The organism is Mesorhizobium sp. M0833 (genome assembly GCF_040319905.1).
Lineage (GTDB): Bacteria > Pseudomonadota > Alphaproteobacteria > Rhizobiales > Rhizobiaceae > Mesorhizobium.
This window is the reverse complement of the sequence record NZ_JAMYOQ010000043.1, coordinates 1-49,030: the sequence shown is the minus strand read 5'-3', so window position 1 is coordinate 49,030 and position 49,030 is coordinate 1. Positions and strand designations below refer to the sequence as shown.

The 49,030-nt window shown below is 62.6% G+C and carries 58 protein-coding genes and 1 pseudogene; 31 read left to right on the top strand and 28 right to left on the bottom strand.

Going from position 1 to position 49,030, the window contains the following annotated elements; translation table 11 throughout:
- Positions 1-144 precede the first annotated feature (144 nt).
- Together NKH98_RS30045 and NKH98_RS30040 are read left to right on the top strand one after the other, a co-directional pair.
- Positions 145-1,317 carry a hypothetical protein gene (locus tag NKH98_RS30045; RefSeq protein WP_352903920.1) on the top strand — a complete coding sequence of 391 codons (1,173 nt, stop codon included), beginning with the start codon at positions 145-147 and terminating at the stop codon, positions 1,315-1,317.
- A gap of 24 nt (positions 1,318-1,341) precedes the next feature.
- Complete coding sequence (locus NKH98_RS30040; protein ID WP_352903918.1) at positions 1,342-2,382, top strand: hypothetical protein; 1,041 nt, start codon at positions 1,342-1,344, stop codon at positions 2,380-2,382.
- A 183-nt stretch (positions 2,383-2,565) separates the two neighbouring features.
- Here the strand turns inward: NKH98_RS30040 and NKH98_RS33070 are convergent.
- The 6 genes and pseudogenes from NKH98_RS33070 to NKH98_RS30010 all read right to left on the bottom strand — a co-directional run.
- Positions 2,566-2,821: pseudogene (locus NKH98_RS33070) on the bottom strand (Rid family hydrolase); the annotation flags it as partial.
- Between the two features lie 4 nt (positions 2,822-2,825).
- On the bottom strand, positions 2,826-3,290 hold the full coding sequence (locus NKH98_RS30030) for a DUF6644 family protein (RefSeq protein WP_352903914.1): 465 nt from the start codon (positions 3,288-3,290) through the stop codon (positions 2,826-2,828).
- Positions 3,291-3,674, bottom strand: a complete 384-nt coding sequence (locus NKH98_RS30025; RefSeq protein WP_352903912.1) for a DUF6152 family protein — start codon at positions 3,672-3,674, stop codon at positions 3,291-3,293.
- A gap of 258 nt (positions 3,675-3,932) precedes the next feature.
- Positions 3,933-4,679: a DUF899 family protein gene (locus NKH98_RS30020; protein ID WP_352903910.1), complete on the bottom strand. Its 747-nt coding sequence runs from the start codon at positions 4,677-4,679 to the stop codon at positions 3,933-3,935.
- Positions 4,680-4,839: 160 nt separating this feature from the next.
- The gene (locus NKH98_RS30015; RefSeq protein WP_352903908.1) at positions 4,840-5,328 is read right to left on the bottom strand and encodes a GNAT family N-acetyltransferase; all 489 of its coding nucleotides are present in this window, start codon (positions 5,326-5,328) and stop codon (positions 4,840-4,842) included.
- On the bottom strand, positions 5,321-6,142 hold the full coding sequence (locus NKH98_RS30010) for a transglycosylase SLT domain-containing protein (protein ID WP_352903906.1): 822 nt from the start codon (positions 6,140-6,142) through the stop codon (positions 5,321-5,323). Before NKH98_RS30010 ends, NKH98_RS30015 begins: the two co-directional genes overlap by 8 nt.
- A 163-nt stretch (positions 6,143-6,305) precedes the next feature.
- Here NKH98_RS30010 and NKH98_RS30005 point away from each other — a divergent pair, with 163 nt between their 5' ends.
- Positions 6,306-6,878 carry a methylated-DNA--[protein]-cysteine S-methyltransferase gene (locus NKH98_RS30005; protein WP_352903904.1) on the top strand — a complete coding sequence of 191 codons (573 nt, stop codon included), beginning with the start codon at positions 6,306-6,308 and terminating at the stop codon, positions 6,876-6,878.
- Positions 6,879-6,930: 52 nt separating this feature from the next.
- Here NKH98_RS30005 and NKH98_RS30000 read toward each other — a convergent pair whose 3' ends face one another.
- Positions 6,931-7,257: a hypothetical protein gene (locus NKH98_RS30000; protein WP_023719370.1), complete on the bottom strand. Its 327-nt coding sequence runs from the start codon at positions 7,255-7,257 to the stop codon at positions 6,931-6,933.
- Between the two features lie 299 nt (positions 7,258-7,556).
- Here NKH98_RS30000 and NKH98_RS29995 point away from each other — a divergent pair, with 299 nt between their 5' ends.
- A complete protein-coding gene (locus NKH98_RS29995) occupies positions 7,557-7,769 on the top strand; it encodes a cold-shock protein (RefSeq protein ID WP_023678332.1) in 213 nt (70 codons plus the stop codon).
- A 276-nt stretch (positions 7,770-8,045) separates the two neighbouring features.
- Positions 8,046-8,201 carry a hypothetical protein gene (locus tag NKH98_RS29990; protein ID WP_352903903.1) on the top strand — a complete coding sequence of 52 codons (156 nt, stop codon included), beginning with the start codon at positions 8,046-8,048 and terminating at the stop codon, positions 8,199-8,201.
- Positions 8,202-8,393: 192 nt separating this feature from the next.
- Here the strand turns inward: NKH98_RS29990 and NKH98_RS29985 are convergent, their stop codons facing one another.
- From NKH98_RS29985 to NKH98_RS29975, 3 genes are all read right to left on the bottom strand, one after another.
- Entirely contained in the window at positions 8,394-9,002 is a 609-nt protein-coding gene (locus NKH98_RS29985) for a glutathione S-transferase family protein (protein WP_352903901.1), read from the bottom strand.
- A 261-nt stretch (positions 9,003-9,263) separates the two neighbouring features.
- Positions 9,264-10,118, bottom strand: a complete 855-nt coding sequence (locus NKH98_RS29980) for an EAL domain-containing protein (RefSeq protein ID WP_352903899.1) — start codon at positions 10,116-10,118, stop codon at positions 9,264-9,266.
- Positions 10,115-11,008, bottom strand: coding sequence for an EAL domain-containing protein (locus tag NKH98_RS29975; RefSeq protein ID WP_352903896.1), 894 nt, complete (start codon positions 11,006-11,008; stop codon positions 10,115-10,117). The genes NKH98_RS29980 and NKH98_RS29975 overlap by 4 nt, the downstream gene beginning before the upstream one ends.
- 204 nt (positions 11,009-11,212) lie before the next feature.
- Here NKH98_RS29975 and NKH98_RS29970 point away from each other — a divergent pair, with 204 nt between their 5' ends.
- Complete coding sequence (locus tag NKH98_RS29970; RefSeq protein ID WP_352903894.1) at positions 11,213-12,415, top strand: pyridoxal phosphate-dependent aminotransferase; 1,203 nt, start codon at positions 11,213-11,215, stop codon at positions 12,413-12,415.
- 6 nt (positions 12,416-12,421) lie between these two features.
- Here NKH98_RS29970 and NKH98_RS29965 read toward each other — a convergent pair whose 3' ends face one another.
- Both NKH98_RS29965 and NKH98_RS29960 read right to left on the bottom strand, forming a co-directional pair.
- Positions 12,422-12,817 carry a (R)-mandelonitrile lyase gene (locus NKH98_RS29965; protein ID WP_352506734.1) on the bottom strand — a complete coding sequence of 132 codons (396 nt, stop codon included), beginning with the start codon at positions 12,815-12,817 and terminating at the stop codon, positions 12,422-12,424.
- A gap of 30 nt (positions 12,818-12,847) precedes the next feature.
- The gene (locus tag NKH98_RS29960) at positions 12,848-13,447 is read right to left on the bottom strand and encodes a methyltransferase family protein (protein WP_352903891.1); all 600 of its coding nucleotides are present in this window, start codon (positions 13,445-13,447) and stop codon (positions 12,848-12,850) included.
- A gap of 143 nt (positions 13,448-13,590) precedes the next feature.
- Between NKH98_RS29960 and NKH98_RS29955 the strand changes: the two genes are divergently transcribed.
- The 3 genes from NKH98_RS29955 to NKH98_RS29945 all read left to right on the top strand — a co-directional run bounded on the left by NKH98_RS29955 (position 13,591) and on the right by NKH98_RS29945 (position 18,010).
- Positions 13,591-14,457: an alpha/beta fold hydrolase gene (locus NKH98_RS29955; RefSeq protein WP_352903889.1), complete on the top strand. Its 867-nt coding sequence runs from the start codon at positions 13,591-13,593 to the stop codon at positions 14,455-14,457.
- A gap of 163 nt (positions 14,458-14,620) precedes the next feature.
- Positions 14,621-16,672 carry an elongation factor G gene (locus NKH98_RS29950; protein WP_352687804.1) on the top strand — a complete coding sequence of 684 codons (2,052 nt, stop codon included), beginning with the start codon at positions 14,621-14,623 and terminating at the stop codon, positions 16,670-16,672.
- Between the two features lie 840 nt (positions 16,673-17,512).
- A complete protein-coding gene (locus NKH98_RS29945) occupies positions 17,513-18,010 on the top strand; it encodes a methyltransferase family protein (RefSeq protein WP_352740171.1) in 498 nt (165 codons plus the stop codon).
- Between the two features lie 255 nt (positions 18,011-18,265).
- Here NKH98_RS29945 and NKH98_RS29940 read toward each other — a convergent pair whose 3' ends face one another.
- Together NKH98_RS29940 and trxB are read right to left on the bottom strand one after the other, a co-directional pair.
- A complete protein-coding gene (locus tag NKH98_RS29940; RefSeq protein ID WP_023719100.1) occupies positions 18,266-19,162 on the bottom strand; it encodes a LysR family transcriptional regulator in 897 nt (298 codons plus the stop codon).
- A 97-nt stretch (positions 19,163-19,259) separates the two neighbouring features.
- Positions 19,260-20,234: a thioredoxin-disulfide reductase gene (trxB, locus tag NKH98_RS29935; RefSeq protein WP_352903887.1), complete on the bottom strand. Its 975-nt coding sequence runs from the start codon at positions 20,232-20,234 to the stop codon at positions 19,260-19,262.
- A 29-nt stretch (positions 20,235-20,263) separates the two neighbouring features.
- Here trxB and NKH98_RS29930 point away from each other — a divergent pair, with 29 nt between their 5' ends.
- Together NKH98_RS29930 and NKH98_RS29925 are read left to right on the top strand one after the other, a co-directional pair.
- Entirely contained in the window at positions 20,264-20,443 is a 180-nt protein-coding gene (locus NKH98_RS29930) for a hypothetical protein (protein WP_352903885.1), read from the top strand.
- Positions 20,444-20,488: 45 nt separating this feature from the next.
- On the top strand, positions 20,489-20,965 hold the full coding sequence (locus NKH98_RS29925; protein WP_023678347.1) for an Lrp/AsnC family transcriptional regulator: 477 nt from the start codon (positions 20,489-20,491) through the stop codon (positions 20,963-20,965).
- A gap of 264 nt (positions 20,966-21,229) precedes the next feature.
- On the opposite strand, the gene NKH98_RS29920 is transcribed toward NKH98_RS29925, so the two are convergent.
- The 3 genes from NKH98_RS29920 to NKH98_RS29910 form a co-directional block, all read right to left on the bottom strand.
- Positions 21,230-21,805 carry a D-sedoheptulose-7-phosphate isomerase gene (locus NKH98_RS29920; RefSeq protein WP_352586848.1) on the bottom strand — a complete coding sequence of 192 codons (576 nt, stop codon included), beginning with the start codon at positions 21,803-21,805 and terminating at the stop codon, positions 21,230-21,232.
- A 7-nt stretch (positions 21,806-21,812) separates the two neighbouring features.
- Positions 21,813-23,291 (bottom strand): D-glycero-beta-D-manno-heptose-7-phosphate kinase, encoded by a 1,479-nt coding sequence (rfaE1, locus tag NKH98_RS29915; RefSeq protein ID WP_352903883.1) that lies wholly within the window; start codon positions 23,289-23,291, stop codon positions 21,813-21,815.
- Positions 23,292-23,430: 139 nt separating this feature from the next.
- Positions 23,431-24,063 (bottom strand): LysE family translocator, encoded by a 633-nt coding sequence (locus tag NKH98_RS29910; RefSeq protein WP_352903881.1) that lies wholly within the window; start codon positions 24,061-24,063, stop codon positions 23,431-23,433.
- Positions 24,064-24,231: 168 nt separating this feature from the next.
- Here NKH98_RS29910 and rfaD point away from each other — a divergent pair, with 168 nt between their 5' ends.
- The 3 genes from rfaD to waaC are packed head-to-tail and all read left to right on the top strand — an operon-like array spanning position 24,232 to position 27,133.
- A complete protein-coding gene (gene rfaD, locus NKH98_RS29905) occupies positions 24,232-25,182 on the top strand; it encodes an ADP-glyceromanno-heptose 6-epimerase (protein WP_352477863.1) in 951 nt (316 codons plus the stop codon).
- Complete coding sequence (gene waaF / locus NKH98_RS29900) at positions 25,155-26,162, top strand: lipopolysaccharide heptosyltransferase II (protein ID WP_352477864.1); 1,008 nt, start codon at positions 25,155-25,157, stop codon at positions 26,160-26,162. Before rfaD ends, waaF begins: the two co-directional genes overlap by 28 nt.
- Positions 26,159-27,133 (top strand): lipopolysaccharide heptosyltransferase I, encoded by a 975-nt coding sequence (gene waaC, locus NKH98_RS29895; protein WP_352903879.1) that lies wholly within the window; start codon positions 26,159-26,161, stop codon positions 27,131-27,133. The genes waaF and waaC overlap by 4 nt, the downstream gene beginning before the upstream one ends.
- A gap of 139 nt (positions 27,134-27,272) precedes the next feature.
- Here waaC and greA read toward each other — a convergent pair whose 3' ends face one another.
- A complete protein-coding gene (gene greA, locus NKH98_RS29890; protein WP_023719113.1) occupies positions 27,273-27,746 on the bottom strand; it encodes a transcription elongation factor GreA in 474 nt (157 codons plus the stop codon).
- A 316-nt stretch (positions 27,747-28,062) separates the two neighbouring features.
- Positions 28,063-28,620 (bottom strand): tetratricopeptide repeat protein, encoded by a 558-nt coding sequence (locus tag NKH98_RS29885; RefSeq protein WP_254819249.1) that lies wholly within the window; start codon positions 28,618-28,620, stop codon positions 28,063-28,065.
- A 236-nt stretch (positions 28,621-28,856) separates the two neighbouring features.
- Between NKH98_RS29885 and NKH98_RS29880 the strand changes: the two genes are divergently transcribed.
- The 3 genes from NKH98_RS29880 to NKH98_RS29870 all read left to right on the top strand — a co-directional run bounded on the left by NKH98_RS29880 (position 28,857) and on the right by NKH98_RS29870 (position 31,279).
- Positions 28,857-29,282 (top strand): DUF3775 domain-containing protein, encoded by a 426-nt coding sequence (locus NKH98_RS29880; protein ID WP_352477868.1) that lies wholly within the window; start codon positions 28,857-28,859, stop codon positions 29,280-29,282.
- 75 nt (positions 29,283-29,357) lie between these two features.
- The gene (locus NKH98_RS29875; protein WP_352903878.1) at positions 29,358-30,323 is read left to right on the top strand and encodes an extensin family protein; all 966 of its coding nucleotides are present in this window, start codon (positions 29,358-29,360) and stop codon (positions 30,321-30,323) included.
- A gap of 116 nt (positions 30,324-30,439) precedes the next feature.
- Positions 30,440-31,279, top strand: coding sequence for an extensin-like domain-containing protein (locus NKH98_RS29870; protein WP_352506723.1), 840 nt, complete (start codon positions 30,440-30,442; stop codon positions 31,277-31,279).
- 56 nt (positions 31,280-31,335) lie between these two features.
- On the opposite strand, the gene NKH98_RS29865 is transcribed toward NKH98_RS29870, so the two are convergent.
- Both NKH98_RS29865 and NKH98_RS29860 read right to left on the bottom strand, forming a co-directional pair.
- A complete protein-coding gene (locus NKH98_RS29865) occupies positions 31,336-31,734 on the bottom strand; it encodes a gamma-glutamylcyclotransferase (protein ID WP_352903877.1) in 399 nt (132 codons plus the stop codon).
- 13 nt (positions 31,735-31,747) lie between these two features.
- The gene (locus NKH98_RS29860; protein WP_352646514.1) at positions 31,748-31,930 is read right to left on the bottom strand and encodes a hypothetical protein; all 183 of its coding nucleotides are present in this window, start codon (positions 31,928-31,930) and stop codon (positions 31,748-31,750) included.
- 125 nt (positions 31,931-32,055) lie between these two features.
- Here NKH98_RS29860 and NKH98_RS29855 point away from each other — a divergent pair, with 125 nt between their 5' ends.
- Positions 32,056-32,763: an LssY C-terminal domain-containing protein gene (locus NKH98_RS29855; RefSeq protein ID WP_352646516.1), complete on the top strand. Its 708-nt coding sequence runs from the start codon at positions 32,056-32,058 to the stop codon at positions 32,761-32,763.
- Positions 32,764-32,806: 43 nt separating this feature from the next.
- On the opposite strand, the gene NKH98_RS29850 is transcribed toward NKH98_RS29855, so the two are convergent.
- Positions 32,807-33,826, bottom strand: coding sequence for a zinc-dependent alcohol dehydrogenase family protein (locus tag NKH98_RS29850; protein WP_352506720.1), 1,020 nt, complete (start codon positions 33,824-33,826; stop codon positions 32,807-32,809).
- Between the two features lie 125 nt (positions 33,827-33,951).
- Between NKH98_RS29850 and NKH98_RS29845 the strand changes: the two genes are divergently transcribed.
- Together NKH98_RS29845 and NKH98_RS29840 are read left to right on the top strand one after the other, a co-directional pair.
- The gene (locus tag NKH98_RS29845) at positions 33,952-34,878 is read left to right on the top strand and encodes a LysR family transcriptional regulator (RefSeq protein ID WP_352903874.1); all 927 of its coding nucleotides are present in this window, start codon (positions 33,952-33,954) and stop codon (positions 34,876-34,878) included.
- A 76-nt stretch (positions 34,879-34,954) separates the two neighbouring features.
- A complete protein-coding gene (locus NKH98_RS29840; RefSeq protein WP_352506718.1) occupies positions 34,955-36,265 on the top strand; it encodes a hemolysin family protein in 1,311 nt (436 codons plus the stop codon).
- A 117-nt stretch (positions 36,266-36,382) separates the two neighbouring features.
- Here NKH98_RS29840 and arr read toward each other — a convergent pair whose 3' ends face one another.
- The gene (gene arr, locus NKH98_RS29835; protein ID WP_254819241.1) at positions 36,383-36,790 is read right to left on the bottom strand and encodes an NAD(+)--rifampin ADP-ribosyltransferase; all 408 of its coding nucleotides are present in this window, start codon (positions 36,788-36,790) and stop codon (positions 36,383-36,385) included.
- Positions 36,791-37,007: 217 nt separating this feature from the next.
- Here arr and NKH98_RS29830 point away from each other — a divergent pair, with 217 nt between their 5' ends.
- Positions 37,008-37,301, top strand: a complete 294-nt coding sequence (locus tag NKH98_RS29830; protein ID WP_254819240.1) for a hypothetical protein — start codon at positions 37,008-37,010, stop codon at positions 37,299-37,301.
- 50 nt (positions 37,302-37,351) lie between these two features.
- On the opposite strand, the gene NKH98_RS29825 is transcribed toward NKH98_RS29830, so the two are convergent.
- Entirely contained in the window at positions 37,352-37,642 is a 291-nt protein-coding gene (locus tag NKH98_RS29825; RefSeq protein ID WP_254819239.1) for a hypothetical protein, read from the bottom strand.
- Between the two features lie 311 nt (positions 37,643-37,953).
- On the opposite strand from NKH98_RS29825, the gene NKH98_RS29820 reads away from it, so the two are divergent.
- From NKH98_RS29820 to NKH98_RS29810, 3 genes are all read left to right on the top strand, one after another.
- The gene (locus tag NKH98_RS29820; RefSeq protein WP_352903873.1) at positions 37,954-39,936 is read left to right on the top strand and encodes an ABC transporter ATP-binding protein/permease; all 1,983 of its coding nucleotides are present in this window, start codon (positions 37,954-37,956) and stop codon (positions 39,934-39,936) included.
- Between the two features lie 259 nt (positions 39,937-40,195).
- Complete coding sequence (locus tag NKH98_RS29815) at positions 40,196-40,669, top strand: VOC family protein (RefSeq protein ID WP_254819276.1); 474 nt, start codon at positions 40,196-40,198, stop codon at positions 40,667-40,669.
- Between the two features lie 81 nt (positions 40,670-40,750).
- Positions 40,751-41,545, top strand: a complete 795-nt coding sequence (locus NKH98_RS29810) for a class I SAM-dependent methyltransferase (RefSeq protein ID WP_352903871.1) — start codon at positions 40,751-40,753, stop codon at positions 41,543-41,545.
- 33 nt (positions 41,546-41,578) lie between these two features.
- Here the strand turns inward: NKH98_RS29810 and NKH98_RS29805 are convergent, their stop codons facing one another.
- Positions 41,579-42,472, bottom strand: coding sequence for a transcriptional regulator GcvA (locus NKH98_RS29805; RefSeq protein ID WP_352903869.1), 894 nt, complete (start codon positions 42,470-42,472; stop codon positions 41,579-41,581).
- A gap of 204 nt (positions 42,473-42,676) precedes the next feature.
- Between NKH98_RS29805 and NKH98_RS29800 the strand changes: the two genes are divergently transcribed.
- The 5 genes from NKH98_RS29800 (at position 42,677) to NKH98_RS29780 (ending at position 45,812) form a co-directional block, all read left to right on the top strand.
- Positions 42,677-42,862: a DUF1127 domain-containing protein gene (locus NKH98_RS29800; RefSeq protein ID WP_352802710.1), complete on the top strand. Its 186-nt coding sequence runs from the start codon at positions 42,677-42,679 to the stop codon at positions 42,860-42,862.
- Positions 42,863-42,935: 73 nt separating this feature from the next.
- Positions 42,936-43,421: a VOC family protein gene (locus NKH98_RS29795; RefSeq protein ID WP_254819234.1), complete on the top strand. Its 486-nt coding sequence runs from the start codon at positions 42,936-42,938 to the stop codon at positions 43,419-43,421.
- A 36-nt stretch (positions 43,422-43,457) separates the two neighbouring features.
- The gene (locus NKH98_RS29790; protein ID WP_352477892.1) at positions 43,458-44,183 is read left to right on the top strand and encodes an SDR family oxidoreductase; all 726 of its coding nucleotides are present in this window, start codon (positions 43,458-43,460) and stop codon (positions 44,181-44,183) included.
- 235 nt (positions 44,184-44,418) lie between these two features.
- Positions 44,419-44,853, top strand: a complete 435-nt coding sequence (locus NKH98_RS29785) for an FKBP-type peptidyl-prolyl cis-trans isomerase (protein ID WP_352903866.1) — start codon at positions 44,419-44,421, stop codon at positions 44,851-44,853.
- 281 nt (positions 44,854-45,134) lie between these two features.
- On the top strand, positions 45,135-45,812 hold the full coding sequence (locus NKH98_RS29780; RefSeq protein WP_352903864.1) for an HAD family acid phosphatase: 678 nt from the start codon (positions 45,135-45,137) through the stop codon (positions 45,810-45,812).
- Positions 45,813-45,861: 49 nt separating this feature from the next.
- Here NKH98_RS29780 and NKH98_RS29775 read toward each other — a convergent pair whose 3' ends face one another.
- Positions 45,862-46,842: a quinone oxidoreductase family protein gene (locus NKH98_RS29775; protein WP_352903862.1), complete on the bottom strand. Its 981-nt coding sequence runs from the start codon at positions 46,840-46,842 to the stop codon at positions 45,862-45,864.
- A 98-nt stretch (positions 46,843-46,940) separates the two neighbouring features.
- On the opposite strand from NKH98_RS29775, the gene NKH98_RS29770 reads away from it, so the two are divergent.
- Positions 46,941-47,333, top strand: a complete 393-nt coding sequence (locus NKH98_RS29770) for a winged helix-turn-helix transcriptional regulator (RefSeq protein WP_352477900.1) — start codon at positions 46,941-46,943, stop codon at positions 47,331-47,333.
- A 72-nt stretch (positions 47,334-47,405) separates the two neighbouring features.
- Here NKH98_RS29770 and NKH98_RS29765 read toward each other — a convergent pair whose 3' ends face one another.
- Positions 47,406-48,011: an NADPH-dependent FMN reductase gene (locus tag NKH98_RS29765; protein ID WP_352477902.1), complete on the bottom strand. Its 606-nt coding sequence runs from the start codon at positions 48,009-48,011 to the stop codon at positions 47,406-47,408.
- Positions 48,012-48,101: 90 nt separating this feature from the next.
- Between NKH98_RS29765 and NKH98_RS29760 the strand changes: the two genes are divergently transcribed.
- Positions 48,102-48,470, top strand: coding sequence for a winged helix-turn-helix transcriptional regulator (locus tag NKH98_RS29760; protein WP_352506704.1), 369 nt, complete (start codon positions 48,102-48,104; stop codon positions 48,468-48,470).
- Positions 48,471-48,520: 50 nt separating this feature from the next.
- Here the strand turns inward: NKH98_RS29760 and NKH98_RS29755 are convergent, their stop codons facing one another.
- Positions 48,521-48,841: a hypothetical protein gene (locus NKH98_RS29755; protein ID WP_023719143.1), complete on the bottom strand. Its 321-nt coding sequence runs from the start codon at positions 48,839-48,841 to the stop codon at positions 48,521-48,523.
- Between the last annotated feature and the right edge of the window lie 189 nt (positions 48,842-49,030).

The window sequence follows — 49,030 nt, the reverse complement described above, 5'->3', positions numbered from 1 at the left end:
AAACAAAACAGGCTGTCGCCGATCTTCGCGCGGCATCGGAATGACCACATACCAACAATCTCGGTCATTCCGCATTTAATGAGTTCACGACCTAGAGCTGTGCGTATGGATTAGCGTTCCTGCATTTGAAACTAGGGCAACCAAATGACCGTGCTGGCCGCTTATGATGCTAGAATTGATTGCCTATCAGTCATCTTCGACATTTCTGTCGGCGACTACCTTGCTTTAGTGGATCGCGCTTATCGCAATAGGGGAGGCCTTAAAAATCAAAGGTCCGCCCTAAAGACAACCAGCGCACGCCGTATACGTCAACGAATGAAAGACGATATAGCGGCCGGAGCTGTTGTTCCCCCTGTTGTCATAGGCGTCACGGTTACCGATAAGGATTTTGACCGACTGAGGTCAGAGGTAGATTCAAGAAAACTTGATTCGGGAGAATTCTTCAAAAATCTAAATCCGGATGCGATTTCCATTATTGACGGAATGCAGAGAACAACCGCGTTTCTAGAAGCATCCGAAGAGAATGGCGAGGTAACAAGACGAAAAATAAGAGTGGAGTTCTGGGTATCCAGAAATGAAAATGCTCTCATTTACCGCATGCTTGTCCTGAACGCTGGGCAAATTCCTTGGGACCTGAAGAAACAAATTAGCGTTGTTTTCGAACCGCTAATCGCAGCGGCGCGTTCGCATACAGATGCGTCACGAATTATAGAGTATGGTCAGGGGCGTCGCTTCAACCCCGGCGAATACAGTGCTAACGACATTGCTGAAATGTATCTGGCGTTTGCCTCCAGGAAGCTATCTATAGACACTGAAGAGGTTCTGACTGATGAATTCACGAAACTTGACATCGTTGAATCTTTAGCAAGATACGATTTTCGAAGATATTTCTTTGACTCCCTCAATATACTAATTGCGATGGATAGAGCGTTCTCGACTTTCACCGAACCGGGCTACGCAAAGCGCAAGGCCGGCCGTGAGATTTTCGACAAGCAAGCAGCGCGCGTCGGCCTTCTGGTTGCTATCGCCATTCGATCTATTGGGCGCGTCGGAACAGAGGTGAATGCAGATGCAGCCACAACCACTGTCGAGGTGATAAATAATCAAGCAACTTCCTATTGCAGTCGTTTTCTGGCGTTGACGAACGATGAAAAGCGCGAGTTTTTGAAGCTGGGAATATTAAATGAACTTCTCGATCGCAGAGTGGGTCAGGTTGGCCGCTTTGAGAGGACTCTTTTCTTCGAAGCATTCAAGGCCTTAATAGAGCAATCCTTTGATGTTCGAGATATGGAAGTCTGCTGGCGAGCCCAGTTGTAAAAAATGGCCAGAACTCGAATAGCGATGAATCGGAGCCTATTTGGTTCTATAGATTTATTGTTACGCAAGTATGGCAAAAAATATGCCTTACCGGAAGGCAACAGGTATGTATCGCTTAACAAGGACGAACGCGAGCAAACATTTGCGGCTAGCGCCAAAGAAGTCGTGGCTTTCGAAGGATTAAATACTACCTGTATTCTCGTCAAGGAAGCGGAAAAGAAGAATGTTTGGCTGATCACCGGACCAAGCTTTTCCCTAACAACTAATAAGGAGCTTCGCAGAGCATCACCAGGGGAACTCCTCTATTTTTACACGAGATTCAAGCCACGCCTAATTGTGGATCCATTAATTTGCTACGACGTTGCGTCGCTAGCTCCGATTGATGACTACGCTGGGCATGATCCAAGCTTACTTTTTAGCTGCTTTCAAAGCGTATTTGCCTATGAAGAGCCAGATCCCGCGATTTGCCGATCGCGACAGCTCACTCTAGCGTTGCTTGACCCATCCCGGATTGATGAAGACGTGGACCAATCGTTGGTTCGTGCAATTAGTTCACTCGACTACATATCGTGCGTTTATGAAAGAATGAATTTAAGATCCGTCTTATATGTCGGGACAAAGAAAGGATTCTTAGAGATATACAACGGTATAGAGAGCATTTACTTCAGAATTTTTTGTAGGGAGCTGTATCGAAGCTCGAAAGTCACCGTAGATGAAAATACATTCTACGGCGGTATCGAAAATGTCATCGGGTGGCGTCCGAGGGAAATTGATGCTTTAAAGAAGATACTGACCCTGATCCACTCGTCGAGTGCCGAGAATTTCCGAGAAGTGGCAAGATTGGTCAAGATAGACAACCTTGATAGCATAGACTCGCTGGCCAATGAGCTGTATAAATTTCGAAATAATTGCGTACATTGGCGCACGAAAACTCCAGAATCGATATCGAAGACAGAATTGATAAGAATGACTATAGCCTGTCTAAAGGTACTTTCGTTCATGCCAGGCGACCTTTTCGACAAGCAGAACGTCTGCGACTGCAGCAAAAGCGTAGATATATATTGATAGAACAATCACGACTTCGACGATTTACCTGAGGCACACGGCGCTACGCGGTCTGATTGGTCGAAGGATATGTGTGTAGACCGTTGTGTTGATAGGATTGGCACGGCTGCATTTGAATGGGGCGTTTATTGGTTAGGCGTAGCCCACGCCGATCCTGCTCTCTCGCAAGAGGAAGTTGGCTCCTCACGCCACCGCGACACACTCGATCTCAATATCAAACTTCATTGGCCAGACGCGCCCTCACGAAGCTGCGCGCTGGCGAGTTCACGCTGAAATACCTCGCATAAACCCGGTTGACGGCGTTGCAGAAGCCAGAATTGACGGTGTAGATGCGCACCATCACCACGTTTTCCAGCGAGGCCCGCTGCTTCCAGGCCGTGTTTCAGTGCTTCAACGACGCTTCGGTCTGTGTCTCGATGCCGCCGCGCACCATCTCGCCTTGGTCAGAAAAACCCAATAAACCGTCCGGCGAAAAGCACCGACGTCCACAGCACCAGCGAAAGCACCGCGAGCATGGTGACGGTCCCGCCGGCCGGCTCCTCACCTCTTGCGCGGCACAGGCGCACGAAGACGAGGAAGTTGGCGCCGGCGAGGAGGATGAGTGTCATCTTGGCCAGGAAAATCGGCATAACCGCATACGCGCTCGCCCTGACCGAAAACAGCAGCGATCCCGTGACCAGCGCACCGCCAAACGCGCCCAATGCGGTGCGGCGCAGCAGCGCGACGAACGGCGCCTGCGGCAGCGAGCGGAAGGCGCCGAGGATCCTGAGGTCCATGAGCCAGACGCTGGTCAGCACCGCGCCGATCGACATGATGTGCAGCGCATTGACGATGGGGTAGGCGACGAAGGAGGCCTTCAGTCCCCGCACAAGCGCGAGTTGCTCGATGCCGGCGAAAAACCCGTCCATTCAGGCCGGCGGCACGCGGTCGGGATAGACGTCATAGGTCTTGCCGCCGACGATGATGCGGACCGCCTTCATGCGCTTTTCGCTCTCGTCGCGCGAGCGGTGGCCGATCGCGGTCACCTCGTCGCCGACCTTGGCGACCTCCCCGGTGAAGCCGGCGGCGATCGTGCGCGACGGCGGCGCCATCTCCACCCGCCAGGCCTCTCCCTTTGCGTCGACATCCAGCGTGGCGTGCGGATTGCCGATATAGATGGCTGTGATCCTGCCCTTGAGTTCGAAAAACCCGTCCTGCGTCCACGACCAGCCATGATGGGCATAGGCTGCGGTGGCGGTGGCAAGGGTCACCGCCGCCGCCAGCGTGACGCTCCGGTTGAAAGGTGACAGCATCGCTCGTCTCCTCGGTTCCGGCATTAGAGGGTAGGTCAGCGCGCCGCAGCGTCAAATCACATAAGGTCTGCGCCGCCCCTCATTGCCCTGCCGGGCATTTCTCCCCGTATAGTGACGGGGAGAAAGGTTGCCTTCGCCAAGGATTTCGCCAATCTCCAGAGTTGAAGAAAGGGAGCTGAGTTTGCCGCCAGCCCCCTCCTCCCGTCCCTCTACGAGGAGAAGATGCCGGCAGGCAGATGACGGCGGCGCCGAGCTACGCTAGTGGCAGCAAGCCTCTCTGTACTGCAGCTGCTCCTGCCAGCTCTGCGCCCTGCCCTCCGGGGTAAAATCCATGAGGTTCCACAGGATCTCGCAGGTGCCTATGGCGCGCGGGTCCTGGCCGGGTTCGGGCGGCGCGAAGCCGAGTTCGGAGCTCCAGAAGTGGCGGATGCCGTCGCCGTCGCGGTGGAACACCGACAGCACGGGGAGCTGCGCGCCATCCTCGGCCTCGGCGTGATAGTCGCGCTTGAAGCTGTTGCCGGCCGACGAGACCAGCCGCATATTTCTCCAGCCGCGGTCGCGGCCGAGCGTCAGCAGGTTTTCCAGCGCGGTCTTGGCCACGACAGCGAAATTGTAGCCGGCGGCCTCGAGGTGGCCAATGGCGCCGTCGAACTGGTCGAGCAGCGCCGTGCAGGACGGGCAAGGCTGGTCCGGTCTGGGCAGCTTCGCCGTGCCGCCGCTCGTCGCCACGTCGCGCGTCTCCTGCGGATGGCGCGGAAACATCATCGAATAGACGATCAGCGTGTCCTTGCCCGGCGCAAACAGTTCCGAAAGCTTGATCCTGGCGGGCTTGCCGTCCGGCCCCAGCCCGTCGAAGACATAGTCCTGTGGCACCAGCCCGCCCGGCGGCAGCGCGCGCCGCGCGACGGCGACATCCTCCATGGCACGGCGCAGCTCGATTTCCTTCCGCAGCAGCTTTTCGCGGGCGGTGCGGTATTCCTGGGACTCGTTGGGAAAGGTGATCATCGTCATCTCCATCTGCCGTGCTTTTTGGCGGCGCGCCGTTCGTGGCAACGCGCCTTGCCTCCCAAGGACGCATCGCGCGAAACGGTTCCGACATTTTTGCCCAGGCGTCGTGGCGACAAGAACCCGGGCTGCTGCCTTCAAAAAGGACGAACGGCGCTCCTCACCCCGCCCAATCCACCTCGATCATCCCCAGCCGCTGATAGAGCCTGACCGCGGCCGCGTTCTCGACGGTGTTGGTCTTGAGATCAACATGCGCCGCGCCCCTTGCCTGAAACACCGCGAAGGCGTGGCGCATCAGCGCCTCGGCTATGCCCTTGCCGCGCGCCTCGGGATGAACGGCAAGATCCTTGACGAACCCCGTCGCCCAGCAGAGCGCCGCGCCCGCCAACCGCCCCTTGCCGTCGATGACCAGGAAACACAAAGCGGGATCGAATTCCGCGTCGCCCGAAATGCGTGGCCACCATTCGTCGAACGGCCCATCGGCGCCGTCGTCGAACACCGCGGTCAAAAGTGCATGCAAAGCGAGCGCATCGGCGGCCTCGAAGCCGCGCATGAAAAAACCTTCTGGCCAGCGCGGCGCCAGAAGCGCGTCGTCCAAAATCTTGCGCAGTCTTATGTCGTTCGGCGCCGGCGGACGCGGCTCAGGCATCGGGTTGCATACGGCGCCGCAGGCGGTCGCTGCCGAGGCCGGTTTCGCCCAGCATCCCCTTGCGCTTGGCATCGTAATAATAGCCGCTCTGGTAGAGCCGGTCGGCGCGCTTGGGATTGCCGCCCGACACCAGCCAGGCGCCGCGCAGATATTTCACTGCATATTTCAGGTTGGTCTCGGCGTCGAACAGGCCGCTCGCCGGCCCGTCATAGCCCATGCCGCGCGCCGTCGCCTGCTTGATCTGCATCAGCCCCCAATGCCCGTGATTGTAGGCTTTCGGGTTGAAGGTGCTCTCGCGGTTGACGACGCTGCGCACCAGATCGACCGGCACCTCGTACAGCGCGGAATATTTCTCGATCAGCCGCTCGATCTCGCTGCGGGCGCCGGCGTTCGACTGGCCCTCCGCCGGGTCGGTCGCGGCCAGAGCGGCCGGGTTCTGCGGCACCGTGTAGGAAACCGGCTGAACGCCGGGCATGGCGCCGGTCTGGCCGGTGACCGGCATGGCGACAGCGGGCGTCGCGGTAACAGGCTGGGCATCGGCGGTCATGACGGCGGGGGTAGTTGCCGCCAGCGGCGTCGGCCCGGCAAAGGCGGCCGCCGGCTCGACCGTCAGTGCTGCTGTCTGGGCGAGGCCGGACGGTTCCGGCAGCACCGAAACAGTGTCGGGCAGCGCCAGCGTGAAGCCCCCATCGGTGTTGGCAGAGTTTTCCGTGAAGGCGGGCGCCGGGGTCGCCGGCGAAGTCGAGGTGCAGCCACTGAGAGCGGCCACGGCCAACACCGCCGCTACGACGGGAAAGAGGAATTTTGCTGGCAAGCGGCGCTCGGATCCGGTTCGTCGGGTGTTAAGAAAGTCCTTACACCAGCATCTTTCCCCGGGCAATCCGCGGTAGCCGGTGGTTTTCGGGTGGCGAGCCGGGCCGGGAAATGCAATATTGTTCTGGATTTGTACTTCGAAGGATTCCGGAAAGGAGCACGCCATGGACGCCTCTCATGCCACCGCCGGCCACGCGGTCTTCGAAACCGTGCTCGGCTACATGGGTATCGCCTGGAGCGAAGCCGGGCTAACCCGGCTCTGCCTGCCGCAGCGCAACCGCGACGCGGTAGAGCGCCGGCTGCTGCGCCGTGCGGCAACCGTCGACCAAGCAGCGAAGCCCGAGCCGCAATGGGTTGCCGAGCTGATCGCGTCGATCAAGGCCTATGCCGCCGGCGAGGATATCGATTTCTCCGGCGTGCCGGTCGATCTCAGCGGCGTCGACGAGTTCCGCCTGGCGATCTATGACGCGGCGCGAAAGCTCGCCTTCGGCGAAACCACCACCTATGGCGAACTGGCCAAACGCGCCGGCCACGCCGGGCTGGCGCGTGAGACGGGCGCGGCGCTCGGCGCCAACCCGGTGCCGCTGGTCATCCCTTGCCATCGCATCCTTGCCGCCGGCGGCAAGATCGGCGGCTTTTCCGCCCCCGGCGGCTCGGCTACCAAGGAAAAGATGCTGGCAATGGAAGGCGTACGCGTCGGTCCGCCGCCGCCGGCGCAGGTGTCGTTCGGGTTTTAGGTGTGCTGATATTCAGGTGAGGCCGGCACCGCCGCGCACCATCTCGACCAGCCTAATCCGGAAGCAGGCGCCGGCGGAAGCGCCGGTCGATCTCCACCCGCTTGCACTTGTAGACGGTGCACGAATTCGTATCGGCGCTCGGCACCGAGGCCCGCGCCCTGACCTCGCCGATGTCGCAGAACTGCTGGCTCCGCACATAGCGGTCGTAGAGCGCCAGGCCTGGCACGCGCGCCGATCTGTAGCGCAGGATGACCGCGCCCTCGCGCGCGATCGTCGCCTGCACCTTGCCGCAGCTCATGCGGGTCGGGTCGTAGCGCGAGACCGCCTGCGCCTCGGCGGCCACCAGCGTCAGGCAAGCGGCAAGCAGAACGATTTTCATGTCCCTCTCCCCAAAACCCGGTCGCGCCCGAAGCCGGCGCGATCCTCCCGCGTCAGGCGCGCAACGACGACGCTCTCACGCGATTGGGGCGGCCGTTGGGCAGCGTTGCCGCCGCGCCATTTTCCGCCCCGTCTTGTTTTTTGCGCGAAGGCATACTATATGCCGTCCATTGATATTTCGGCCGATCGATCCGGGCCTCGCGATATTCGCGTTTGCTGACGTTCTATCTCCAAAATCTCGATACAAACCGGCTGGGTTTCGGTCCAGTCAAACTAAAGCAAACGTAAAGGGCTATCGAAATGGCAACAGGTACGGTCAAGTGGTTTAATTCCACCAAGGGTTTCGGCTTCATTCAGCCTGACAGCGGCGGCGCGGACGTTTTCGTCCACATCTCCGCAGTCGAGCGTGCTGGACTGTCGACCCTGGTCGAAGGCCAGAAGATCAACTTCGAGATCGAGCAGGACCGCCGCACTGGCAAGTCGTCCGCTGGATCTCTGAGCAAGGCAGCCTGATTTTGCGAATGGCGCGCGCCGGGCGATAGCCCGGGGCGCGCGGCAAGTCACGGATGTACTGGCGGTCGCGCGAGAAGCGCGCCGGAGCGAACGACCCCGACAAGCCGAAGCAGCAGATTGCTGCCGGCCCGGCCAAAACGCTCCCGATCAGGCTACCAAGCATGGGAAGGCGGGATTTTGTCCCGCCTTTTTGCTGTCTGGATTCCAGTGAACCGCTGCCTTGGGCCTATAGTCCCACTTCGTGGTGTTTTTGGCCCAATGTGGTACTATTAATTCATGAGCAAGCTTGAACAGATTGAGAAATCCGTTGCCGAACTAAGTCCCGAAGAGCTGAGAGCGTTTGCCGCATGGTTCGAGGCGCTGCAGGCCGACATGTGGGACCGGCAGATCGAAGCCGACGCCAAGGGCGGCAGGCTGGACAAGCTTGCTTAGCAGGCCTTGGCTGATCATCGCGCCGGCCGGACCCGGCCTCTGTGAATCATTTTGCCACTCCCTCGTTTTGGGAGGCTTACGCAAAACTGCCGTCGTTGAGCAAAGGCGTGCGAGCATTCACGCCACTGGCCGAAGGCCACAAGCCCAACGTCCGGAGCGAGCCGCGAAGCGGCGACAAGCGTGAGGACAGAACTAAGGCAGCCACTCCAGCGGCACGTGCCCCGGATCGGCCTCGACCCTTTTCAGCCAGGCGGCAACCGCCGGATAGGCGTCGAGCTGAAACCCGCCCGTCTCGGCCGTATGCGTATAGGCATAGAGCGCGATGTCGGCGACGCTGAGCGCATTGCCGGCGAAGAAGCTGCTCCCGGCCAGGTGCTTGTCCATGACGCCAAGCGCCTTATTGCCGCGCTCCAGCGTCACCGCCAGCTGCTCGGGTGTCGCATCCTTGGCTCTTTCAGGAAAGGTCAGCAGCGCCCTGCGCACGGCGATATAGGGCTCATGGCTGTATTGCTCGAAGAACAGCCACTGATAGGCCAGCGCGCGTTCGTATCTGTCCGCCGGCAGGAACCGGGTGCCTTCGGCGAGGTAAAGCAGAATGGCATTGGATTCGGCCAGCCGCCGGCCGTCGTCGAGTTCGAGCAGCGGCACCATGGCGTTCGGGTTTTTCGCGACATAGTCGGGCTTGCGCGTGTCGCCGGTGTGCGAGCTGACCTCGACATTGGTGAAGGCGATGCCGAGCTTGGCCATCAACAGGCGCGGCTTGTAGCAATTGCCGCTGTCGATCATTCCGTAGAGTATCATCGATGCTCCCCTTGCTCGCAACTACCCGTCTCAAGGCTTGATCCAGCCTCTATCGCGGCAGCGGCGGCTTCATCCAGTGATTTGTTTTGGCGTAACCATCAGCGCCGCTGATGCATTTCAGGATATGTCGAGATTCAAGTCATGCCGAGCCGAGAAGGGCGGGTTCCGAGAACCGGAGCGGAGCGTACTTTTTGGGTACTTGAGCACCGGAAGCGCGGGGCCCCCGTTCGCAGGCCGGCATCACTTGAATATCGGCATATCCTAGCCGAACAAGGGGATGACGTTGCTATCCCTGCCAAGCAGCCTGTCGATCGACAGCGGCTCCTCGTCGAACAGCGTTCCGGCCCGCGCGGGCCGGGCAAGGTAAAAGCCCTGCAGCAGGTCGACGCCGCCATCCAGCGCGACGCGCAGATGCGTGGCGTTCTCGATGCCTTCGACCAGCACCTTGGCGCCACGGTCGTGCAGCGTCGAAACCAGCGGCCGGAAAAACCGCTCGGCTGCGGCATGGCGGCAGAATTCGGCGAACCAGGTGCCGTCGATCTTGACGATGTCGGGCTGCACGAGGGCGACCCTTTCTTCCGTCGAATGCCCGGTACCGAAATCGTCGATGGCGATGCGGACGCCGTCGCGCCGCATCTCGCGCGCCAGGCTGACAAGCACCTTGTCGCCGGCCGCCTGCTCGGTGATCTCGCAGACCAGCATGCCGGGATGCAGGCCGAATTCCGCCAGATGCCTGGTCATCAGCCTGATTTCGGCCAGCGCCCGTGCGGGGTCATCGTTGATCAGCGGATTGTAGTTGAAGAACAGGTCGAGCCCGTCGACGCCGATGTTGCGGAAGTTGCGCAAATGCAGCACCCGGCACATGGTTTCGACAAACAGCCGATCCGCTGCCGGCACGCCTTCGAAGAAGATTTGCGGCGCCACCGGCCTGCCTGCACGATGCGGCTCGATCAGTCCCTCGACCGCGACGGCGGCGAGAAACCTGCCGCGCGGCGCGAAGACCGGCTGGTAGGCGCTCCTCAGCCGGAATGCGCCGTAGATGCCATATTCGATGCCGACCTCGTCGGCAAAGATCGCCTCGCCGACCTTGCGCCGCATGTCGGCCCGCCCGGTCACGATGTCACCCTGCGGCCAAAGGCCCGCATCGGCCGCCGCGATGGCGAAACGGCCGCAGAGACCTTCTCCGGATCGGCCGGCACCGCGGCCGCCTGCCCGCTCTTGTCGAAGACGTGGAAGCTGGTCGGCGCAAGCTCGGGGCGCGCCAGCACATAGCCTTGCACCATCGAGGCGCCCGACTTTTCGGCAAGCTCGAGCTGCCAGCCCGTCTCGATGCCCTCGAATACCGTACGGATGCCTTGCTCTTCGAAGCTTGTCACCATGGCGGTCAGCAACGCGAAGCCGGCACCGGACTCCATCAGCGTCATGATCCAGTCGGCGTCGAACTTGACGATGTCTGGCCTGAGTTCCTTGATGCGATTGATGTCGGATTCGTCGGCGCCGTAATCGTCGACCGCAATGCGCAAACCATTGCCCCTGAGCGCCTCGACGAAATTGTAGAGCGTTTCCTGCGACGCCGATTTCTGCTCCGTGACCTCGCAGACGACGCGGCGCGGATCGATGTCGGCCTCGTGCAGCACCAGCCGCATGTCGCGCAGCGCCTTGTCGGCGATGCTGCGGTCGGTGAACACCGATGGATCGAAATTGATGAAGATGGAGGCGTCTCGCGGCAGGCAGGCGCCGGCGTTCAGAAGGTGCAGCGTTCGTGTCAGCGCCTCGATATGCAGGCGGTCGACCGCCGGACAGCTGTTGAAGAAACTCATTGGCGGCTGCGGCTCGCCGTCACGGAACGGCCGGATCAGCCCCTCGAACGCGACGACGGACAGCTTGCCCCTGTTGAAGGCGAAGATCGGCTGGAACGCGCTTTGCAGCGTATAGAGCCCCCAGACACCGCTGGCGGTGCCGTCATCGTGGCGGATGATATGGGCAAGCTCGATGCTGCGCGTCACGGTTCCTCGCTATGCGAGACTGGCGGACCGGCTACGGTCCCTGCCGTTCAAGCTTTTACTGATCGTTGATGAATTTATTGTTGCCAGCATTGCGCGCTGGCTCATTCGACAATGCCTGCGCTGGGCTTGCGCTTGACCAGATGATGCGACATGAGAGGCGCCGCGGCGCGTTCGCCGCGCCGGTCCTTCCTGGAGATATCTGTCATGGCCTTTCTTGCCGACGCCCTTTCCCGCGTAAAGCCTTCCGCGACCATCGCGGTGACGCAGAAGGCGCGCGAGCTGAAAAACGCCGGCCGCGACGTGATCGGGCTGGGCGCCGGCGAGCCGGACTTCGACACCCCCGACAACATCAAGAACGCCGCGATCGAGGCCATCCGCCGCGGCGAGACGAAATACCCGCCGGTATCCGGCATCGTGCCGCTGCGCGAGGCGATCGCGAAAAAATTCAAGCGCGAGAACAATCTCGACTATCGACCGGAGCAGACCATCGTCGGCACCGGCGGCAAGCAGATCCTGTTCAACGCCTTCATGGCGACGCTGAATCCCGGCGACGAGGTGATCATCCCGCGGCCTTACTGGGTGAGCTATCCCGAAATGGTGGCGATCTGCGGCGGCACCTCGACCTTTGCCGACACCTCGATCGACAACGGCTTCAAGCTGACGGCGGCCGTGCTGGAAAAGGCGATCGCGCCGCGCACCAAATGGCTGTTGATGAACTCGCCGTCGAACCCTTCGGGCGCCGCCTACACCGAAGCGGAGCTCAAGAGCCTGGCCGACGTACTGTTGAAGCATCCCCATGTCTGGGTGCTGACCGACGACATGTACGAGCACCTGACCTATGGCGACTTCGTCTTCAAGACCATCGCCGAGGTCGAGCCTAAGCTCTATGAGCGCACGCTGACCATGAACGGCGTGTCGAAAGCCTATGCCATGACCGGCTGGCGCATCGGCTATGCGGCAGGCCCGGTGCCGCTGATCAAGGCGATGGACATGATCCAGGGCCAGCAGACCTCCGGCGCCTGCACCATCGCCCAATGGGCGGCGGTCGAAGCGCTGAACGGGCCGCAGGATTTCATCCCGAAGAACAAGGCGATCTTCCAGGGCCGGCGCGATCTCGTCGTCTCGATGCTCAACCAGGCGCGCGGCATCACCTGCCCATCGCCGGAGGGTGCGTTCTACGTCTATCCCTCCTGTGCCCAGCTGATCGGCAAGACGACCAAGAGCGGCAAGGTGATCGACAGCGACGAAACCTTTTGCTCGGAACTGCTCGAGGCCGAGGGCGTGGCGGTTGTTTTCGGCTCGGCCTTTGGCCTCGGCCCGAACTTCCGCATCTCCTACGCCACGTCGGAGGCTCTGCTCGAAGAGGCCTGCACGCGCATCCAGCGCTTCACCGCCGCGCTGGTCTGAGACGTTTCAGCCGCCATACTGCTCGTCGCTGACCTTCTCCAGCCAGTCGGCATGCACGCCCTCCAGCGCCTCCTGCATGGCGATGTGCGTCATCGCCGATTTCGGCGCGGCGCCGTGCCAGTGCTTTTCGCCGGGCGCAAAGGAGACGACGTCGCCGGCCCTGATCTCCTGGATCGGCCCGCCCCAGCTTTGCGCGAGACCGGCACCGGACGTGACGTAGAGCGTCTGGCCGAGCGGATGCGTATGCCAGTGGGTCCGGGCGCCGGGCTCGAAACTGACCAGTGTGGCGCGTAGCCGCGCCGGTGCCTCCTTCTCGATGATCGGCGTCTGCAAAACCCGGCCAGTGAAGTATTTTTCCGGCGCAACAATCGTCGGCACGCTGCCACAGCCAATAATCTTCATCGTCGCAAATCCTCGATCCAATCCAGTGTCTTAGAGACTACCACTTTCGTCCGATGCCGGCTGCATCTCCTGCCGGCTGCCGGCAAAACGCGGCCAGAACAGGCCGGCACGTCCGCTATAGGCCTGGTAGGCACCGGCCAACCTTGTACGTGAAAATTTTCGCTCTTCGTCCAAGGCCGCGATCACATAGATCGCAACGATGCCGGCGACCGGCACGACCGCCCACACCGACCAGGTCGCGATACCCCATCCGATCCAGAAGATGATGTAGGATGTGTAGAACGGATGACGGACATGGCTATAAGGGCCTTCGGTCACCAGGCTGTCGGGATTGTCCGGATCAAACGCGAAACGCAGCCGCGCCTTGCGCGAAACCGAGATCGCCCACCAGAACAGCGCCGAGCTTGCCAGTTCGACGGCAAACCCGCCGATCTTCGCTGCAACCGGTTGCCGCTCGATCCACAGCAGCGCCAGAAAGAACAGCGCCGTGCCGACCACGACGGCCGAAATGATCATGGCGCCTTGAGACATGCTCGGCGACTGGAAATGCCCGCGCATCGACCAGGCATATTGGCCGAGCGTCGCGATGCTGCTGATCGAGAGGAGAAGGTCGAGCGTGGATTCCATCATCAGGCTCCGGGGGTTAGCTGTGGTGGATTCGGCCATCATAGCCGGCAGAAACCGAGAAATCATTTCTTAACCACCGTTCTAAACAACATGGTGACCTCAGCATGCGATGTTGACCTCGAGACAATTCGAAGGTCCAACCGGATATGGCCGTTTCCCACCGCACGATCCGCACGCCGCAAGCGGATTTGCGCCTCAGCCAGTCGTCGGGACCCGGCATCCCGCTTGTCCTGATCCACGGCTCGGGCAGTTCGCGCACCGTATTCGCCCGCCAGTTCGACAGCCCGTTGGCCGCCGCCCATCGGCTGATTGCTTTCGACCTGCCCGGCCATGGCGAATCGTCGGACGCCCGCGATCCGGCGACGGACTACACCATCGCCGGCCTTGCCCAATCGGCGGCTCAGCTCCTCGATGCCTTGGGCATCGGTCGCGCCGTTGTCTTCGGCTGGTCTCTTGGCGGGCACGTGGCAATCGAGCTCGCGAGTTTTCACCGCGCCGTCGGCGGGCTGATGCTGACCGGCGCGCCGCCGGTATCGAAGGGTCCTTTCGGCATGCTGCGCGGCTTCCATGCGCATTGGGACATGCTGCTGGCGTCCAAAAAGACGTATTCCGAACGCGATGCCGAGCGCTTCGAAACGCTCTGCTTCGGAGACACCGCCGACCCGTCCTTTCGCAAAACCATCCTGCGTACCGACGGCCGGCTGCGCGCCGCGGTGACGCGCGGCATGCTCACCGGCAAGGGCGCCGACCAGAGACAGGTGGTCGAGCAAGCCGCGTTTCCGGTCGCTATCGTCAATGGCGAGAACGATCCGTTCGTCCGGCTCGGTTATTTTGAAACGCTCGCCTACGGCTCGCTGTGGGAGCATTGCCACATCATTCCCGGTGCCGGGCATGCGCCTTTCTGGGAGCGTGCGGACCTGTTCAATCCGTTGCTCGCGCGCTTTGCGGAGACGGTGTCAGTGCAGCGCATTGAGGCAACGCCACTGGCGTCGCGCCGAACCGGCACCGGCTGAACCGGCCCCAACTTCAAATCCCTTCAACCTCAAATCCCTTGCCCTCCCGGCCTGCCCGTGGGACGATGCCCTTTGGGTAGGTGGCAAATTGAAAAAAGCCTCGCCCGCGACGGCCGACAGGCCGGCCGCCGCTCACAGGGAAACGCCTGAGTGGAGGTCAGCCATGGGTACTCGCGCCGGAGGACGACGCACGGGACCGAAATGCATTGCCATAGTCGGTCCCTTTGCAAGCGGTAAGACGACACTTCTCGAAGCCATACTCGCCCGTACAGGCGCCATTCCCCGCCAGAATCCCGTTTCGTCCGGAAATACCGTTTCCGATCATTCGCCGGAAGCGCGCGCTCACGGCATGAGCGTCGAGGCGACCTTCGCCACAACCGATTTCATGGGCGAGCCGTTCACCTTCGTCGATTGTCCCGGCTCCATCGAATTCTCCTTCGAAGCCGAGCCGGTGCTGGCTGCCTGCGACGTCGCCGTGGTCGTCGCCGAGGCTGACGAGAAGAAGATCCCTGCCCTGCAGCTGATCATGCGCAAGCTCGACGATCTCGGCGTGCCGCGTATGCTGTTCCTGAACAAGGTCGACAAGGCGATATCAGGCGTGCGCGACACGCTGAAGATGCTGCAGCCGGCAAGCACGGTGCCATTGCTGCTGCGCCAGATCCCGCTGCGCAAGGACGGCGTCGTCATCGGCTCGATCGACCTCGCTCTGGAGCGTGCCTACATCTATCGCGAATATGCCGAGAGCGAGGTCGCCCAGATCCCGAGCGACGACAAGGCGCGCGAGCTCGAGGCGCGCTTTTCCATGCTGGAGACGCTCGCCGACCATGACGACCGCCTGATGGAGCAATTGCTGGACGAGATCGAACCGCCAAAGGACGCGATCTTCGATGACCTCGCCGCGGATCTGCGCGACGGCACGGTGACGCCGGTGCTGATCGGCACCGCCGAGAAGGGCAACGGTGTGCTGCGCCTGTTGAAGGCGATCCGTCACGACGCACCCGATATCGCGGCGACGCGCCAGCGTCTCGGCGCTCCCGACGGCAATGCCACCGTGGTCCAGGTGATGAAGACCATCCACACCGCGCATGGCGGCAAGCTGTCGGTCTCGCGCATCCTGTCCGGTCAGGTCGCCGACGCCGCCGAGCTGTTCCTTCCCAGCGGCGAGACGGCAAAGGTCTCCGGCATCTACAAGATGCTCGGCAAGGACCAGGTCAAGCTGACTTCGGCCAAGGCCGGCGACACGGTGGCGCTCGGCAAGCTGGACGCCGTCAGGACCGGCCAGACGCTGAGCTCGACCAAGGGCGGCATCAAGCCTCTGGTTACGCTGGCGCCGCCGCAACCGGTCTTCGCCTTCGCGCTGCGGCCGAAAGAGCGCAAGGACGAGGTCAAGATGTCGGCGGCCATCCAGCGCCTGGCCGAGGAAGATCCCTCGCTCAGTCTGCATCACAACCAGGATTCAGCCGAAACCGTACTGTCCGGTCATGGCGAGATGCATCTGCGCGTCGTGCGCGAGCGGCTGGAAGGCAAGAACCAGATCCCGGTCGAAGGCCATGTGCCGGCCGTGCCGTATCGGGAGACTATCCGAAAAGCGACGCAGCAGCGCGGCCGCCACAAGAAACAGTCGGGCGGCCACGGCCAGTTCGGCGACGTCGTGCTGGAGATCAAGCCGCTGCCGCGCGGGTCCGGTTTCCAGTTCACCGATACGATCACCGGCGGCGTCGTGCCGAAGACGTACATCCAGTCGGTCGAGACCGGCGTGCGCGATTACCTGAAATCCGGCCCGCTCGGCTTTCCGGTCGTCGATGTTGCCGTCAACCTTTCCGACGGCTCCTACCATGCGGTGGATTCCTCCGACATGGCCTTCCAGATGGCGGCGAAGCTGGCGATGAAGGAAGGCATGGCCGCCTGCTCGCCGGTGCTGCTCGAACCGGTGATGAAGGTCGAGATCGTCACGCCGTCGGATGCGACGTCGAAGATCATCGCTCTGATCCCGCAGCGGCGCGGCCAGATCCTCGGCTACGACGCGCGGCCCGACTGGCCGGGATGGGACGTGGTTGAGGCGACCATGCCGCAGGCCGAGATCGGCGACCTCATCATCGAGCTGCGCTCGGCCACGGCTGGTGTCGCCAGCTATCGGGCCGTCTTCGACCACATGGCCGAACTCACCGGGCGGTTGGCCGACGAAGCGCTGAACGCCAACGGCAAGGCCGCCTGAACAGCAGCTTGCGGCGGCCAGAGCACAAGGATGCACACAAGGAAACGGCGCCCGGATCATTCGGGCGCCGTTTCGTTGCGGACCGTCTTCGTGGGAGGCGAAACGGCAGGTCCGCCGCATGCTTGCCGCCGGTGTCTGGCGGCGGAGGATGGTTCGGACGCGGTAGCTGCCTGAGCCCGGGTCGTCCGAGTGATGCCCCCATCCCCCGGACGAGCCACACCGCGTCCTATGCTCTGCTTACCCGATTTGGCGTGCCAACGCATGTTACCCGAGGTTACATGTCACTGTTACGCGCCAGTTCCGGCCGATTTTCCGGCGATGTGTTGGTTTCGGGCAACAAAAAAGCCGGATCAATGAAGACCCGGCTGAGTTTGATTGGAAGTGCCTGTTAAGGCTAACCTCCAGAGGGGAACACTCGAGAGCGCTAATGGGAGGAGAACGCGCTCAGGAGATGATCTATATATGTGCTCTTCATGCCCAAGAAACAAGCATCTATTTTGCAACACTCACATGCAAAAAGGCGCCGGCTGTGGTCTAATCCGTCCCGAAGCGCAATAGGACCAGTTGAATCACTGAAATACAGCCTGCGGCAAGGCAAAAATCGATCCGCAGCCGCGAATCAGCAGCGATTCCTGCTCGGAAAGTCGAAAAACGCAGGATGACGTGGAATCGTGCAGCACGCGTTTGTTTTTTCGGCAGCCAGACCTTGCTGGTGCATGCCGCCCAAAAAGCCCGCCATCGAGCTTGACCTGCGGGTGTAGCGGTTTGGGTTACATGCCGGACAAGACCTGAAGCGCTTTGCAGGAGACCGTTCAAGGCCGCGCCCGTAAGGAGAGCTATATGCGAGCCACTTCGGCGATCGCCGGCAGCGTCATCTTCCTTGCGGCAGCGCCCGGCGTGGTCGCCGGACTGCTGCCTTGGCTGCTGACCGACCGCTATCGCCTGCCCTGGTCGAGACTGCCCGGTTTCGTTCCTGTGGGCTGGCTGCTGATTGTCGCCGGCACAATCGTGCTGCTGCACGCATTTGCCCGTTTTGCCCTGGAGGGCCTGGGTACGCCAGCCCCGGTAGCGCCGACCGAGAGGCTGGTCGTCGGCGGCATCTATCGCCATGTCCGCAACCCGATGTACGTCGCCGTGCTGTCGATCGTCCTCGGCCAGGCACTGCTGTTTTCGAGCGGGACGGTCGCCGCCTATCTAGTCATCGCCGCGGCCGCCATGATCTCCTTCGTAAAACTATATGAGGAACCGACACTTGCCCGCCGCTACGGCGCCGAATACGAAGCCTACCGCCGGGCCGTACCAGGCTGGCTGCCCCGGCTGACGCCTTGGCGCGGCTAATTTCTGGACGCCGACAATTGGCGAAACCGGTGAGACAGCTCCTTTCTCCCCGTCACCATACGGGGAGAAGTGCCCGGCAGGGCGATGGGGGGCCTCAGGACTGCCCATCGAAGGGCAAGTGCGACGAAGGCTGGCGCTGCCCCTTCTCTGGCTGCCGCCATCTTCTCCACGTATAGTGACGGGAAGAAGGACGAATTCGCCGAAGCCTTCGCCATCGCCCGACGTTGCTCAGAAGTCGACGAGCGGCACTGGTAACTAAAACGACCAGCTGCGCGCCTTGGCGATGATGAAATCGCGGAAGACATGCAGCTTCGCCTGGTTCTTCATCGCGTCGGGATAGGCGAAATAGGTATCGAAGGACGGCACTTCGGTTTCGGGCAACAACTGCACCAGCCCGGAATCCTTGCTGACCACATAATCCGGCAGCATGGCGATGCCGGCGCCGCCCTGCACCGCTCGCTTGATCGACAGGATGTCGTTGATCTGCAGCGTCGGCACCCTTTGCCCACCTTCGAAATCGCCGACCGTCTCCAGCCAGTTCAGTTCCGACAGATGCGCCGGCACCGGCACGCCGAAGGTGACGATGCGATGGGCCTTCAGCTCGGCGATCGAATTCGGCTTGCCGTATTTATTCACATAGGAGGGCGCCGCGTAGAGATGGAAATGCACGGTGAACAGGCGGCGCTGGATGAGGTCCGGCTGCTGCGGCTGGCGCAGCCTGATGGCGCAGTCGGCCTGGCGCATGGTGAGATCGAGCTCCTCATTGGCCAGGATGAGCTGCAGGCTGACCTCGGGATAGAGCTCGATGAATTCCTGCACGCGCTCGGTCAGCCAGCCGGCGCCGAGGCCGACCGTGGTCGTCACCCTGAGCACGCCGGAGGGCCGGTCCTTGGTTTCGGTCAGTCGCGATTTGATGGTTTCGAGCTTCATCAGCACGTCGTGTGCCGTGCGGAACAGCATCTCGCCCTGCTCGGTCAGCACCAGGCCGCGGGCATGGCGATTGAACAGCGGCACGCCGACGTCATGCTCGAGCGCGCTGACCTGCCGCGAGATCGCCGATTGCGACAAATGCAGTGTTTCCGCGGCATGGGTGAACGACCCCGCTTCCGCTGCGGCGTGAAACACGCGTAGCTTGTCCCAATCCAACGCCATGATTTCCCCTCGTCCTGTTTTCTGGCGTCCGCCTGTTTTGGCGTCTGAATGAAAAATCAGGCTTTTGCGCGGCTTGTCTCAGCCGCTTGTCGAACAATCACTCCGCCGCTTCGCGGTGAACCTCGATCCCTGCCAGATATTTTTCCGCCTCGAGCGCGGCCATGCAGCCGAGGCCGGCCGCCGTCACCGCCTGGCGGTAGATGTCGTCGGTCACGTCGCCGGCGGCAAACACACCCGGCATATCGGTGCGGGTCGAATCCGGCGCCGTCCACAGATAGCCGTTCGGCTTCTGCTTCAGCTTGCCGGCAAACAGCTCGACCGCCGGCGCGTGGCCGATCGCCACGAACACGCCGTCGACCACCAGATGCATCTCCTGCCCGGTCACCACGTTGCGCAGCCTCAGCCCTTCGACCGACGGCGGCAGCGGCGCCTTGCCGGGCCTGCCGGTGATCTCGTCGACCACCGTGTCCCAGATGATGCGGACATTGTCTTTCTGCAGCAGCCGCTCGCGCAGGATGCGCTCGGCGCGGAAATCGCTGCGCCTGTGGATAACGGTGACGCTCTTGGCCAGGTTGGAGAGATAGAGCGCTTCCTCCACAGCCGAATTGCCGCCGCCGATCACCGCGACATCCTTGCCGCGATAGAAGAAGCCGTCGCAGGTGGCGCAGGCGGAGACGCCAAAACCCATGAAGGTCTGTTCGCTCGGGATGCCCAGCCATTTCGCCTGCGCGCCGGTGGCGATGATCAGCGCGTCGGCGGTATAGATCGTGCCGGAATCGCCCTTGGCGCGGAACGGCCGCACGTTGAGGTCGACCTCGGTGATGATGTCGTTGACGATGTCGGTGCCGACATGCTCGGCCTGCCTGAGCATCTCGCTCATCAGCCATGGACCCTGGATCGGTTCGGAGAAGCCCGGATAGTTTTCGACGTCGGTGGTGATCATCAGTTGCCCGCCCTGCTGCAGGCCGGCGACCAGCATTGGCTTGAGCATGGCGCGGGCGGCATAGATTGCCGCCGTATAGCCGGCGGGGCCGGAGCCGATGATGAGAACAGGCGCGTGCTTGGTGATCATGAAAAGCCTCTGCGGGGAGCAGCCATGGATTGTGGCATGAACTCTCGTCGATTGTTGCGCGTAATGTAAGTGTTGCCTGCGACGCCAGCAAGGCAAGTTGCCGTTCGTCCCCGGAAAGCTTCGGCGCCGGCGACGGCGACAAGCAACCGCAGCAAGATGATGCGAAAATCCTCGATCCAGCGGATGGAATAGACAGCAAAGTCGTTTAACTACAAAGTCGCGAAAGATTCTTTCGCGTCACCACGGAAGCCGCCATGCCGATCAAGGCCGATCTCGATGCCATCGACTGGAAGATCCTGCGCGAGCTTCAGCAGGACGGACGCATGACCAATGTCGAACTGTCGAGCCGGGTCGGCATTTCGGCGCCGCCGTGCCTGCGCCGCGTCCGGCGGCTGGAAGAGGCCGGCATCATCCGCGGCTACCGTGCCCTGCTCAACGCTCCGGCACTCGGCCTCGACGTCGTCGCCTTCTGCCTGATCGGCCTGCATCACCAGGCCGACGCCGAGCTCAAGACCTTCGCCGAGCGCACCCGCGGCTGGCCGATCGTGCGCGATGCCTGGATGGTGTCGGGGGAATCCGATTTCCTGCTGCATTGCGTGGCGAGCGATCTCGGCACCTTCCAGACCTTCGTCATCGAGGAACTGGCCTCGGCCCCCAATGTCGATACGGTGAGAACCGCGCTGACCATCCGCCGGGTCAAGGACGAAGGGCTAGTGGCGTTTTCGGCTTGAGGCAAAGCGCCCGAGAAACAAAACCCGGAAACAAAAAACCCGCCTCGGCGGGCGGATCGTCGGTGAGAATCATCACCGTAGTTGAATTAGTAGCATAGCTGCCGGCACAAAGCAAGAACAAAATGTGGCTATGCGTCAAATAATAATCGCTACAGACTGGCGCTGCCCTCACCCTTACCCTCCCCGTGAAGGACGGGGAGAGGGGTCGCCAGCGTTGCGGCTACCTCTCCCCGTTGACAGACGGCCTCTACCGGCCTGGCGCAATCACCCTGCGTCGCAGAGGCGCGTTTCGACCATTTCGCAGAGATGGTGGTAGAGGCACAAATGCCCCTGCTGGATGATCGGCGTCGAGGTCGAGGGTACGTTGAGCAGGATGTCGGAGAGCGGCTTCAGCTTGCCGCCGGTGTCGCCGGTCAGGCTGACCACCGTCATGCCCATCATGCGCGCTTGCTGGGCGGCGGCGAGGATGCTTGGCGAATTGCCGCTGGTCGAGATGGCGAGCAGCACGGCGCCTGCCGAACCATGCGCCTCAACCTGGCGCGCAAACACCGTGTCGAAGCCGTAATCGTTGCCCCAGGCGGTCAGCACCGCCGCGTTGGCCGGCAGCGCGATGACGTTGTAAGCCTTGCGCTCCCTGAGGAAGCGGCCGACCAGCTCGCCGGCGATATGGATGGCGTCGCTGGCCGAGCCGCCATTGCCTGCGATCAGCAGGGCCTTGCCCTGCGAAAGCGCGGCGACGACCGCGCTGACCGCCCGCTCCATCTCGCTGGTCAGGTCGCGCTCGACCATCGCCGAAATCGCGGCCGCCGAGCGGGCCAGGTAATCGTTCAGTTCGGACATGAAACCCTCAGTTCCCGGCGCGCAATCTGCCGATGGTGCCGGTCGTGCTCTTGCCGGCGACGAGATCGACCAGCACGACGCGCCCGCCGGCCTTCTGCACGACATCGGCGCCAACCACCTGATCGACCGTATAGTCGGCGCCCTTGACCAGTATGTCGGGGCTCAGCGCCTCGATCAGTGAAAGCGGCGTATCCTCCTCGAAGATGACGACGGCGTCGACCGAGGCAAGTGCTGCCAGCACGCAGGCCCGGTCATGCTGGTCGTTGACCGGGCGTCCCGGCCCTTTCAGCCGGCGCACCGAGGCATCGCTGTTGAGACCGAGCACCAGCCGGTCGCACTGGCTGCGCGCCGCATGCAACAGGCTGACATGGCCGGCATGCAGGATGTCGAAACAGCCATTGGTGAAGCCGACGCTCAAGCCCTCGTCCTTCCACGCAGCCGCCAGCCGCGCCGCGGCGGCGGCATCGAGGATCGCGTCCTTGTGGGCGACCGGACCATGCGAGCGAAACAGCGCACCGGTGAGTTCCTCGATCGTCAGCCGCGCGGTGCCGCGCTTGCCGACGACGACGCCGCCGGCGGCGTTGGCGATCGATCCGGCCATGACACGATCAGCCCCTGCTGCAAGAGCCAGCGCGAAGGTCGCGATTACCGTGTCGCCGGCGCCCGAAACGTCGAACACTTCGCGCGCCTGCGTGGCGATATGGCGGGCGTCGTCCGCACCGACGACACTCATGCCCTTTTCGCTGCGCGTCGCGACGACGAAAGCGAAACCGTGCGCCGAAATCAGCTGGCGCGCCGCCGCCTCGATCTCGTCATCGGCAAACACTGCGCGGCCGACCGCCTCGCCGAGTTCCTTGCGGTTGGGCGTGATTGCCGTCGCGCCGGCATAACGCGCATAATCGCTACCCTTCGGATCGACCAGCACCGGCTTGCCCGCTTGCCGGCAGATCGAGATCAGCTCGCCGGCGACGCCGTCGAGCAGCACGCCCTTGCCATAGTCGGACAGGATGACGATATCGGCGCGCGCCAGCGCTTCGCGAAAATGCCCGACCAATGTCGCGCGCTCGGCATCGCCCAGCGGCTTGATTTCCTCTTCGTCGAAACGCAGCACCTGCTGGTTGAGCGCGCTGAAGCGGCTTTTGGACGACGTCATGCGATCGGCATCCTGCACCAGCCCGCCGATGTCGACGCCAAATTCGCCGAGCATGCGCATGAGGTTCTTGCCGGCCTCGTCAACGCCGATCACCGAGACCGGTATGACGGCAGCGCCGAGCGAAACGATATTGGCGACGACATTGCCGGCGCCGCCCATCGCCAGCGTTTCGCCGCGCCCGTGCAGCACGGGGATCGGCGCTTCCGGCGAAATGCGCTCGATCACGCCGTTGACGAAACGGTCCCGGATGAAATCGCCGACCACCAGCACGGTGGCGCTGCCGAAGCGCGAAATGGCGCGGTGAAGTGGTTCGGGAGAGGGCAGCTTGATCATGTCAACGCGTGGGAGAGCCGATTTTCGGTGACGGGGAATTCGATTGGCAGGGCCGGCCGTTCATGGCGATGCCGATATACCGCAATTTGAGCCGACGCAACGGCAGGCCTTCGACCGATCGCGGCGGCGAGGCAATGCGTCAGCTTTTCTGCAACGCGACATGCACGCCCAGTCCGACAAGCACCGCACCGCCGGCGCGCCGGATCAGGCGGTGCGCCCGGCTCGACTGCCGCAGCCTGGCGATCACTGCGCCGGCCAGCACCACGCAAACAATGTCGGCCGACGAGAACATCAAATTGACGATCGTTCCAAGCACGACGAACTGCAGCCACACCGGAAACGCCGCCGAGGCATCGATGAATTGCGGCAGGAACGCCATGAAGAAAATCGCCGTCTTGGGGTTGAGCACCTCGACGGCAACGCTCTCGAAAAAGGCGCGGCGGGCGGATTTCGGCTGAATTCCCGGCAAGACAACGTCGCCTTGCGCCTTGGCGCGAAGCAGCGAAACACCGAGCCAGATCAGATACAGCGCACCGACCAGCTTGACCGCCATGTAAAGCACCGGCACGGCATGGAACAGCACCGACAGGCCGACAGCGGCGGCGAAGACATGAACGTAGCCGCCAAAATGGATGCCGAGCGCCGCCATCAGGCCGGACCAGCGGCCGCGCGCCATGGTTTGCGCAGCGGCATAGAGCATGGCGGGGCCGGGGATATAGGCGAAGATCGCCGTGGTGGCGAAAAAGGCGACAAGCAGTTCGGTTGACGGCATTACCTTGCTCCTGTCGCCGGTTGGCCGGCAGGCCGACTGAAACGTGACGTTTGCGGCGGCACTGTGGCGCTCATCCGGCCGCCCCGCCACCTGCTTTGTCGACAGGCCTGCCGGCCTCCCCTATAAGGGCCGGAATCGGCAAGCAACGGCAAGTCAGGGCGTACTAAAATGATCATCGTCACGGGCGGCGCCGGCATGATCGGTTCCAACATCGTCGCCGCGCTCAACGCCGACGGTTTCAGCGACATTCTCGTCGTCGACGACCTCACCGACGGCCACAAGATCGCCAATCTCGCCGATCTCGAGATCGCCGACTATCTCGACAAGGACGACTTTTTGGCGCGGATGGAGGCCGGTGACCTCGGCCGCATCGAGGCGGTTTTCCACCAGGGTGCCTGCTCGACCACCACCGAATGGAACGGCAAGTTCATGATGGAGGTCAACTACACCTATTCGAAGCACCTGCTGCACGCCTGCCTGGCCTTGCGCGTACCCTTCCTCTATGCCTCGTCCGCTTCGGTCTATGGCGGCGGCGCCGAGTTTCGCGAGGAGCCGGAATGCGAGCGGCCGCTGAACGTCTATGCCTATTCGAAAAAGCTGTTCGACGACTATGTCCGCCGCACCGTTTTCGATACCGACCATTCGCCGGTCGCGGGCCTGCGTTATTTCAACGTCTACGGACCGCGCGAGGCGCATAAGGGCGCCATGGCCTCTGTCGCCTTCCATTTGTTCAACCAGGTCGAACGCGGCGAAAACCCCAAGCTGTTCGGCGCCTATGGCGGTTTCGGGCCCGGCGAGCAGAGCCGCGACTTCATCCATGTCGGCGATGTCGCCGACGTCAATCTGTGGCTGTGGAAACGCGGTTCTAGCGGCATCTTCAACTGCGGCACCGGCAACGCCCAGCCGTTTCGCGCCATTGCCGAAACGGTGATCGATACGCTCGGCAAGGGCCAGATCGAATTCATCGAGTTTCCCGACCACCTCAAGGGCAGCTACCAGAGCTTTACGCAAGCTGATATGTCCCGCTTGCGCGCAGCCGGTTACAATGGCCAGTTCCGCACAGTGGAAACCGGCGTCAGAGACTATGTCGAATGGCTGAAAGCCCAACGATCCTCGTGATCGGCCCACGCTGGGTGGGCGACATGGTGATGGCGCAGTGCCTGTTCCAGGCGCTGAGGGAGCTTCATCCGAACGCCGCCATCGACGTGCTGGCGCCGGCGTGGGCAGCACCGCTGGTCAAGCGCATGCCCGAAATCCGCCAGCAGATCGACCTGCCGCTGCAATCCGGCGCGTTCGAATTCCGCGTCCGAAGGCGCTTCGGCCGCCTGCTGCGCGGCCGCTACGACATGGCCTTTGTCCTGCCGGGAAGCTGGAAGTCGGCGCTGATCCCGTTCTTTGCCGGCATTCCGCGCCGTGTCGGCCATCTCAAGGAAATGCGCTACGGGCTGCTGACCGACATCGTGCCCTTGCCCGATCGCCTGAAACGGCGCACCGCGCAGGCCTATTTCAGCCTTGCCCGTGGTGGCGCCTTCCAGCCGCCGAAGCTCGCCGTCGATCAAGCCAGCCAGGCGGCACTGCTCAGCCGTTTCGGGCTGACGGCGGGGAAATTCGTGGCACTCATGCCCGGCGCAGAATTCGGCCCGGCCAAGCGCTGGCCGAGCGAACACTATGCCGGCCTTGCCCGGGAGATGATGGCGAAAGGGTTTGGCGTCGCGCTGTTCGGATCGAAGAACGACGCTGAGGTGACGGCTGAAATCGCGGCGCTGACGCCGGGCGCCTCCGACCTTGCCGGCCAGACGCGGCTGGAGGATGCCATCGACCTGATCGCCGCGGCGAGGCTCGCCGTCTCCAACGACAGCGGACTGATGCATGTCGCCGCCGCCGTCGGCACGCCGGTCGTCGCCGTCTACGGCTCGACCTCGCCCGACAACACGCCGCCGCTCGCCGAGCGTCGCGAACTGGTCTGGCTCGGCCTGTCCTGTTCGCCCTGCCACAAAAAAATCTGCCCGCTCGGTCATCTCAACTGCCTGAAGACGCTGGAGGTCGAACGCGTCGTGGCGGCGGCGGAGCGGCTGCTGGAAATGCCGGCCGCCGCATGAAGGTGCTGATCGTCAAGACGTCGTCGATGGGCGACGTCATCCACACCTTTCCCGCAGTGGAGGACGCGCGCCGCGCCCGCCCGGATATTTCCTTCCACTGGTGCGTGGAGGAGGCCTTTGCCGGCATCGCGGCGCTGCATCCAGCCATCCAAACCATCCACAGCGTGGCGATCCGGCGCTGGCGCGGGAAGCTGCTCGAGCCCGGCACATGGCGGGAAGTGGTCGGCCTGCGCAGCGCCTTGCGCGCGTCCCGCTACGACCTCGTCCTCGATGCACAAGGCTTGCTGAAATCGGCGCTGGTGGCGCGGCTGGCGGCAGCACCGATCGCCGGCTTCGACCGCTCGAGCGCCCGCGAGCCTTCGGCGAGCCTGTTTTATGGTCATCGCTACGCCGTGCCGCGCGGCCTGCATGCCATTGAGCGCACGAGACGTCTGTTCGGGCTGGCGCTCGGCTACGAGCCGGATTTTTCCCGGCTCGAATCAGGCATCGTGCCGCCAGCCGCAAAATCGACTTTTGTCGGCGAAAAGACAGCCTTCCTGCTGCACGGCACCAGCCGCGAGGACAAGAAATGGCCGGTCGCGGACTGGGTCGAAATCGCCAGGCTTCTCGTGGCACGAGGGATGACCCCGGTCACCACCTGGTCGAACGACCGTGAACAGGGGGTTGCCGAAGCGATCGCCCGCGCCGTTTCGCAAACCGTGGTGGTTCCCAGATCGCCGCTTGCCGAGATCGCCGCCGTCATCGGCTGCTCGACGCTGGTCATCGGCGCCGACACCGGCCTGACCCATCTCGCCAGCGCCTTCGGCGTGCCTACGGTGGCTGTATTCCTGGCGACGGAGCCCGGCCTGACCGGCCCGCGCGGGCCGTTCGCATCGACGCTGCTGGCCGCGCCTGGCCGCGGCGTCACGCCGCCGGCGGTGATGGCGGAAGCAGAGAGGTTGCTGGCGCTTAAATTACAAGGCGCTGCATAGCACCCTTTTTAGAATTCGCTCTGGCGAGTCGAATAGCGTGGTTTTCGAGAACCGGAGCGGAGCGTACTTAAAGTACGTGAGCACCGGAAGCGCAGAAAACCGCACTATTCGGCCGCCAGAGTGGAATTATCAAAAGGTTCTAAATGAATTGCACCTGGACGATCTCGTAGCCCCTGGCGCCGCCCGGTGCGTTGACCTCGATGGCGTCGCCGACTTCCTTGCCGATCAGGGCGCGCGCGATCGGCGAGGAGATCGAGATGCGGCCGGACTTCACGTCGGCTTCCTGGTCGCCGACGATCTGGTAGGTCTTTTTCTCCTCGGTATCCTCGTCGACCAGCACCACGGTGGCACCGAACTTGACCTTGTCGCCGCTGAGCTTGGTGACGTCGATCACCTCGGCCCGCGCGATCAGGTCCTCGAGTTCGTTGACCCGGCCCTCATTGAGGCTCTGTGCCTCTTTTGCCGCGTGATATTCGGCATTTTCGGAGAGGTCGCCATGCGAGCGCGCTTCGGAAATCGCCTCGATGATACGCGGCCGCTCCTGTTGCTGGCGCCAGCGCAGTTCTTCCTTCAATGACGCGAACCCCTCGCCTGTCATCGGGACCTTGTTCATAATGCCTGACCTTTCCTGCCGCCGCCCCCGCAATCGGGAGCGACCTTGTCGATGGTACAAAAAGAAAACGGTCCGGCAGCCTCGCTAACGGAACCGTCTCACCACAATCTTTGCAAGATATAGCAATCTTCGCGGGTTTTTCACGTCCAAAAAGTCGGATTTTGAAAAATCATCCCCCGATTGCGCGGCTGACCTAACGTCAAGGAGCGCATCACGTGTACCGTGATGCCAAATTCCAGTTCGGAGCAGCATGTGAGCACAGCAAAAAACCGGCTGCGATCGCCGCAGCCGGTATGAGCAGCGTCCGGGGGTCGGATCAGCTCCTCATGAAATGATCGATCTGCTCCGACAGCATGCCGTATTCGCGAGATCCCTTGCCCGTGCGCTTCTCGATTTCGCGGAGCTGTTCCTGGGCGCCGGCAAGATCGCCGATCTGCAGGTGCGCCTCGCCGAGATATTCGCGCACCAGCGTGTAGTTCGGGTCGATGCGCAGCGCTTCCTCGTAATAGCCGAGGCCGACGGTGACGCGGCCGGAATGGCGGTGCGAATAGCCGAGATAGTTGAGGATGCGCGGGTCCTGCTTGTTGGCGGCGAGGCTGAGGACGGCGATCGCCTCGTCATAGCGTCCATCCATCGCCAGCGCGCGACCGGCATCATAGATGCTGTCGTCATCCAGCATACCTTGCTTGGGCGAGACACATTTCTTCTGCTTCTTGTCCCAGGCCTCCCCCTTCTTGCACTGGCTCTGGCCGCCGCCGCCATTGCCGCCGCCGCCGCCACCACCTCCCCCGCCTTCACCAGCCGAAAACGCCGGAGCCGCAATCAGCGGCAGGGCGGCAATGGCCATGGCGTAAATCAGCAATCGTCTGCGCATTACGCTCTCCTTTGAACCTGACAATGCAACACTAACGCCGGGCCAAAGCCGTTTCGTCCCGGAAAATGTCATCCTATCTCAAAACCGCGATCTCTCCCAGCAAGGCCATCTTATTCCGGGAAGAGAGGGCATCATAAATCATGGTTCACGATTAACGCCCACGCGCAAGAGAACGTGACGAGCGCTGCAAATCCGCTATCATCGGGCCGACCGAGCACGAAGCAGGGAGACGGCCGGTGCAGCAACGCGTTGAACGAGACTGGGAGCTTTCGATCGGTCCCGACACCGTGCGCCTGTTCATCCTGAAGGCGAAGGCGCTCAGCGCCGCCGTCAACGAAGACTATACCGACGGCGCCGAGCACGAGGTAGAGCTTGACGGCAACGCGCACGACAACCACCATCATGACGGCCTTGCCGAGGAAAGCTCCGAAGATCTCACCGAGGAAGAACTGCGCGAGCTGATCGACGATCTCAATGTCGACGAAGCGGCCGAACTGATTGCGTTGGCCTGGGTCGGCCGCGGCGACTATGACGCGACGGAATGGACGGACGCGCTGACCGCCGCCCGCGAGCGCGCCAACAAGCGCACGGCAAAATATCTGCTCGGCATGCCGCTGCTGGCGGACTGGCTCGAGGAAGGCCTGGAAGCGATCGGCGCGTAACAGTGCGGTTACCGATTGTGATCGCCAGCCCCCTCGCCCAAGGCAACTTCCCTGCATTCTGGCCGTTGCGATACAATGGCGGCGTTTGGCTCTTTCAGATTGGGCAGAGTGCTGCTGGCCGTTGCGGCTACGCCGCTGGCGGGACCCGTTTCAGCCAAGGCGCCCGAGCTGCCGCCAACCGCACCGGTTCCGCAACTCAACCAGCAAGTCACTCCGCCAGCACCAACCGAGATCCCGGTCCCCGAACCACGCCCCGCTCCGGAGGCTGAGCGGCCCAAAAACGGTCAGCCTCAAAACGATCAGCCCCAAAATGGCCAGTCCAGGACCGAGCAGCCGAAGCCGCCGGCGATCGCGCCACAGCCGCCTGAAAAGCCGGCGCAGGCCGAGCCGCCGGCAAACTCACCGGTCGCGCCACCAAACCCGGCCGAGGCAGACAAAAAGGCGGAGCAAGAAATCCTTCCCGATCCTCGATCGGTCGCCATTGCCGAGAAAGAAATGCCGGCCGAGGAATTGGCCTGCCGCAGGCGGCTGAAATCGATGGGCGTCGATTTCGAGGAGCGCAAGCCCGAGCATGATACGGCGGTCGGTTGCTCGATCCCCTACCCGATCGTGCTGAAGACGCTCGGCAAATCCATCGCCATCGGTCCGGAGCCCGAGCTCAATTGCCAGATGGCCGAGGCCGCCGCACGCTTTGCTGCTTCGGTCATCCAGCCTGCTGCAAAGGCCGAGTTCGGCACGGATATCAAATCGATCGGCCAGGCCTCCGCCTTTGTCTGCCGGTCGCGCAATGGTGGCGGCAAATTGTCGGAGCACGCCTTCGGCAACGCGCTCGACATCGCCAGCTTCACGCTTTCGGACGGGAAGGAGATCGATGTCGGCCCGGCGCCGCCGGAAAAGGACGCGAAATTCCTGGACGCAGTGCGCAAGGCAGCCTGCGGACCGTTCAAGACCGTGCTTGGCCCCGGCAGCGACGCCGATCATTCGCAGCATCTCCACTTCGACCTCGAACCGCGCCGCAATGGCGGCACGTTTTGCGAATGACGCCGGCCGCCGATAATGGGCGCCGCAATTTGGACGCAGGCGTGAACGGCGTCGCTGATTTTTCCTTTACTCTTCAGGTTTAGAGTCTGTGCCATCTGGGGACAGGAACCCTTCCGATGGCCGGGCTAATTCGCGCTGCGCTTGTCGCTGCGCGGCACACAGGACGCGCGCGCATGGCCGGCAGGCTTGCCGTCGTGATTGCCATTGCGGCGGTCTCCGCCTGCAACACCGGCAGCGTGCTGTCGCTGCAGCCGGCCGTCGACGTCGGCAGCCAGACCGCTGCCGTTCCGCCCTATTCCGGCCAGCAAGATTCCGGCCCAGAATATTCCGGCATGCAGCGCCTCGTCCCATCCAACCCCTATATGACGGCCGCCTATCCGCGCATGGACAATCCGATGTCGCCGGCCGAACAGATGCCGGCCGCAGAGATCGATTGCCGCAAGGAGCTGAAACGCCTCGGCGTCGTCTACACCGACGTCGCGCCGATCCATGAAGGCCAATGCGGCATCGATTATCCGGTCAGGGTCTCGGCCATCGGCAGCGTCGCGATGAAGCCGGCCGCGACGCTGACCTGCGACATGGCCGCCAGCTTTGCCGGCTGGACCAGGAATGAACTCGTCCCGTCGGCCCGCTGGCGCTATTTTTCAGGCGTCAAGACCATCCACCAGGGCTCGAGCTATTCCTGCCGCAGGATCGCCGGCGAAGGTGTTTTGTCGGAACACGGCAAGGGCAATGCGCTCGACGTGATGAGCATCGAGCTTAACAATGGCGACGACATCGACGTCCGCAAGCCCGGCCTGTTCGCCTTCCGCACGCGCGGCTTCCTCAACAATGTGCGGGCCGACGGCTGCCAGTATTTCACCACCGTGCTCGGCCCCGGCTACAACTACGACCACCGCAACCATTTCCATTTCGACATCAAGAACCGCAAGAACGGCTATCGCGCCTGCCGCTGACCATTCCGGTTTTCAGATGAAATGCGACAAGTCATTTCGTGCAAAAAGCGCCTGGATCAGCTGCGTTGTGTGCCGCCGGTGGAAGCCATGATGATGTGCTGCGCCACCAGATCCTGGACGTTTCTGTCGCGGATTCCGCTTTCCTCGAGCATGCTGACGGTGCGGAACAGATACTGCGCGGACGAACCCCAATGTCCGGCTGCCCGCGCCAGCGTCTTCGCCACCTGATCGAGCGGCAGCCGCCCGGCATAAGCCTTGCCGTCGGGCGCCGCGACGAAGGCCAGGGCGCGTAGCGGACCGTCGCTGGTCTTGACCCAGATCCAGCGCGGCACGTTGGTAGGCGGGTTGGCGTCGATCTCCCGTCGCATCAGCCGACCCAGTTGCCCGAAATGATCTTCTGCCGGAAGTCTGTAGACAACGCCTTTGCAGCTGCCGCCCCGGTCCAAAGCCAGCATCAAGGCCGGAAGATCACGCGTTCCGCGCTTCGGGCCGGTATTCCAGAAGCAGCTGCTCGACAAGATCATCGAACTCCGCGTCGCTATGCTCGGTCGTCCCCGGCTCGGGGCCGGGATCCGGCTCGACCCGTTCGACCAGCGCGATAAGGTCGGCGGTCAACGCCATGGCAGTGCCGTGCGCCGGTTTACCCTCCATCACTCCCTCATTCGTGCTAGCCGGTTCTACGCCATTTCATGCTAAAATATGAGGATAGACCGGCTGCGCGCCGCTTGCCAAGGATTTCGACGGCCTGACGGGCCTGCCAGTTCGAGCGCCAATGCATGAGCCAACGAAGCCTTCGACGACGTGCAACGACCTGGCTGGTGGCATGTTGTGCCGCTTATCTTTCGCTCGCCTATTTCGCCGCGCCTGAGTTCTGGACGTTACGCGACCGCAATTTTCGCAATCAGCAATTCGAGATGGTGACGCACACGCCGCAAGGCATTCCGGGCGATCCGATCAATGTCGGCCTTGTCGGCACCAAGAAGGAGCTTGTCCATGCTTTTGCCGTCGCCGGCTGGGATACGGCAGACGCGGTCTCGCTGAAGACGGCGATCGAGATCGGCGAAAGCGTGCTGTTTGACCGCCCCTATCCCGACGCGCCGGTCAGCCGGCTGCTGTTCGAAGGCCGCGCCCAGGACCTAGCCTTCGAAAAGCCGGTCGGCGACAGCGCTGACCGGCGCCACCACGTCCGCTTCTGGCAGACCGCTGCGACCGGAGACGACGGCCGGCCGCTTTGGCTTGGCTCGGCAAGCTTTGACCGCGGCGTCGGCCTCAGCCATGACACCGGCGCGATCACTCATCACATCGGCCCCGACATCGACGCCGAGCGCGATGGGCTGATGCACGACCTCTCCGCCGCCGGCATGCTGATCTCGACCAGCGAGATACCAGGCGTCGGCGCCACAAAGACCGGACGCAACGGCGAAGGCGATCCCTATTTCACCGACGGCAAGGCCATCATCGGCGTACTGCTGCAACTGCCGTAGGCGCGCAATCGGCCCGTCTGACAGCCATTTCGTCCCGATGGGCTCAGGGGACGGTGATCACGATCTTGCCGAACGGTCCGGTCTCCAGACGCTCGAATGCCTGCGGCACCTCGTCGAAGCCAAACACCCTGTCGATCACCGGCCTGATCGCGAGCGTCTCGATCGCCTGGTTCATTCGTTCGAAGGCGCGGCGGTGGCCGATCGATATGCCCTGCACGACGATCCGGTTGCGCAGGAACGGAATGATCGGGAAACTGAGCTCCATGCTGCCGAGAAGGCCGATGAGCGACAGCCTGCCGTCGGCGCCCAGCGCATTGAGCGAGCGCCGCGCATTGTCGCCGCCGACCATCTCCAGCACGTGCCTGACGCCGGCGCCGTCTGTCAGCTCGCGGGCGACCTCGTCCCATGCCGGATGGCTGCGATAATTGATCCCCTTCCAGGCGCCGAGCGCTTCTGCCCGCTCGAGCTTCTCGTCGCTGCTCGAGGTGACGATGGCGCGCAGGCCGAAAGCGGCGGCGAACTGCAGCGCAAACAGCGACACGCCGCCGGTGCCCTGGATGAGAACGGTCTCACCTGGGATAGGCTTGGCCGCCTCGACCAGCGCGAACCACGCCGTCAGCGCCGCGATCGGCAGCGTCGATGCCTCGACATCGCTGAGCGACGGCGGCGCCGCCACGGCGGCATCCTCGTGAAAGAGCACATGCTCGGACAGCATGCCGGGCAGTGACGAACCAAGCGTATGCTTGTGCAGCACCGGCGGGGCGTTGCCGTCCGGCCAGTCGGCGATCACCTGGCCGAGCACCCGCTGCCCGATTCCGAAGCGGCTGACTTCGCTGCCGGTGGCGACAACTTCGCCAACCGCGTCCGATGTCGGCACGAACGGCAAGCTGAGGTCCGGTATCAGCACGCCATCGACGATCATCCTGTCCTTGTAATTCAGCGATACCGCTGTGACGCGTACCAGAAGATCATGCGGCCCGGGTCGGGGCAGCTTTCCCTCGGCCGGCTTCAAACTGGACAGGCCGAAACCGGTCATCTGCCAGGATCTGTTTTGGGTGCTCATTGGTTCGCGCTCCGTGGTTGATGGTGCGCGAGACATTTATGCCGTTTCACTATGGAGAAAAGTGCTTCCATGTGGCATATTCTGCGACAGATTAAGGAGCAAAACTCTACAATAGGAGCGCTTCATTGGAATCGGCCAATTTGCAAGGCATCGTCGCATTCGTTCACGCGGTGGAGGCCGGCAGCTTCACCGGCGCCGGCGCGCGGCTGCATGTCACGAAATCGGCGGTCGGCAAGTCGATCGCGCAGCTGGAACAGCGATTGGGCGTTCGCCTGCTCAACCGCACCACCCGCAGCCTGAGCCCGACCAGTGAGGGCCTGAGCTATTACGAAGCCTGCGTCAGGGCACTGGCCGAGATCGAAGCCGCGCAGTCACTGCTGGCTTCGCGCAAGCAGGTGCCTTCCGGGCGGCTGCGTGTCGACCTGCCTTTGGCCTTCGGCCGGCGGGGCGTCGCCCCGGTTCTGTTCGACATTTCCAAAAAATTCCCGGATCTGACGATGGAAATCTCGTTCAACGACCGGCGCGTCGACCTGATCGAGGAAGGCATCGACCTGGCGGTGCGCATGGGCGACCTCGACGACAGCTTGTCGCTCGCCGCGCGCCGCATCTATGCCCAGCGTTCGGCCATCGTCGCCGCCCCCGCCTATCTCGACGCCCATGGCAGGCCGCACTCGATCGAGGACCTGCCCAGGCACAGCCTCATCGGCTACGGCCGCGACGGCACGGTCCATCCCTGGACCGTCAGGCATGCCGACGGCCGTCTCGAAAAATTCGCGCCCAAGGCGCGGCTGGTGCTCGGCCACGGCGAACCGATGCTCGATGCGGTACTGGCCGGCTGCGGTATCGTCTATCTGCCGACATGGCTGACGGCCGGCAGCATCAGGCGCGGCGAGCTCGAAATGGTTCTGTCGGACTGCCTTGTCGAAAACACGGTGGTGCATGCCATCTGGCCGGTAACACGCAATCTCGCACCAAAGGTGCGCGTCGTCGTCGACGCCCTGATCGAGCATTTTTCCGCGCCGCCCTGGGATGCGGCATGGGGTGCCGCCTGATTTGCCCCGCTCGCTAAATTTAAAAAGCGCGACCGTCCTATTTTCGAAAACCGCGCGGCAATGCTATGGACCCGGCATGCTTTATGCTGAAATTGCCATCGTGGTCGTCCTCATCTGCGTGAACGGCCTTCTGTCGATGTCCGAGCTCGCCATCGTCTCGTCGCGGCCGGCGCGCCTCAAGACGATGATCGACCGCAACGTCAAGGGTGCCGGCCGGGCTCTGGCGCTCGGCGCCAATCCGGGAAAGTTCCTGTCCTCGGTGCAGATCGGCATCACTTTGGTCGGCGTCTTGTCCGGCGCCTTTTCCGGCGCCACGCTCGGCGAGCGGCTGGCCACCTTCCTGGCATCGGCCGGCGTCCGCGAAAGCCTCGCCGACCCGCTCGGTGTCGGCATTGTCGTCGCCATCATCACCTATGGCTCGTTGATCATCGGCGAACTGGTGCCCAAGCAGATCGCATTACGCGACCCCGAACGGGTCGCCGTCAGGGTCGCTCCGGCAATGACCATCCTCGCCAGCGTTTCGGCGCCGCTGGTCTTCCTGCTCGATTTTTCCGGCCGCGCCCTGCTGTGGCTGCTTGGCCAGCACGGCCAGAGCGAGGAGAGGGTCACCGACGAGGAGATCAAGATGCTGGTCGCCGAAGCCGAGCACCACGGCACCATCGAATCCGACGAACGGCGCATGATCGCCGGCGTGATGCGGCTCGGCGACCGCGCCGTGCGCGCGGTGATGACGCCGCGCACCGAGGTCGACTGGATCAATCTGCAATCCGACGAGGCGGCCATCAGAAAGCTGCTGATGGACACCCAGCATTCGCGCCTGCCGGCCGGCGACGGCGGCGTCGACGCCATGATCGGCGTCGTCCAGACCCGCGACGTGCTGGCGGCGATGCTCGGCGGCCGCGCTCTCGACCCGCGCCGGCACGTGCGCACGGCCCCAATCGTGCATGACCAGGCCGATGCGCTGGACGTGCTTGCGACACTGAAGGAATCCGACGTGCCGATGGCGCTGGTACATGACGAATACGGCCATTTCGAAGGCATCGTCACCCCGGCCGACATACTGGAAGCGATTACCGGCGTCTTCCGTTCGGATCTCGATGCCGGCGAAGAGGAAAACGCCGTCAAGCGCGAGGACGGCTCATGGCTGCTTGCCGGCTACATGCAGGCCGACGAGATGGCGGAGGTCCTCGGCATCGACCTGCCCGAGAACCGCGACTACGAAACCGTCGCCGGCTATGTGCTGTCGCATTTGCATCATCTGCCGGCGACCGGCGAATGCGTCGACGCGCAAGGCTGGCGCTTCGAGGTCGTCGACCTCGACGGCCGCCGCATCGACAAGCTTATCGCCACCCGCCTGCCCGGCGGTCACCGCGAGGTCGTGCGGTAACGAGCGACGCGGTCGGTCTGACCTGTTGTGGACGTTGAACCGTATTTCGCGGCGACTGCCACCGACCGTAGGTCAGAGCCAGGCCCGGCAATTGCAGGACATATGCCTATTTAGCGATCAATCGATCGCCTCGATGCCTTGCGCCTTCAGCCGTTCGATATGGTCCTTCATCTCTTTCAGCCGCTCGGGCGAGTGGCCCTGCCACTCGGTGACCTCGCTCGTGATCCTGAGCGGCTGGCGGGAGCGATAGGACTGCGTCGGATTGCCGGGAAATTTCTTGTCCGTAAGGTTGGGGTCGTCGGTGATCGGGCCGGTTGGTTCCACGATGTAGATCCTTTCGCGTCCGTCACCGGCGGCCAGTTCTGCACCCCAGATAGCCGCATCCAGAGTGCCGGTCAGATAGACCCAGGCTGCCTGCTTTCGCGCGCCGTAATTGGAGCTGTAGCCGGCTTCGATCAGGTCTCCCGGTTTAAGGTCGGCCCGGGTGCCGTGGTAGAATTGGCGTGGGTTGTCGGAGGCTGTCATCGGCTCGCTACTTATCCTCGCTGTCTCAGGCATCATGGTTTCGTGGCGCGCACTATTTCATACACGTCATCGAATCAAGCGTCTGGCAGTGCGGTTATCGGACCTCCGCTCTCGGCAGTCCTGATATCTATGTCAGTCATCCCGCCCGATGCACGCTATCGGTCGGCCGCCGGCGTGGTTATTATAGACGCCCTGTACCGTCGCTATGGTGAACAAAATGGATCTGCAAGCCTTCAGGGATTCGATTGCCGAACCACAGCCGCCAGCCGGCTTGAGTCCTGCCCTGCAGGCGCTGTGGTGGGATGCAAAGGGCGATTGGGCTAAGGCGCACGAATGCGCGCAGCAGCGCGACGATACGGCCGGCATGCACGTACATGCCTATCTCCACCGCAAGGAAGGCGACCAGTCGAATGCGGAATATTGGTATCGCCGCAGCAATGCCACGCCGCCTACCTCAACGCTTGACGAGGAATGGGAGGAGTTGGCGCGTACATTTTTGCAGCAAAGCTGACATGCTCGGTCACGGCAAAATAGCCGGTCCTGCAAGCACTCGCCGGGGTGTCAGCTGGCGCCCTGTGGCTTGTCCCTGCCGTTCCATTCCGCGTTGCGCGCCCGCGCCTCTTCGGCGATCAGCTTGAACTCCCGCATCTTCGCAGCCTCGATGGCGAATGCGCGGCTTGGCAGGACGCCGGGGTCCTCCTGACTGTTCTGAAACTGAAAACGGTCCTCCAGTTCGGCCCATATTCGCTCGGGCGCCGTATCCTTGCTGGCAAGCAGCGCGACGACCAGCGCCAAAGTCTCGCGCTGGGCGTTCAGCCGCCCTTCGATCTCCTCAATCGGCAATTCGGACATGCGGGTCGCTTCCAGTTTCTCGCTCAACGGCAAAATCGCACCCTTGTTCCGACGCCGATGCACTGCTGACTTTATCAAGCTCGGACGGGCCCGACACCATTCACTTTCCGCTGGTGCCGAAACACAACAGAACACATCTCCATCTTGTGGGTTCGGTTAGCTGTCCCGCACCAGATCACAGGCCGTCATGTTCGAGAACGACCATACGGTGTTACGAGCACTGGAACACTGGAGAAGCCCTGGTGCTGTTTGCAGCCGGCGTCTCGAGCGGACGCTGTGAAACCTTCTGATTTTTAAGCCGTTATCGCCGGATGCCCCAAGCTAAATTCAAGCTGAAATCGGTTGATGGCGCCCAATCGCGCGATGCCGAGAAGTCGCGCCAGACGACTGTTGATGTCGCGTCCGAGGTCGTCGGCAAGCCCGCGCCGCCGCCGGATGTCACCGAACCCGATCCTAAGCTGACACCTGAAGAGGCCGAGCGGGCGCGCAAGAGATATCTGCTTAAGCGCTTCTGGATCAGCGCCCGCGGTTACTGGAGCGGCAGTGGCGACAGGGTCGCCTGGCCGTTGACGATCGGGCTGTTGGTCCTGATCGTCGCCAATGTCGGCTTCCAGTATGGGATCAATGTCTGGAATCGCGCAATTTTCGACGCCATTGAGCAACGCAATGCCCACACCGTATATTGGCTGAGCGCCGTATTCCTGCCACTCGTGCTCGGAAGCGCCAGCCTTGTGGTGGCACAAGTCTTCTTTCGCATGAAGATACAGCGCCGCTGGCGTTCCTGGCTCACCACCGCGGTCATCGCGCGTTGGCTGGCAAGCGGCCGCTACTATCAGCTGAACCTCGTCGGCGGCGACCACAGCAACCCCGAAGCCCGCATCGCCGAGGATTTGCGGATTGCCACCGAATCGCCGGTCGATTTCATTGCCGGTGTCATCGTCGCATTTCTGTCGGCCTCGACCTTCATCGTGGTGCTGTGGACGATCGGCGGCGCCCTGACCCTGACGATTGCAGGTTCGACCGTCACCATTCCCGGCTTCCTGGTCATCACCGCAGTGCTCTATGCCGCGATCACGTCCACCTCGATGGCGGTCATCGGCCGCCATTTCGTCCACCTCTCCGGGGAAAAAAATCAGGCGGAAGCCGAGTTCCGCTACTCGCTAACGCGCGTGCGGGAAAACGGCGAGAGTATCGCATTGCTCGGCGGCGAGGAGGAGGAGCGCAGCGGCATGGACAAGACATTCGCCCATGTGCTCAGGCAATGGGCGCTCCTTGCAGGCCAGCACATGCGCACGGCATTGGTGTCCCAAGGGTCGAGCCTGTTTGCGCCTGTCGTGCCGGTCTTGCTTTGCGCTCCAAAGTTCCTCGAAGGCAGCATGACACTTGGGCAGGTCATGCAGGCTGCCTCGGCCTTTGCCATCGTGCAGGGCGCGTTCGGGTGGCTGGTCGACAACTATCCCCGTCTCGCCGATTGGAATGCCTCTGCACGGCGCATCGCCTCGCTGATGATGTCGCTCGACGGGCTCGAGCGGGCGGAACAGAGCAACACGCTGGGGCGCATAAAGCGCGGCGAGACCGGCAGCGATGCGATGCTCAGCCTGAACAATCTCTCCGTGTCGCTCGACGACGGCACCGCCGTGGTCAAGGAAACCGAGGTCGTGATCGAACCAGGCGAACGGGTGCTTGTCGCCGGCGAATCCGGCTCGGGCAAGAGTACACTGGTGCGGGCCATCGCGGGTCTGTGGCCATGGGGTAGCGGCAGCGTCAACATCCGCGCCGACAGACGGTTGTTCATGTTGCCGCAACGGCCTTACATCCCGACCGGGACCCTTCGCCGCGCTGTCGCCTATCCAGGCGCCGCCGACAGCTGGACGCTGGATAAGATCAAGGCTGCGCTCGACAAGGTGGGACTCGACTACCTCAACGACAGGATTGAGGAGGACGCCCCATGGGACCAGACCTTGTCGGGTGGCGAAAAGCAGCGCCTCGCCTTCGCGCGTCTTCTGCTGCACCGCCCCGATATCATCGTGCTGGACGAGGCAACGTCGGCACTCGATGAGAAGAGCCAGGACAACATGATGCAGATGATCATTCGCGAATTGCCGAAGGTCACCATCATAAGCGTAGCGCATCGCGCCGAGCTGGAAGCTTTCCATAGCCGCAAGATCACATTGGAGCGGCACAAGGGCGGCGCAAAACTCGTCAGCGATATCGAACTCGTCCCGCGCAAGGACAGACGGAACTTGCTCATGCGCCTTCTGAGGCAACGGCGCGCCAACGGAAAGCCAGCGTGACCTTGAGCAAAGCGGCGCGGCCCTACCCAAAAAGTGAGGCCGCCGGTCGGACCAGGCGGATCTCCGGTTCGAGTCACTGCCCGCATCTGGTCCTGAAAGCACCAGCCGTGGTACCTTGGTTCCGGGCAGCTGCTGTCGGAACATCGATGGCTCGAGCGCATTTCCATGCCCGGTGCAACGCCGAGGCCAGCTGTGAAAAACCCGGGTTGATTTTCAAAAGCCCAGATTGATTTCGAAAGCAAAGGGACCAGCAATGACAATCGCCAAGAACACGATCTGCCTTTGGTACGACAAGGACGCCGAGGCTGCGGCCCGCTTCTATTCCGAGACTTTTCCTGACAGCTCGGTGAAATCCGTCCACCGCGCTCCCAGCGACTACCCGTCCGGCAAGGCGGGCGACGTGCTGACGGTCGAGTTCACGGTCGCCGGCATCCCCTGTCTCGGCCTCAATGGCGGGCCCGCGTTCAAACACAACGAAGCCTTCTCCTTCCAGATCGCCACCGACGATCAGCAGGAGACCGACCGCTATTGGAACGCCATCGTCGACAATGGCGGCCAGGAAAGTGCGTGCGGCTGGTGCAAGGACAAATGGGGCATCTCCTGGCAAATCACGCCGCGCGTGCTGACCGAAGCGATGGCCGCCGGCGGCGATGAAGCAAAGCGCGCATTCGAAGCGATGATGGAGATGAAGAAAATCGACGTTGCAGCGATCGAGGCGGCGCGGCGCGGCTGACAGTTCGGGGTCAGCCCGACGCGAAAAGATCAGGGCAGAGCGGCCGGAAATGCTGCCGGCCCACCTCCAGACAGGCGTGCGATGGTGTTGAACTGCGCTGAGTTTTACGACGCCGAACTGCGACGGCACAACGAGGTCTTCAGGGCTGCGGTCAAGGCGGGAACGCGCGATCGCGTGCTCGATATCGGATGTGGTTCGGGACAATCCTCTCGTGATGCCGCCCGTGTCGCGGTGGAAGGCAGCGTGCTCGGCGTGGACGTATCGGCGCGGATGCTCGAGATCGCCCGGAGCCGTAGCGCCGAAGAAGGATTGCGAAACGTCGCCTTCGAGCGCGGCGATGCGCAATTGCTGGTATTTCCGCCTGCCGGCTTCGATCTGTGCATCAGTCGCTTTGGTGTGATGTTCTTTGCCGATCCGGCGGCGGCGTTCGCCAATATCGGCCGGGCGATGCGACCGGGGGCGCGTCTTGTATGGATGGTATGGCAGGGCCCGGACCGCAACGAGTGGGCGACTGCCATTCAGCGGGCGATTGCGCCGGGGACCGCCATATCGGCGGGCGCCGCCACCCCATTTTCGCTTGGCGACCCCGCCATCACCGCGGAGATCTTGCGTGCATCCGGTTTTGTTTCGGTCGACTTTGCCGAAGTGCGTGAGCCAGTTTTCTACGGCCAGGACGTCGATGCGGCCTATGACGCTTTGCTTGGCCTGCAACTGGTTAAGGATCCGCTCGCCCGCGCGGATGTGGATGTCGACGCGGCGCTGCGGCGGTTGCGCGATCTGCTCGACGCGCACTTGACCGCGGACGGTGTGCTTTTCGGCTCGCGTGCCTGGATCATCACCGCAGTTCGGGCGAGCCGACAGTCACCGGGCGATTGACCCGTAGACGATCCTTTTCTCTCGGCCTTCCCGTCAGTCCGTTTGCGGCGTGACTTCTGAAAGCAGCCAATCCCTGAAAGCCTTGACCTTGCGCTGACGGATCGCCTCCGGCGGGTAGACGAGATAGAAGCTGGAAGGGGATTTCAGGGCGTGGCCGAAGGGGCGGACAAGCCGCCCGGCGGCGAGGTCGGCCGCAACGAGCATGGTCCGACCCAGCACCACCCCCTCGCCTTGTGCGGCCGACTCCATGGCAAAGGTGGCAGAGTCGAAGGTAATCCCGCTCTGCGGGTCCACGCCCTCGACCCCGGCGCTCGCCAGCCAGGTCGCCCAGTCGATGGGAAAGCTGTCACGGATCAGCGTGTGGTGTCTGAGGTCCTGAGGCGTGCGGAGCGGATGCGCACCCTCAAGAAGCTTTGGGCTGCACACTGGAAACACCTCCTCGCCGGTGAGGAACTCCGACGTGAGCCCGGGATAGTTTCCGCTGCCATAACGGACGGCGACATCGATGCCGTCGCCGAGGAAGTTGGTCAGCTTCCCGCTCGTCGAAACCCGCACATCGATGTCGCCATGCGCACGGTGAAAGCGGTAGAGGCGTGGCACCAGCCATCTCCCCGCGAAGCCATCGGAGGTGCTGACGTTCAGTGTCGAGCTCGAATAGCGGGCCGTTGCCGCAGCAGTGGCGGCGGCCAACTGGTCGAGCACCTCGCGCACCGCCCGCGCATAGGGCTCGCCGACGGCGGTCAGGCTCACCGAACGCGTACCGCGCTCGAACAGCTGCACACCGAGCTGATCCTCAAGGTTCTTGATCGCCCGGCTGATCGCACCGTGGGTAACATGAAGTTCCTCTGCCGCCTTGGAGAAACTCAACAGGCGCGCCGCCGCTTCGAAGCTCGGCAAAGTGGTGAGGGGAGGCAGCTTCCGGGGCATGGATCGATACCTATGTGTGAGCGATGCTCACACATTGTCGCCGATAAGTCGTTTGTCGTCCAGGCCGGAAGACGGCATATTTGCTCGCGTATTCAGTCATTCACCGCCGCTTCAAAAGGCGACTTGATGTGACTGATACTCTCGCTGACGAAAGTCGCGGGGCAACTGCTGAAACCAAAACTGCCGCCACTCTGGGAGAGCACCATGAATGCCAAACGAGTTGAACCCATCGTCGACGTCCTGACCGGCATGGCCGGCCGCATCCTCGCATCGAGCAGCCGGCGCCGGACCGAGCGGCAGGTTGCACGCTTCTCGACCCGCCGGCTCGAAGACCTCGGGTTTGCCCGCGACTGGGACGGCTCGGTCTATCGGCCGTCGGATCACCGCTAAGCCTGAATGAAAGCAACAGCGGACAGGCCCTTCGCCAAAGATCGCTGTCGCAAGGAATTAACGGAGAACGGACATGGCCACCATACACCCATTCCTCTGGTTCAACACCGACGCCAAGGAGGCCCGCGATTTCTATCTCTCGGTCTTCAAGAACAGCAAAGCGCTCCAGACGCTCGAATACACCGACTGGGTGTCCGGAACCAACAAGACGGTCCCGCATGCCACCTTCGATTTCGAGCTCGAGGGTCTGCACCTTACAGCGCTCAATGCCGGGCCGCAGCCGCCTTTCAACGAGCGGCTCTCACTCTACATCGAGACCAGGGACCAGGCCGAGACCGACTACTACTATGAGGCGCTCACCGCCGGCGGCGGCAGGGAACAACCCTGCGGCTGGCTCACCGACAAGTTCGGCGTCTACTGGCAGGTCATCCCGGAAATCCTGCCGCGGCTCAGTGCCGACCCGGATCGCGAAAAGGCCAACCGCGTCCGGCAGGCGATGTATGGGATGCGCAAGATCATCATCGCCGACCTCGAAGCCGCCTACGACGGCAAAGCTTGACCCTCACCGAAATCGCAAAACGAATGGAGACCTCCCATGACATCGCTCGTGGACAGGAAAGTCATCGTCATCGGCGGCAGCTCCGGCATCGGTCTCGGCGTCGCGGAAGCTGCTCTCAATTGCGGAGCGAAGGTCGTGATCGTCAGCCGGTCGCCCGCGAAACTGCAGGCGGCCGAACGGACGCTCAATGCGGGGCACGTGACCAGCTTGGTTGCCGATATGACCGACGAAGCGGACGTCGCTCGCCTGTTCGAGGAGATCGGTCCCTTCGACCACCTGGTATCGACCGCCGGAACACTGCCGCCCGGCGATCCGATCGGCAGTACCGACATGGAAGCTGTGCGAGGCTTCGTCGATAACAAGCTGATTGGGGCCGTCATGCTCTCCAAGCACGCTGTGCGCACGCTGAAGGCCGGTGGCTCCATGACCTTCACCTCGGGTATCAACAAGGATCGGCCACCGGTGCCGGGAGGCTCGGTCGTCTCTGCGATTGCCGGCTCATTCAGCTACTTCGCCCGCGCCCTGGCGCTCGAACTGGCCCCGACGCGCGTCAATGTCGTGTCTCCCGGATGGGTCGACACACCGATGTGGGACATCGTTGGAGAAGCCAAATCCAGCTTCTTTGCCGACATGGCTGCCCGGTTGCCGTCGAGAAAAATTCCGACCGCTGCGGACGTCGCCGCCGCCTATGTCTACCTCATGGAAAGCGAGTTCACGACCGGCGAGACAATCCGCATCGATGGCGGCCATAACCTGATCTAGCCGCCATTTGCACGCCGCCTGAATGGGTTGAGTCGGCATGACCCGCTAGTCCGGCGCACTCCTGCCGAAGGCGACGAACGCCGGCGGATCATGCCGGCGTAGCCCAATCGGGGTTTACATCGGCAGCCAGGTCCCTAGTTTTAGCGTTTCGCGCCGCGCACCCGAGTGTGTGGATGATCGAGGACGGGACCGTGAGCTCTGGCCGGCCCCTCGAAACTTTCAAAGGATGGCTATCATGACACAGGCCAAGAATGGCGACACCGTGCGCATCAATTACAATGGCCGCCTGGCTGACGGCACTCAGTTCGATTCTTCCGGCAACGAACCGCTGCAATTCACGTTGGGTGAAGGACAAGTGATCGCCGGTCTCGAAACCCATGTCGAGGGTATGGAGGTGGGCGCGAAAAGCACCGTCACCATTCCCGCCGACGCCGCCTATGGCCCGCACCGCCCCGAAGCGGTGATGACCGTCGACCGCGCCCGCGTACCAGACAACATCAACGTCGATCTCGGCACTCGATTGCAGGTCAGAACCGCAGAGGGGCGCCCGATGCCAGTAACAGTCGTCGGCGTGGACGACACCAGCGTCAAGCTCGACGGCAATCATCCTTTGGCGGGACGGGATCTGGTGTTCGACGTTGAACTGGTCGAGATCGTTCAGGCGGCGTAGGGCACGGCAAAGCGCGTAACGGCCATGATTTTCGGGTGACGCATTTCGACCGGCGGTTCCGGCGGTGCGTCGCCTGTCGGAGGCAAAGACCGCGGCGGCGGAAATCGTGTAGCGTGCAGCAACCCATAGAGACATTCGGGATCTGGAATGTCCAATTCAGCGTCGCAGTCTCGAGGACCTGTGGAAGACCTCGCTTGACAGCCGACTTCTCGTGACCGCAAAGTCTCGTGATGCGGGCGATTGGTTGGAATAGAATTGCGCGTGCCGGGGCAATCGTGCTGATGATCGGCACAAATGTTCCTGGGCCGGCGCGTTCCGACTCGCTCCTTCCCACAAGCCCGTCCCAGCCAGCCAATGTCGGCGATGCGATGCTGGCGGCTGCCAATTATCATGATTCCGGAGACTATGATCGCGACCTTGCCGCTGTGGCGAAGCAGGCAGGCGACTGGATCGTCAAGCGCGCAATGGAGGTGCCTCGCCCCGCACTGGTGCTCGACATAGACGAGACGGCTTTGGCCAACTGGGAAGTGATCACACGTGACAATTTCGGCCGCCCGATCGGCGGCGCCTGCGACATCGCAATCGACGGTCCCTGTGGCTGGGCCGCCTGGGACCAGCTTGCGAAGGATCCGGCCATTGACCCGGTGCTGGAGGTCTTCCAGCAGGCGCAAACGGCGAAAGTCGCGGTGTTCTTCATCACGGGACGTCCGGAGGACCAGCGTCAGGCAACCGAACAGAACCTGCAGTCGGCCGGCTATGCCGGTTATGAGCACCTTTACATGGTCCAGCCCGGGGCCAAATACGGCTCCGCCGCAGATTTCAAGGCACCCATAAGGGCCGAAATCGAAAAGGCCGGCTACACAATAATTGCCAATGTCGGTGACCAGCCATCCGACCTGTTCGGCGGGCATGCCGAGAAGCTGTTCCTGCTGCCAAATCCGTTCTACCGGGTTCGCTGACGGCCGGAACGGCACAAGCCCGGATCCTCGGCTCCTTGCCGAGCACCTGCTAAGGTATCAAGATAACCTTGCCGGTCGCGCCGCGCTCCTCCAGCAGGCGATGTGCGTGGCTGGCCTGGTCGAGCGGGAAGCGGCCACCTTTGGTCACCACAAGCTGACCACCGGCGGCCAGATCGAAAAATTCCAAAAGGCCGTCACGGATCCCGTCCGTAGACAGCAACGGTAGCAGGGCAAAACCCCTCAGCGACTGGTTGCGGCCGATCATCGCCTCCATCTGCGGGGCGCCGAGCGCGTATCTGCCAAGGGCGGCAAACACCAGCTCTCCGCAAGGCGCAAGGGCCTCGAGCGCGGCCGCCGTCAGCGGGCCGCCGACAATGTCGTAGATGGTGTCGACGCCAGCGCCACCTGTCGCTGCCCGGACGCGCTCCGGCCAATCCGTGTTGCTGTAGTCGAAGGCAGCATCGGCTCCCAGCGACAAAGCAAGATCGAGCTTGGCCTTGCTGCCGGCTGCCGCGATGACACGGCTCGCGCCGGCGCGCTTGGCAAGCTGGACGAGCAACGAACCGACGCCGCCCGCGGCAGCGGCGACCAGCACCGATTTGCCGGCCGGCCGGCTTTGCCGCGATAGATGCAGCGCCGTCAGCCCTTGCACCATCAGTGCCGTCGCGTCTTCGAACGAGAGCGCATCCGGCAGCGGCACGGCCAGGCTTGCGTCGATCGTCACATACTCGGCATAGCCGCCAAACGGCTGGCTCGAGGCGAACAACGGCGCAGCGACGCGCATGCCGAGCAAGGAAGCCTCCACCCCGTGCCCAAGCGCCTCCACGATCCCCGCGGCCTCGACACCAGGGATCATCGGCAGCTGCGGCGTCACCGCATAGCGATCCGCGCGCATCAGCACTTCGAAGAAATTCACGCCGGCCGCATGAACGCGGACCAGGACCTCGCCGGCTTGCGGCTCGGGCTTCGGCACCGCGACTATCTCGAGAACGTCGGGCTCGCCGAAACGGTTCAGTTGAATGGCTCTCATCGCAGGCACCGATCGTTATTGGCATCGGCCGCTGTTTGCCACTATCTGCCTGGCTTCGACTACACACCGATTTGTCCGCTGCCGACCGGGAGGTGACCATGACCAAGCTGATCAAGAGGCTGCCGATGCTGCCGGCAGAGCGCGCGCTGAAAGTGATTTCGGGCCGCTGGAAGGCCGTCATCCTGTACCATCTCTTCGACAGGCCCCGGCGGCTGTCGGCGCTGCAGGCGCTGATGCCCGGCATTACCCAGAAAGTGCTGATCCAGCAGCTTCGCGAAATGGAAGAGCACGGCCTCGTCCGCCGCGAGATCTTTGCCGAGATCCCCTCGCGCGTCGAGTATTCGGCGACGCGGCTCGGCCTCAGCCTCGAGCCGATCCTGCTGGCACTTTGCCAGTGGGGCCAGCATCACGCCGACGAGCTGAATGAGATGGACCGCCTTGCCGATTGCATCATCAGGCCACGGCAAGCGCGGGACGCCCATGCGGTGTGAACAAAAAGGGCGGCGCATGCGCCGCCCCAATGCTTGGGAGAATTAATCCTTGGGAGGACTGTTCGAACCTGCTCAGGCCGCCTTGACTTCCTCGGCGACGGCATCGGCCTGACGCGCCGTCTTCAGCACCCTGGCCCACCATGCAATGTCGTTGACCAGCGCGGTTGCCGCCTGGTTGAGGTGCTCGAACTCGTCGAGCTTCTTGTCACCTTGCTTGACCGCAAGGAAATCAGCCCAGGAGATGTGTACGGCGGACTTCACCGGCGCCATCTGCAGCTCGACCGCATGCAGCCTCAGCTGCTCGACGGCGCGCGCGCCACCGACGCTGCCATACCCGACGAAGCCGGCCGGCTTCTTGTTCCACTCGTTGGCGGCGTAGTCGATGGCGTTCTTCAGCACGGCCGTCGGCCCATGATTGTATTCGGCGGCGGTGAAGATGAAGCCGTCGAATCCGGCGACCTTCTTTTGCCAGCGCTGCGCCACTTCGTTCTGCGACGGCGCCCAGGCGGAGGATGCGACCTCATCGAAGAACGGCAGCGGGAAATCGCGCAGGTCGACGACTTCGACGTCGATATCGGCATGCGACTTGGCGATCCTGGCAATCCATTGGGCCGGGACGTCGGCAAAGCGCGCGGCGCGGGTCGAACCAATGACGATGGCGATTTTGGGTTTTGACATAGAGGGGCTCTCCTTACAGCAATACTGGTATCGTTTAGATACCTGAGCTATATGAGTAACTGGCCGCTCAATGTGCAAGGAGGCACTTTTTTGTTACCAAGGCACCCGTACCGCACTGAGGACTGCCGCGCCGTCTCCGAAATCCTGCAGCGCGTCGGTGACAAATGGACTGTGCTCGTCGTTGGCAAACTCGGCAACGGGCCGCTGCGTTTCAACGAGCTGCGCAGCGCGGTCGGCGGCATTTCGCAAAAGATGCTGACCACCACCTTGCGTGGGCTCGAGCGCGACGGCTTCGTTACGCGCACCGTGTTCCCGACCATCCCGCCGCGGGTCGACTACGAATTGACCGATCTTGGCTACGAGCTGCTGGTGCCGGTCGATGCGCTCGGCGAATGGGCACGCAAGAACACAGAGCGCGTCAAGGCCGCGCGAGAAAAATTCGACGCCATGCACAGCTGAACCCTTGCGCTGTAAGGGTTTGAACCTGTCGGGGATGCTCCGGACGAGCCCTACTGCTGTAACTGCATCTTGCTCTTCGGCAGCTTCTCGATCCGGTTCCATTTCGGGTTGGGACTGACCACCTTGCCGCCAATCGTGCAGGTCGTGGTCGTCTCCTTGCGGCAATTGCTCACCGTCGTGCCGCTGGTGTCGCATTTCGTCGCCGAGCAGATCTCGCACTTGGCCGCTTGCCCGTTGATGGTGCGGTTTTCCGACGTGCAGGTGGCGCCCGGATCGCCTTTTTTGACCTCGGCAAAAGCGCTTGCGGAGGACAGGCAGAGCAAGGCAGCAAAGGCACCCGCCAGGGCAGCGTTCAGCATGTGTTGACGCATTGTCTTTCCTCCCAAGATCCCGCCAGTCGCGCTGCAGGCGCATGCGGGAACCCGTCGGCAAAAACCACGCGGGACCACTGTCCGCATCCCCCGCGCGGGCAGGGCTATCGCATATGAGTGATGGCATTGATGAGATAGTCGTCGTTCCAGGCGCATTTCTTGATGCGATGGCTGATGGGGACTTTGGCA

Coding starts and splice junctions, on each gene's coding strand:
- NKH98_RS29945 (WP_352740171.1), top strand. CDS start 17,513: ATGCGAGCCACTTCGGCGATCGCCGGCAGCGTCATCTTCCTTGCGGCA.
- NKH98_RS29985 (WP_352903901.1), bottom strand. CDS start 9,002: ATGATACTCTACGGAATGATCGACAGCGGCAATTGCTACAAGCCGCGC.
- NKH98_RS29810 (WP_352903871.1), top strand. CDS start 40,751: ATGGTGTTGAACTGCGCTGAGTTTTACGACGCCGAACTGCGACGGCAC.
- rfaD (WP_352477863.1), top strand. CDS start 24,232: ATGATCATCGTCACGGGCGGCGCCGGCATGATCGGTTCCAACATCGTC.
- NKH98_RS29785 (WP_352903866.1), top strand. CDS start 44,419: ATGACACAGGCCAAGAATGGCGACACCGTGCGCATCAATTACAATGGC.
- NKH98_RS30045 (WP_352903920.1), top strand. CDS start 145: ATGACCGTGCTGGCCGCTTATGATGCTAGAATTGATTGCCTATCAGTC.
- NKH98_RS30020 (WP_352903910.1), bottom strand. CDS start 4,679: ATGATCACCTTTCCCAACGAGTCCCAGGAATACCGCACCGCCCGCGAA.
- rfaE1 (WP_352903883.1), bottom strand. CDS start 23,291: ATGATCAAGCTGCCCTCTCCCGAACCACTTCACCGCGCCATTTCGCGC.
- NKH98_RS29805 (WP_352903869.1), bottom strand. CDS start 42,472: ATGCCCCGGAAGCTGCCTCCCCTCACCACTTTGCCGAGCTTCGAAGCG.
- NKH98_RS29995 (WP_023678332.1), top strand. CDS start 7,557: ATGGCAACAGGTACGGTCAAGTGGTTTAATTCCACCAAGGGTTTCGGC.
- NKH98_RS29970 (WP_352903894.1), top strand. CDS start 11,213: ATGGCCTTTCTTGCCGACGCCCTTTCCCGCGTAAAGCCTTCCGCGACC.
- NKH98_RS29795 (WP_254819234.1), top strand. CDS start 42,936: ATGGCCACCATACACCCATTCCTCTGGTTCAACACCGACGCCAAGGAG.
- NKH98_RS29790 (WP_352477892.1), top strand. CDS start 43,458: ATGACATCGCTCGTGGACAGGAAAGTCATCGTCATCGGCGGCAGCTCC.
- NKH98_RS29950 (WP_352687804.1), top strand. CDS start 14,621: ATGGGTACTCGCGCCGGAGGACGACGCACGGGACCGAAATGCATTGCC.
- NKH98_RS29865 (WP_352903877.1), bottom strand. CDS start 31,734: ATGCTGGCTTTGGACCGGGGCGGCAGCTGCAAAGGCGTTGTCTACAGA.
- NKH98_RS29775 (WP_352903862.1), bottom strand. CDS start 46,842: ATGAGAGCCATTCAACTGAACCGTTTCGGCGAGCCCGACGTTCTCGAG.
- waaC (WP_352903879.1), top strand. CDS start 26,159: ATGAAGGTGCTGATCGTCAAGACGTCGTCGATGGGCGACGTCATCCAC.
- NKH98_RS30030 (WP_352903914.1), bottom strand. CDS start 3,290: ATGGACGGGTTTTTCGCCGGCATCGAGCAACTCGCGCTTGTGCGGGGA.
- NKH98_RS29940 (WP_023719100.1), bottom strand. CDS start 19,162: ATGGCGTTGGATTGGGACAAGCTACGCGTGTTTCACGCCGCAGCGGAA.
- NKH98_RS29755 (WP_023719143.1), bottom strand. CDS start 48,841: ATGCGTCAACACATGCTGAACGCTGCCCTGGCGGGTGCCTTTGCTGCC.
- NKH98_RS29910 (WP_352903881.1), bottom strand. CDS start 24,063: ATGCCGTCAACCGAACTGCTTGTCGCCTTTTTCGCCACCACGGCGATC.
- NKH98_RS29965 (WP_352506734.1), bottom strand. CDS start 12,817: ATGAAGATTATTGGCTGTGGCAGCGTGCCGACGATTGTTGCGCCGGAA.
- NKH98_RS29990 (WP_352903903.1), top strand. CDS start 8,046: ATGAGCAAGCTTGAACAGATTGAGAAATCCGTTGCCGAACTAAGTCCC.
- arr (WP_254819241.1), bottom strand. CDS start 36,790: ATGACAGCCTCCGACAACCCACGCCAATTCTACCACGGCACCCGGGCC.
- NKH98_RS29830 (WP_254819240.1), top strand. CDS start 37,008: ATGGATCTGCAAGCCTTCAGGGATTCGATTGCCGAACCACAGCCGCCA.
- NKH98_RS29800 (WP_352802710.1), top strand. CDS start 42,677: ATGAATGCCAAACGAGTTGAACCCATCGTCGACGTCCTGACCGGCATG.
- waaF (WP_352477864.1), top strand. CDS start 25,155: ATGGCTGAAAGCCCAACGATCCTCGTGATCGGCCCACGCTGGGTGGGC.
- NKH98_RS29860 (WP_352646514.1), bottom strand. CDS start 31,930: ATGGAGGGTAAACCGGCGCACGGCACTGCCATGGCGTTGACCGCCGAC.
- NKH98_RS29765 (WP_352477902.1), bottom strand. CDS start 48,011: ATGTCAAAACCCAAAATCGCCATCGTCATTGGTTCGACCCGCGCCGCG.
- greA (WP_023719113.1), bottom strand. CDS start 27,746: ATGAACAAGGTCCCGATGACAGGCGAGGGGTTCGCGTCATTGAAGGAA.
- NKH98_RS29850 (WP_352506720.1), bottom strand. CDS start 33,826: ATGAGCACCCAAAACAGATCCTGGCAGATGACCGGTTTCGGCCTGTCC.
- NKH98_RS29780 (WP_352903864.1), top strand. CDS start 45,135: ATGATCGGCACAAATGTTCCTGGGCCGGCGCGTTCCGACTCGCTCCTT.
- NKH98_RS29920 (WP_352586848.1), bottom strand. CDS start 21,805: ATGTCCGAACTGAACGATTACCTGGCCCGCTCGGCGGCCGCGATTTCG.
- NKH98_RS29825 (WP_254819239.1), bottom strand. CDS start 37,642: ATGTCCGAATTGCCGATTGAGGAGATCGAAGGGCGGCTGAACGCCCAG.
- trxB (WP_352903887.1), bottom strand. CDS start 20,234: ATGATCACCAAGCACGCGCCTGTTCTCATCATCGGCTCCGGCCCCGCC.
- NKH98_RS29875 (WP_352903878.1), top strand. CDS start 29,358: ATGGCGGCGTTTGGCTCTTTCAGATTGGGCAGAGTGCTGCTGGCCGTT.
- NKH98_RS29885 (WP_254819249.1), bottom strand. CDS start 28,620: ATGCGCAGACGATTGCTGATTTACGCCATGGCCATTGCCGCCCTGCCG.
- NKH98_RS30015 (WP_352903908.1), bottom strand. CDS start 5,328: ATGCCTGAGCCGCGTCCGCCGGCGCCGAACGACATAAGACTGCGCAAG.
- NKH98_RS29870 (WP_352506723.1), top strand. CDS start 30,440: ATGGCCGGGCTAATTCGCGCTGCGCTTGTCGCTGCGCGGCACACAGGA.
- NKH98_RS29855 (WP_352646516.1), top strand. CDS start 32,056: ATGAGCCAACGAAGCCTTCGACGACGTGCAACGACCTGGCTGGTGGCA.
- NKH98_RS30000 (WP_023719370.1), bottom strand. CDS start 7,257: ATGAAAATCGTTCTGCTTGCCGCTTGCCTGACGCTGGTGGCCGCCGAG.
- NKH98_RS29955 (WP_352903889.1), top strand. CDS start 13,591: ATGGCCGTTTCCCACCGCACGATCCGCACGCCGCAAGCGGATTTGCGC.
- NKH98_RS30025 (WP_352903912.1), bottom strand. CDS start 3,674: ATGCTGTCACCTTTCAACCGGAGCGTCACGCTGGCGGCGGCGGTGACC.
- NKH98_RS30005 (WP_352903904.1), top strand. CDS start 6,306: ATGGACGCCTCTCATGCCACCGCCGGCCACGCGGTCTTCGAAACCGTG.
- NKH98_RS29925 (WP_023678347.1), top strand. CDS start 20,489: ATGCCGATCAAGGCCGATCTCGATGCCATCGACTGGAAGATCCTGCGC.
- NKH98_RS29960 (WP_352903891.1), bottom strand. CDS start 13,447: ATGATGGAATCCACGCTCGACCTTCTCCTCTCGATCAGCAGCATCGCG.
- NKH98_RS29820 (WP_352903873.1), top strand. CDS start 37,954: ATGCCCCAAGCTAAATTCAAGCTGAAATCGGTTGATGGCGCCCAATCG.
- NKH98_RS30040 (WP_352903918.1), top strand. CDS start 1,342: ATGAATCGGAGCCTATTTGGTTCTATAGATTTATTGTTACGCAAGTAT.
- NKH98_RS29770 (WP_352477900.1), top strand. CDS start 46,941: ATGACCAAGCTGATCAAGAGGCTGCCGATGCTGCCGGCAGAGCGCGCG.
- NKH98_RS29840 (WP_352506718.1), top strand. CDS start 34,955: ATGCTTTATGCTGAAATTGCCATCGTGGTCGTCCTCATCTGCGTGAAC.